The sequence below is a fragment of the Streptococcus sp. DD11 genome, from assembly GCF_001578865.1.
In the GTDB taxonomy this organism is placed as follows: domain Bacteria; phylum Bacillota; class Bacilli; order Lactobacillales; family Streptococcaceae; genus Streptococcus; species Streptococcus panodentis.
Genome location: NZ_KQ969392.1, coordinates 334,854 through 378,851, shown reverse-complemented (window position 1 = coordinate 378,851; position 43,998 = coordinate 334,854). Strand labels below are relative to the sequence as shown.

The following is a 43,998-nucleotide window of genomic DNA, read 5'->3' as shown; positions in this document are numbered from 1 at the left end:
GGACGGGAAAGAAGGGACCTTTCCGACAGAACCCCTGCCCCACCTCTTCTTGATTTCCGATGAGTTTGCTGAGCTGAAGCAGAATGAGCCGGACTTTATGACGGAGCTGGTATCTACAGCCCGGATCGGCCGTTCTTTGGGGATTCACCTGATTCTCGCGACTCAGAAGCCCTCCGGCGTTGTCAATGACCAAATCTGGTCCAACTCCCGCTTCAAGCTGGCTCTGAAAGTAGCCGAAACAGCGGATTCAAATGAAATCATCAAGACCCCTGACGCAGCCAGCATTACCCAGCCCGGGCGCGCCTACCTGCAGGTTGGGAACAATGAAATCTACGAGCTTTTCCAATCCGCATGGAGCGGGGCCCCCTATGCACCGGCGGCTCAGAGCCGGCAGGAGGAAGCGGACAATCGGCTTTGGACCATCAATGAATTGGGCCAGTATGAGCTGGCAACGGTGGATCTGTCCTATCGGAATGAAGAAGAGACTGACGGCAGTTCTGATGAGACGGAGCTGGATGCCGTTGTGGACTACATTGCCCAGTATGCCCAGTCTGTCAAGCTGCGCATGCCGAGCAAGCCCTGGCTGCCGCCGCTGAAAGACAGCCTTGTCTCTCCGATTTTGACTGCCAAGTGGACGAAAGCAAAGCAGTACAAGGCTCCGTTTGCCTTGATGGATATTCCTTCAGAGCAGAGCCAGCGCGTGCTTGATTTTGACTTGGAGGAATTTAGCCATACTCTGATTTACGCTTCGCCCGGTTTTGGAAAGTCACAGGCCCTGCAGACCTTGGTCATGAACTTTGCCCGTCTCAACCAGCCGGATCAGCTTCATTTTAATCTGTTTGACTTTGGAACCAAGGGACTTTTCCCGCTGAAAGACCTGCCGCATGTAGCGGACATTGCTACTCTGGATGATGCGGAAAAGTTGCTGAAATTCCTCAAGCGCCTGCAGAAGCAGCTGCAGGAACGCCGGGACCTGCTGGCGGAGTATGGGGTCACCTCTATTGAGCAGTACGAGCAAAAGACCGGAGTGTCTCTGCCGCTGATTGTCAATATCATTGACTCCTATGATACGGTTCGCGACCATCCGCTGGAAGAGCAGATTGAGCCTTTCTTTCATCAGGTTCTGCGCGAGGGGGCCAGTCTGGGCATCTATCTAATCGCGACAGTCCTGCGCAATACCAGTATGAAACTAAATATGCGCAGCCATTTTGCCACCCAGCTGGTCCTGTATCTGGTGGACAAGGACAGCAAGAAAGAAGTGATTGGCTTTGATGCTTTGGCTGACCAGGTCATCCCCGGCCGCGGTCAGGTCCGCTTGGAAGAGCCGATTCGTTTTCAGGTCTATCTTGCTGCCGAAGGAGAGACTGACCTTGAGCGGCTTCAGCAGCTGGAAGCCAGTATTGAGCGGATCAGCCAGTCATGGCAGGGAGACAGGCCGCAGGCTATTCCTATGCTGGCCAGTGACATCAGCTTTGATGACTTTGAGCAGGATGCAGCAGTTGAAGAGGCGCGTCAGGTTCTGAGCATTCCGATTGGCTATGACAAAGAAAGTGTAGAAGTCCGCTCCCTTGAGCCGCTGGCCTATGACTTTGTCCTGCTGATGGATGACAGTCCTGCACAGACCTACAGCATGGAGCAGACCCTGCTGGCAGCTTTTCGCAGCTTTGCCGGTCGGGTCAGCCGTATAGCAGTGGATATTGACGGCCGCTTTGCCGGTATGGAAGAATGCTTTGACACCATCGTGGAAGAAGCCGATGTTGTCCAGTTCTTCGGAGAGCTGCTCAGTCTCATCCAATCCGCCAAGGTTCAGGAGAAGCCGATGTTTGTCTACCTTCCGGATGTGCACCTGACAGGCGATCGGATTGTCCTGACAGAAAAAGATCTGAATACCATTTTTACCAAAGCTTCTTCCGTGGGCATTCATTTGATTTACCACGGCTATCAAAACAGCATTGAAACGAAGTTTACTCCCTTTTTCAAACGCCTCCGCCAAAATGTGCCGATGGGAACTTTTGGGACTATCTTTAACGATCAGAAAGTAGTGCCGGGCCGCGGTCTCTTTAACGAACCGCTGGTCGAAATCAATGAGATTCAGTTTTTTGCCGGCCGCAGCGTTCACCGTTTGAAACTGCCTCAGGATAGGAGCTTTTAGCTTCCTCCTGAGCAGCTCGTTGCCTATCATTTTCTTGTTTCAAAATGATAGGTTGGGGATGAGGAAAACAGAGTTTTCCTCAATGTAGGAGCTTTTTGGAGTCTAAAAGACGAACAAAGTTGAGACTTGCTTCGCAAGTCCTATCCGCAACCTCAAAGCAGTGCTTTTGTTGCTTCCTCTCGGAAGCTCTATCTATAACCTCAAAACCTCCACTGGAGCTTTTGAGCAATCAGCTACCGCGCCAAAAGTTTTTTACCAAAACAAAGCGAGACTGAAAGACTTTTTATACGGTATCTTCCAAAAGATCCATCCCTCTGTGGGTGAGGGCGCAGCCATCATGGGAGTCTGTCTCAGCCTCACTATTAGAAGCAAACTAAAAGACTATAAATCCGCATGTCAGAGGTTTCAGATAAGGGGAAGGCAGTTTCCGGCTTTCTCTAAGTCCGGGAGACTGTTTCAGCTACGGATAAAAGATAGACTAAATGGCGGTACAAGTACAATTGGGAAAGGAAAGAGACAGAATATGGATAAAAAGAAAGAGCGGAAGCAGCGGATTTGGAAAGCTGGTCTCCTTCTGTGCTTGCTGGCGCTTGCAGGGATTTTACTGTATATGGTCCAGTCAGACAGTTTTTCCTTTGCCTTGGGCAGCAAGGAGAAACAGCACCTTCGGATTGGGATTGTCAACCAGGACGAGGGCGGACAGCTGAATGGCACCCGCTATCAACTAGGTGAAGAGTTTGCCAGACTTCTGACTGGAAAAAAGGACAAGGAAGCCTCCTGGAAGGTCATGTCAAGAGATCAGGCAGAAAGCCGCTATCAGGACGACTCTCTGGAAGCAGTCATCTATGTTCCCAAAGACTTTTCCCGCAGTGTCCTGCAGCTGAACAGCTTTAACCCGGAGAAGGCAAAGATTTCCTATAAGGTAAAGAAATCTGTCAAAAAAGAAGAGAGCTTGGAAATGTCCCAGCAGGTTGGGGAGTACGTCCATGCCTTAAATCAGGAGATGATCCGCCTCTACTTTACAAGTGTTATCAACAATCTCGATGATGCTAAAAATCAGATGAGAACCATTGTCGGCGATGAGACAGATATCTACAATGCCCTGTCAACCTTCATTTATCAGCCGGCCAGTCAGGGCATTCAATCGCTGGATTCCCTGGCTTCGCTGGCCGACAGTATGAAGACCAGCCAGCAGGCTTTTGAGCAGTCAACAGCCAGTTTTAAGGATTCAACGGCTGGGCTGCTGAGACAGAATGCCGGCACTCTGTTTGACCAGTCGGGCTCCATTTTGCAGGAGGAGCAAAACCTGTCGCGCATCATCCAGCACAATGCGCAGACGGCCAATGATGCCCTTAAGAAGCAGTATGCTAAGGACAAAGATGCCTATCTCAGTCTCTTCAATAACTTTTCTGCTTCTTTATATCTTTTCGGCCATCCCCAGAAAGAGGATGATAAAAATGAGACCAAGTCCCAGCTGCAGCTGCTGTCTCAGAGCGTGGCCGATTATAATGAAAAAATCAAGCATTATCAGAAGCGGCTGGAAGAGACCCAAAAAGAGCTGGAGGCAATCAGCAGTTCAGTTGCAGCTTCGCGGGAGCAAGTGGGTCAGAATTATTTTAACGGCCAGCAGATTGATACTTCTTCTCTCGGAGAGGATGAGGGAGCGATTTTAAAAGCTGTTGATGAAGGGGTGGATCTGGGCAGTGCTCGGCAGGCTTTGGCCCAGCAGGTTATCCATACGCTGTCAAATACGGATCAGCTGCCTGCTGACTACACCAGCCAAATCAACCGCACTCTGGCTTCTATCAGTGTCGACGCTGGGGATTATGCAGCTTTGTTTAGCAAGCTGCAGGCCATGGGAGCACTGACAGACCAGCAAGTCAGTGACTATACTGCAAAACTGCATTTATTGGCTCAGTATGCCAGTGTGAAAGGAGTGACGACAGGGTCTCTGCCTGCTTATTCGGTCTTAAGTGCTGAAAATGACAAACTGCCAGCTGCGGAATCCAAAACCATTACCCTGGAACATGTCTATCCTGAGATGACATCAGAAGGAGAAGGCGGCGGCCATTACACTGCCACTCCGATTCGGGTGGCCAATGTGAGCAGCCAAGGTGCAGAAAATGCGGCTGTCAGTCCGAGCACAGACAGTATTTCAGAGCCGTCCACAGTTCAGTTTCAGCTTCAGTTCAGCCCGGTGTATGGGGTCAATACCATTGACTTTGAGATTGTGATTGGCAGGGAGAAAATCCCGCAGCAGTACACGTTCTTTTATGACGGCAGCAAGGAAAGTAATGCCTTGATTAAGGCGGATCTGCCTGCTATTTTTGCCCAGCTGTCTCGCATTGATACAGCCGCCACTAGCGTAAAAAATCTTTACGGCAGCCCGGATGCTTCCTATGATGTCAATGTTGCTGATCCATCCAGTGATTCCGTCGCTAGGATGTACGGCAATCTATTGCCGGCCTCCGTCGCCGATAAGCTGCACCAAGAGGATGTAGAGCAATACCGGCAGACCGGTATTGAGCTTTATGTGAAGCTCAGCAAAGAGGTCAATCAGCTTCGAAAAACCGCGGCCAGTCTGCCGCAGCTGCAGGAGAAAGATTTGCCGGCAAATTATTTTGCCAAAAATCTGACCGACCTGACCGACTGGTACCAAAAAGCTTCGGAGGAACTGAATAATCAGTATCAGCAGTGGAAAGACAAAGAGCCTGAACTTCTGGAAGTATCTCCTGACGATTCCGCTGATCAGTTGGACGGACATCGCCTCTATACAACAGCCGGTACCAGCAACCGGCTCTACCAAATCATAACCGGTCTGGCAAGCAATACCCAAACCGTCTCGGATACAGTCACCGGCAATGGAAATGCTGTCGGTTCGATGGATACCCAGTTTAGCAATCTGTCAGACCAAGCCAAGCGGGTCCAGGGGGATGTCAGCAAGGTCCATCAGGAGACTGCATCACTTATCAAAGATCAAGCCAAAAATATTGAAGATACGAATACCTTCAATCATCGTTTCCAGGGAGTCCTGGCCAATGCCCGCTCAAACGGCACTGACAACCAAGCGGTCTTGGACTTCCTGTCCAATCCGATTCAAGCTGAAAAAACAAAGCAGTCCAGCTTTTTCTCCACTGCCCCAATCTGGGTCTATCTGCTGCTGATCCTGCTACTGACCAATACCGCGACAGCTATCGCTGTCAGACTGTCCGGTCGGAAAAAGCAAGAACTGCCAGAGGCCGATGAGGACTGCTTTGAGTAAGAAGCAGCATGTATGGGATGGCGCAGTCATTTAGTTTATCTTTTATTACTTTGTTAGCTAGCCTTGCTTTAACAACCCGGGGGAGTCTGTCCCACCGCCATCAGCCCTATTTTTAAGACTTCCTCACGGCCTTTTATCCGTAACCTCAAAGCAGTGCTTTGAGCGGCTCGCTGCCCTATCGTCCTGTCCGTTAAGTGATAGGCTGAAACTGTCCCCCGGACAGTTTCACTGCTAAAAGCAAACTAAAAGACTATAGCAGTGAATGACTGTAGCTCCCTAGCATTTTCTTGAGTACAAACATAAAAAAGCTCCGCCATTTCTGACGGGGCTTTTTCTTTCTATTTTATGCGGAGGAAGGGATTTGAACCCTCACACCCGATGGGCACATGCGCCTGAAGCATGCGTGTCTGCCGTTCCACCACCTCCGCTTGAGATTCTATTATACCCTATTTTTTTGAAAATGCCAATAGGGAATTCAAATATTTTTTCACAAAGTGAAAAGAAAGTTGCAGGAAGGCCGGTTTATGCAGGTCTAGACAAGGGAATGAAAGGCTGCCTCAGCCTCTTTGAGAGGCTAAAAGACGAATGAAAATGAGAGGAGTTTGCTTGGCCAGTCTGATTCGTCACTTTCAGAGTCTGCCTCACTCGCTATCGAGTGTAAGTTTTCCCGGTTTGAGTATCCGGTGCCTGAAAAAGCGGAAAAAGAAAATTTCCTGAAAAATAATTCTATTGCCTTGCTATTGGGCAGAGCTTTTGTTATACTGGAAATAGTTATTTATTTAGGTTTAAAATAAAGGGAGTTACTGATGAAGTTGAAAAAATGGCTGATGATTTGTTTGCTGCCGCTTTTATTTGTCTTGGGAGCCGGTTATGCGCTGGCCGATGAAGGGGCTTTATTAAAAAACGCCATCACAGAGATTAAAATCTGGGACCATACAAACGGCCGGGAGGCGACCAAGGCCAATGGTGCCTATACTTTGACTCAGGGGGGCAATTACCGCTATGAGCTGACTTTTGACCTCAGTGCTTATGATGGAAAGTTAAAGGATGGAGACCGTTTTGTTTTTACAGTGCCCAATGGTGCCACCATTGCCAACGGAACGGCCTTTACCCTGACTGACAGTGAAACCAAGGTGGAACTGGGAGCTGCAAAAATGACTTCCAATGGTTCTGGCAAGGGCGGTATCATCACCGTTACGATTCAAAATTTGGAAGACTATAAGTCCAAAACAACTGCCAGCGGGGTCAAGGGGAGCTTCTTCTTTGATTTCCAGGCGACGACAGTAGGAGCCAATCAGGACTGGACTTATAATTCCGATGAAACAAATGGAACTATTACTCATAAGGTAACTATCAATGAGCGCCGGCAGAGCAGCTTTTCAACGGCCGGTGAAAACTACGCTAAGGTTGGAGGTGTTATCGCTAAAAACCTTATAACTCTGCTATTCTGGGCAAGAGCGGTGACTATTCGCATAATTGGACGGTGCGGGTCAACACTCAGCAAAAGACCTATAACTCCCCGATTGTCATCAAGGACACAATCCCAGACAGCAGTGCGCCGATGCAGTTTGTACCGGAGCAGCTGGTCCTGAGGCAGGGAGCATATAAGACCAGCCTGTCCAGTATTTCCGATGCTGTCATTTTGAAAAAAGATCAGGACTATACTGTCACCTATAATGACACCTATACAGAGTTCACGCTGACCATCAATCATCCAGGTAATCATGCCTTTATGCTGACTTATATGACGACTTCGCCGGCGGATGGCTCGCTTGTAGCCAATACAGCTCAGATGGAAGTTAATAACGAAACACTGCCGTTTAGAGACGATCGGCCTAGTCAGAAGAGTTCGACAGTAGAGCGCAGCAGCCGGATTACCGAGGGCGGCGTCATTACTGCTGATATCAGCAACAGTCTGGTCCTCTACAAGCAGGATGCCAAGACTGGCCAGATGCTGGAGGGGGCTGTCTTTAAAGTAAGGACTCCGAGCGGTCAGGAGATTACTCTGTCGCCGACAGACGCCAACGGCCGGACTGCTACGGAAGCTTTCACTGCTGAAGAAATCAAGAAAGGCTCGTTCACTGTTGAAGAAGTGACGGCTCCGGAAGGCTATATCCGGGACAGCAATCCAATCGCGGTTACCATCAAGCCGGAAGGAGCTGTCAGGACGGTTAAAAATACGATGGATTCTGCTGCCAGCAAGAAGCTGGACATCAAAAAAATCTGGGATGATGCCGGCAATCAAGACGGCAAACGCCCGGCTTCGATTGCTGTGGACATTTACGCAGATGGTCAAAAGCTGGCTGATAAGACTGTCACCGTGACGGGAGACAGCACTGCTGCTGAATGGACAGCTCAGACGGCGGATCTGCCGATATTTGATGCCAATGGCAAGAAAATCACTTATACGATTGGCGAAGAGCAGGCCGCCGGTTACGAAGCGCCAGTGCTGGATCAGGAAAAGTACACGGTCACCAACAGCCGGACATCTGAAAAACTGACCATTAAAGCCAGCAAAACTTGGGACGATGCCAACAATCAGGACGGCAAACGTCCAAATCAAGTCACAGTGAAACTCTATAAAGAAGTCGGCGGTCAGAAGTCAGAAGCTGCCAGTCGGACTCTGACGGCAGCTGATCAATGGGCGACAGCCTTCACTGACTTGGACAAGTATGAAAAAGGCCAAGAAATCGTTTATTCTCTGGAAGAAGAAACCGTTGAGCATTATCAATCTCAGGTAACAGGCAATGCTGCGGACGGTTTTGTGGTGACCAATAGCTACAAGCCAGAAACAGTCAAAATTTCTGGGCAGAAAATCTGGGATGATGCGGACAATCAGGACGGCAAGCGCCCTGACAAGGTGACGATTAAGATCTTGAAAGGTTCCGATATTGTCGATGTGCAGGAAGTGACAGCGGCACAGGACTGGAAGTACGAGTCCAATGCCCTGCCTAAGTATGCCGCTGGTCAAGAAATCACCTACACAGTCAGCGAAGAGGCTGTAGCCGGCTATACCAGCAAGGTAGACGGCACAAACATCACCAATTCTTACACGCCAGAGACGGTCAAGATTTCCGGTCAGAAGAAGTGGGATGACGCGGATAACCAAGACGGCAAGCGCCCGGCTTCTGTTAAGGTTAAAATCCTGAATGGTGATACGGTTGTTGATGAGCAGGTTGTGACAGCTGCCAACGAATGGAAGTATGAGTCTAAGTCTCTGCCTAAGTACGCCGCCGGTCAAGAGATTGCTTATACCGTAAGTGAGGAATCCGTTCCGGGCTACACCAGCAAGGTGGACGGCAGCAACATCACCAACACCTATACGCCAGAGACGACGACTGTTTCGGGAAGCAAGACTTGGGATGACAATGACAACCAAGACGGCAAGCGCCCAGCTTCCATTACCGTCAATCTGCTGGCTGATGGTCAGAAAGTCCACAGTCAGACAGTCAGTGAGGCAGAAGGCTGGTCTTACAGCTTTGCCAATCTGCCGTCTTACAAAGAAGGCAGCCGCATCACCTATACGGTGACAGAGGAAGTGGTACCCGGCTATTCAACGACTCTCAACGGCTATAACCTGACGAACTCCTATACACCAGAAAAGACGGAAATTACAGTCAGCAAGACTTGGAATGACAGCGACAATCAAGACGGCAAACGTCCGACTAAGATCAACATCAAGCTGATGAAGACAGTTGGCGGTGTCAAGACAGAAGCGGCCAGCAAGGAAGTGACAGCTGCGGATCAGTGGCAAGCCAAATTTGAAAATCTGCCTGTCTATGAAAATGGTCAGAAGATTGATTATTCTATCGAAGAAGACGACGTCGCTGGCTATACCAAGGAAATCAAAGATTTCACCGTCACCAACTCCTACACACCAGAGATGGTGAAGATTTCCGGCCAAAAGGTCTGGGATGATGCAGATGACCAAGACGGCAAGCGTCCAGCTTCTGTTAAGATCAAGGTGAAAAACGGTGCTGAGGTTGTGGATGAGATCGAAGTAACAGCCGCTGCTGACTGGAAGTTCACCTCCAAAGCACTTCCTAAGTATGCTGCCGGTCAAGAGATTGCCTACACCGTTACAGAAGAAGCGGTTGCGGAATATCAGACCAAGATTGACAACTTCACCATTACCAACTCCTACACACCTCAGACGACAGAATATGCAGTCACCAAGGTCTGGGACGATGCCAATAATCAAGACGGCAAGCGTCCGGCATCCATTACTGTACAGCTGTATCGCTCGGTCAATGGCCAGGCTCCAGTTGCTGTAGCAGGGACGACGCTGACCTTGACAGCTGCCAATCAGACTGATGACAATACTTGGAAAGCAAGCTTTACCAACCTGCCACAGTTTGATAAGGGACAGCAGATCACTTACTCTGTCCAAGAGGACGATGTGACAGCTGCCGCGCTGAAAGAAAAAGGCTACAGTCCAAAAGTAGAAGGGCAAACCATCACCAACTCTCATACACCAGAGCAGGTAAAGGTTTCCGGTCAGAAAGTCTGGAACGATGGAGATGATCAAGATGGCAAGCGTCCGACCTCTGTCAAAGTAAAAGTGATGGACGGTACCACTGTTGCAGACGAGTTGGAAGTGACAGCGGCTGCGGACTGGAAGTTTGAGTCCAAGGATTTGCCGAAGTACAGAAACGGTCAGGAAATTGCCTACACTCTCGCAGAAGAGGCCGTGGCACAGTACGAGACCAAGATTGACAGATTTACTGTAACCAATACCTATACTCCGGAAACGATCAAAATCTCTGGTCAAAAGGTCTGGGATGATGCCAATAATCAAGACGGCAAGCGTCCGACCTCTATCAAGGTCAAGATTTTGGATGGCGATACGGTTGTGGACGAGTTGGAAGTAACAGCGGCTGCGGACTGGAAGTTTGAGTCTAAGGATTTGCCTAAGAATAAAAAAGGCAAGAAGATCAACTACACCGTTCAGGAAGAAGTGACGGTTGCTGGCTACAGCAGCAGTCAGCAGCAGGGAGCAGACGGCACTTACACCTTGACCAATAGTTATCAGCCAGCGCTTGTTTCTGTAAAAGGAACGGCTGTATGGTCAGATGCTGACAATCAAGACAAGGTCCGTCCTTCACAGATTACGGTCCGTCTCTTGGCAGACGGCCAGCCGATCAAAGAATTGATCGTGTCAGAAGCCAATGGCTGGCAGTATGATTTTGCGGATCTTCCTAAGTACAAGGACGGTAAGGAAATTGTTTACAGCATTGCAGCGGACCCGATTGCTGGCTATGAACTGGCTGTCAATGGCACTCAGCTGACCCTGAGCCATGTTCCGTCCAAGAACCCTGGAGGCACTGCGAAGAAAAACATTCAGAAAGCAGAGGCAAGTCAGGGAGCAGCTGGCAAGCGTGCTCTTCCGAAGACAGGAGAAAAGCTTTCCTATCTGATCTCTCTTTTGGGCCTTCTTATCTTTGGTTTGGCCGGCGGACTCACAGCTAAAGCTAAGAGAAACTAACCATGGTTTCCGCCTGAGCGAAAACTAAAACGAGGAACTATACGAGCCTAATAAAAAGCAGTCATTTATGAGCAATGGCTGCTTTTTTATACTCAAAGAAAAATGAAGTTAACAAAGGAATCAGCAGTTGCCTTCAGCGTTTTTACCAGAACAGGGCGAGACGGAAACGCTTTTGCCTCAGCTTCCTTATCCTAAGCTCTCTGCATCGCCGAATATTTGGACTCGGGCTTGTCGGAGCAAGCCGGGCTAAAAGACTATAAAAGGCAAACTGAATGACGATAACGATGTGCAGAGTTAACAATAGAAAGGAGATTAGGCCGCTGCGTCTAAACTTTCGTCCTCCTCTCTGCTTTTGAGGATAAAGATAGCCCAAAGCAGAGCCAGACTGAGAATCAGGAGTCCCGGAAGGCCGCCCTCAGGTCCAAATTTGCCGCCGGTAATCAGGGTGTTATCGGAGGTAGAGAAGTACATGAGTGAGGATTCACTGTCAAAGCCGCTGACGTGAAAGCCGTAAAGGTTTCCCTGCAGGAAGTTCCAGGCAAAGTGGAAACCGCAGGGACCCCAGAGGCTGCCGCGTTTGAGAGCATAGACGGCTGCGAAGAGACCGAAGATAACCAAGTGAATAGTGGACAGGACGGAGGCCCCATTGTTGTCCAAGTGGTAGTAGGAAAACATAGCCGATGAAATCAGCAGGGCCACGAAAAGATTGGTCTTGTTGGAGATAACTGGGAGCAGCCAGCCCCGGATGTAAATTTCTTCGGCAGAGGTCTGAATGATATAGCCGATGAGTACCAAAAGCCAGGAAATCAAGAAAGGACCGCTGAACTGGATGCGATCCAGTTTTGCAGCTCCCAATAGGAGAAAAATAAGCAACACACTGCTAATCATGACCGCGCCAACCAGCACCCCTTTGGCAAATTCTGACAGACTGCTCTTCTTAGGAAAGCCCATAGATTGGATAGGCCGTCTTTCCACAAATTTAACCCAGATAAAGAAAACCAGAATGGTGTAGCTGAAAGAGAAGAGATCCAGAATGTTCCACCAATCCGGAATTCCCAGATTAAAGCCCAGAAAGAAATGAGTTGAGGCAGTTCTGACAGGACCCATCAGCTTCAGAATCAGGTGCAGGATAAAAGGTGCCAGAAACCAAGGTGTCAAAAATTTTCCCTGCCGTACACCGGCCACGAGAGGGTTGTTTTTAGAGAAAAACTTAGTGTTCATAAGCCGCCTCCTTATATGGATGATATGCTAGATTCACATCCTTTTCTCAAGTGATGGCGGATGTCAGCGACTTCCTTTGGAGTTTCATGACCAGCTATTGAGTCCGGAGGCCAGCAGCTCCGCTCTGCTTAGCATTTCATCGCTGAGACAAGGCAGGAATCTTTTTGGTGCAGATATAGAATGGTTTTTGAAAAATTTTAGACTTTAGAATGGAAATAGCATCCGCAGTTTTGTATCCGCTTTCATTATAAAACTTTTAAGGTATAATATCAATAGTATATGCGCGAAATCTCCGAAAACGTTTAAGGAGCCCTGTACGGAAACGAATGATGGTTTTCTCTTTTGCATTCATCGGGCAGTGAAGGGGGCTTGATTGCCTATGACGAACTGACTCAAGACGATGTTTCTTAACAAGTATGTTGTTTTCTGGACAGGCTCTGCTCCGCTGTTTGCTGTCAGTTGACAGAAAAACTGTCCTCTATGGATAAATCTCTCATCATAGCGGGAATATCCATGATACAAGCAAGCTAAATCTGATATTTTTTGTTATAATGAGTGTATTAACTTTTAAGGAGCAATCTTGCAAGGAACAATCATCAAGGCCTTGGCCGGCTTCTACTATGTGGAGTCAGACGGCCGGGTCTACCAGACCAGAGCCCGCGGGAATTTTCGTAAAAAAGGCCAGACCCCTTATGTAGGGGACCGAGTCGAATTTTCAGCAGACAAAGATTCAGAAGGCTATATCTTAAAAATAGCTGAGCGGAAAAACAGCTTGGTGCGGCCGCCGATTGTCAATATTGATCAGGCCGTTGTCATGATGAGTGCCAGAGAACCGGACTTCAATGCCAATCTTCTGGACCGCTTTTTAGTGCTGTTGGAGCACAAGCAGATCCACCCCATCATCTATCTCAGCAAGCTGGATTTGCTGGATAATCCCGGAGAGCTGGATCGCTATGTGCAGGTTTATCAGCAAATCGGCTATACCGTTGTGACAAGCATAGCGGACCTCCTGCCCCTCTTGACCGGCAAGATAACGGTTTTCATGGGGCAGACAGGGGTCGGCAAGTCCACTCTGCTCAATAAGATGGCACCTGACTTACAGCTGGAAACCGGAGAGATTTCTGAGAGTCTGGGCCGGGGGCGGCATACGACGCGGGCGGTCAGTTTTTACAGTCTCAACGGCGGCAAAATCGCGGATACACCGGGCTTTTCCTCGCTGGATTATGAGGTGGATACTGCTGAAGCCCTCAATCAGGTCTTTCCGGACATTGCTGAGATCAGCCAGAACTGCAAGTTCCGAACCTGCACCCACACGCATGAGCCGGCCTGCGCGGTCAAGCAGGCCCTTGGCGCTGGACAGATAGCAGCTTTCCGCTTTGATCATTACCTGCAGTTTCTCAGTGAGATTGAAAACCGCCGGGAGACCTACAAGAAGGTTGCCAAAAAGAACCCAAAATAAAGGAGAAAACATGAAATCATATAAAATCGCCCCTTCCATCCTCAGTGCAGACTATGCTAACTTTGAAGCAGAGCTGAAAAAGTTAGAAGCGACCGGTGCGGAGTATGCCCATATTGATATCATGGACGGTCATTTTGTGCCCAACATCAGCTTTGGTGCCGGTGTGGTAGCCAGCCTGCGTCCCCACAGCAAGCTGGTCTTTGACTGCCATCTCATGGTGTCCAATCCTGAGCACCATATCGAAGAATTCGCCCGGGCCGGAGCCGATATTATCAGCATTCATGCTGAAGCGACACCGCATATCCACGGAGCCCTGCAGAAGATCCGGGCGGCCGGTGTCAAGGCCAGCGTGGTTCTCAACCCCGGTACCCCAGTGGAGGCTGTGAAAAATGTTCTCAATCTGGTTGATCAGGTGCTGGTCATGACGGTCAATCCCGGATTCGGAGGTCAGGCTTTCCTGCCTGAAACCATGGACAAAATCCGGGAGCTGGCGGTGCTGCGCGAGGTCAATCAGCTGGACTTTGATATTGAAGTAGACGGCGGTATTGATAATAAGACCATCGGCATTGCCAAGGAAGCCGGAGCCAATGTTTTTGTGGCTGGCAGCTATGTTTTCAAGGGGGACGTCAGCCATCAGGTCCAGACCCTGAGGGATGCCCTGCATGACTAGGATAGCTCTTTTTGCCGGCGGACGTCTGGATGACTTCAGTCTGGATTTTGATGTACTGGTCGGTGTGGACCGCGGCAGTCTTTTCCTTATGGAGCAAGGGGTCTGTCCTGATTTGGCGGTAGGAGATTTTGATTCGGTTTCTGAGCAGGAATTGCTAAGAATCAAGGCGGCGGCCAAGGAGGTCATTCAGGCTCAACCTGAAAAAAATGATACGGACTTGGAATTGGCTGTGCTGGCATGTTTTGAGCGGTATCCAGATGCCAGCCTGACCATTTTCGGTGCCTTTGGAGGCCGTCTGGACCACGCGCTGGCCAATGTTTTTCTGCCCAGCAATGAAAAGATAGCTCCCTACATGCAGCAGCTGTCTCTCTTGGATGCGCAGAATCGGCTGACCTATGTTCCCCAGGGCAGGCATGAAATCAAACCGACCGCCGGCATGCGCTATCTGGCCTTTCTGCCGGCAGAGGATACGGTCCTCACCATTGAAGGAGCCAAATATCCGCTCAATGAACAGAACTTTTTTTTCAAAAAAGTCTATGCTTCTAACGAATTTATAGATGAACCCCTTTTTTTGGAGGTGGCTTCCGGCTATGCAGTCGTTATTTACAGTAGAGACAGGAGCTGATATGGAAATTATCATCATTTTCCTCCTTTTGGCCAATCTTGCCCTGACCTTCTTCCTCTGGCAGAAGAGCGGTCAGCAGAGGGAGGAGCTAAAGCAGGTCTTGGACAGTCAGGCAGACAATCTGTCCGATCAGCTGGACTACCGTTTTGGGGAGGAAAGGCAGAGAAATCAGACAGTTCAAAAAGAACTGGAGCTGGCGCTGGGCGACCGTTTGACCGAGATGCGGACCGATCTGCATCACAATCTGACGGATCTCCGCTCGGACATCAGCGAGCATTTGACTAAAAATCGGGATAAAACCGATGAGCGTATGCGGCAGATTCAGGAGTCCAATGAACGGCGGCTGGAACAGATGCGGCAGACGGTGGAGGAGAAGCTGGAGAAGACCCTGCAGACCCGGCTGCAGACCTCTTTTGAGACAGTGTCCAGACAGCTGGAATCTGTCAACCGCGGCCTGGGGGAAATGCAGAGCGTGGCGCGTGATGTCGGGACCCTCAACAAAGTGCTTTCCAACACCAAAACCCGCGGTATTCTTGGCGAGCTGCAGCTGGGTCAGATTATCGAGGATATTATGACCCCCAGCCAGTATGAGCGGGAATTTGTGACAGCAGCGGGCTCCAGCGATCGTGTGGAATATGCTATTAAGCTGCCGGGGCAGGTCGATCAGGACTATGTCTACCTGCCGATTGACTCTAAGTTTCCGCTGGCTGACTACTACCGTTTGGAGGATGCCTACGAGTCGGGCAGCAAGGAAGAGATTGATGCCTGCCGCAAGGCCCTTTTGGCCAGTGTCAAGCGTTTTGCCAAGGATATTAAGTCCAAATATCTGGCTCCGCCGGCTACGACTAATTTTGGTATTATGTTTCTGCCGACAGAAGGACTTTATTCCGAAGTGGTCCGCAATCCGGCATTTTTTGACAGCCTGCGGCGGGAGGAGCAGATTGTGGTGGCAGGGCCATCTACCCTGTCCGCCTTGCTCAATTCGCTGTCAGTCGGCTTCAAAACGCTCAATATCCAAAAAAGTGCGGATGATATCAGCAAGGTCTTGGGTTCTGTCAAGACTGAGTTTGGCAAATTCGGCAGCATCCTGGCCAAGGCCCAGAAGCATCTGCAGCATGCTTCCGGCAATATTGACGAACTGCTGACCCGCAGGACCGGCGCGATTGAACGAACCCTCCGCCATATTGAGCTGTCTGATGAGGACCTCAATCTAAACCTACTTGATTTTTCAGAAGAAAGGGATGACGATGAAAATTAATCAAATGAAAAAAGATGAATTGTTTGAAGGATTTTACCTGATTAAGTCAGCAGAAGTCCGTCAGACAAGGGCCGGAAAAAACTATCTGGCCTTCACTTTCCAAGACGATACAGGGGTTATTGAGGGGAAACTCTGGGATGCTCAGCCGCACAATGTGGAGGAATTCACAGCTGGGAAGGTCGTGCACATGCAGGGGCGCAGAGAAGTTTATAATAACACGCCTCAGGTCAACCAGCTGACCCTGCGCCTGCCCAAGGCCGGCGAGCCCAATGATCCGGCTGATTTTAAGGAAAAACCGCCGGTGGACCAAAAGGAAATCCGGGATTACTTATCACAGATGATTTTCAAAATTGAAAATCCCATCTGGCAGCGTCTGGTCCGGGCGCTTTACGGCAAGTACGACAAGGAGTTTTATTCCTATCCGGCTGCCAAGACCAACCACCATGCCTTTGAGTCGGGTCTGGCCTTTCATACAGCCACCATGGTCAAGTTGGCCGATGCTATCGGCGATATTTACCCTCAGCTCAATAAAAGTCTGCTTTTTGCCGGCATCATGCTGCATGATTTGGCCAAGGTCATTGAGCTCAGCGGTCCGGAAAATACAGAATATACCGTTCGCGGCAATCTGATTGGCCATATCGCCCTCATTGATGAAGAGCTGACCAAGGCTCTGACTGAGCTGAAGATAGACGACAGCAAAGAGGAAGTGATTGTGCTTCGGCATGTTCTGCTCAGCCACCATGGACTTTTGGAATACGGCAGCCCTGTCCGGCCTAAAATCATGGAGGCTGAAATCCTGCACATGATTGACAACCTGGACGCAGAAATGATGATGATGACCGCTGCCTTGGCTCTCGTAGAACCAGGGCAGATGAGTAATAAAATTTTTGCTTTGGAGGGCCGTTCCTTTTACAAGCCAAAATTTGAACAGTAAAATACGAAAAATGAGCATTGTTTATCAAATAATGTTCGTTTTTTTGATTCCAATATGGTATAATGGTAGAAAATAAATTAAATTGGTGAAGAAATGAAATTAAGAAGAAGTGAGCGCATGGTGGTTATTTCAAATTATTTGCTTAACCACCCTTATAAATTGACGAGTTTAAATACTTTCGCAGAAAAATATGAGTCTGCCAAATCCTCTATTTCAGAGGATATTGTCATCATCAAACGCGCTTTTGAAGAAATCGAAATCGGAACGATTGAAACGATTACAGGTGCCGGCGGCGGTGTTATCTTTACGCCGTCCATCTCAGACAGGGAAGCCAAGTCCATCGTTCAGAATCTCTGCAGTCAGCTGTCTGAAAGCGGCCGCATCCTGCCCGGAGGCTATATCTATCTGTCTGATTTGCTCAGTACGCCTTCCATTCTGAACAATATCGGACGGATTATCGCAAAAGCTTTCAGAAATCAGGAGATTGATGCGGTTATGACGGTGGCCACAAAAGGAGTACCGCTGGCTAATGCCGTGGCCAATGTGCTCAATGTGCCTTTTGTTATTGTGCGCCGTGACCTGAAGATTACGGAAGGCTCAACGGTCAGTGTCAACTACGTTTCTGGATCCAGCGGCGACCGAATTGAGAAAATGTTCCTCTCCAAGCGCAGTCTTAAAGCGGGCAGCCGTGTCCTGATTGTGGATGATTTCCTCAAAGGAGGCGGTACGGTCAATGGGATGATCAGCCTCTTATCAGAGTTTGATTCGGAGCTTGCCGGCGTAGCTGTCTTTGCTGACAACGCCCAGACCAACCGCGACCATTTAGATTATAAGTCCCTGCTGAAAGTGACCAACATTGATGTCAAGGCAAATACCATTGATGTGGAAGTGGGCAATATTTTTGATAAATAAGCAGGTCAGTTCCATGAAAGAAATGTTAAACCGATTTGACCGCAGTCCGCTCTGGCTGCGGCTGGGTATTCTCTCTGCCCTGTTAGCAGTATTGGTTGCAGGCATGGTTGTGGTCCGCCGGCAGTCGCAGACAGAAAGGAGCACCGTCCGTTCGGCTGATACAGCCAGCTCGGCTAAGTCAGCGGCTTCCAGCAGCAGTCAGTCCGCTTCTGCCCAGCAGCGGGAAGTGGAAGAGGAGGAGCGTGCAGTTCTGGCAGCTGAGTCTGCAGTTCAGCAGCTGGAAGCAGTGCAGTCTGAAGAGCAGCTGACTCTGGCTCAGGAAGCTGTTGAGCAGGTCAGAGACGGAGTGAGCAGGGCCAAGTTACAGGCTCGTGTTCAGGCGGTGCAGCAGCGTTTGCTGGAACAGCAAGGGTCCGCAGCTGATTTGCAGATTAGCGAGCAGGAACCTGCCGAGACAGAGAATGCCTGGCCTCAAAGCGAGCAAGACTCGGCCGCGGTATCTCCGTAAGTCTTTTCATGCTCTTCGCGCCTCGCAACCAGCTGCCCTTGGTTTCAACTTGCTCCAACAGTCCGGGGGACTGTTGGAGGTTGGAGATAGCACAAACGCAGTTTGTGTCAAAACAGTCCGGGAGACTGTTGGAGGCGGTGGATAAGGAGTCTGCCCCAGCATCATCAGCCCTGATTCAGTACAGCGGCCTCTTTCGATTGGAAGATCATCCGCAAACTCATGCTCAATAAAAACCAAAGCGCAGATGAGGAAGCCAGCCGCAGACACTCCCAGCCGGATACTGATTTTCACTGCTGTTCACAATAAAAAATATGAGGCTAGGACAAAAATCAGCAAGACGGAGTCTTCGATTTTTGCCCCACTCTCAAAAAATCTATTGACTTTAAGGTGCCGCCGTGTTACAATGATAGACGGTACTTTTTACTTTTGGTCTCTCAAAAGTGTACAGAGACGTGCTGACAAATGTTGCAAAAGTACACGCAGATGGCAGCTGTCACCAAGTGTGCCATCACCAAAATTAAAAAAATACAGGAGAATGTAGATGCCTACAATTAACCAATTGGTTCGCAAGCCACGCAAATCAAAAGTAGAAAAATCTAAATCACCAGCTTTGAATGTTGGTTACAACAGCCACAAAAAAGTTCAAACAAACGTATCTTCACCGCAAAAACGCGGAGTTGCGACTCGTGTCGGAACCATGACGCCTAAGAAACCAAACTCAGCCCTTCGTAAGTTTGCCCGTGTACGTCTGAGCAACCTGATCGAAGTTACAGCATACATCCCAGGTATCGGACACAACCTGCAAGAGCACAGCGTGGTGCTTCTTCGCGGCGGACGTGTAAAAGACCTGCCAGGGGTACGTTACCATATCGTCCGCGGTGCGCTTGATACAGCAGGTGTGACCGACCGTAAGCAAGGCCGTTCTAAATACGGTACCAAGAAACCAAAAGCATAAGGAAAGGGGAGATAGATAAATGAGTCGTAAAAACCGTGCGCCAAAGCGCGAAGTATTGCCAGATCCGCTTTACAATTCAAAATTAGTTACTCGTCTGATCAACCGCGTTATGCTTGATGGTAAGCGTGGTACAGCATCTTCTATCGTATACGGAGCCTTTGATCAAATCAAAGAAGCTACTGGCAACGATGCACTGGAAGTATTCGAAACAGCCATGGAAAACATCATGCCTGTTTTGGAAGTGCGTGCCCGCCGTGTCGGTGGTTCAAACTACCAGGTCCCAGTTGAAGTTCGTCCAGAGCGTCGTACAACCCTTGGACTCCGTTGGTTGGTAACCATTGCCCGTCAGCGTGGTGAACACACAATGGTTGACCGTCTTGCCAAAGAAATCTTGGATGCATCTAACAACACCGGTGCAGCTGTCAAGAAACGTGAAGACACCCACCGTATGGCAGAAGCCAACCGTGCCTTCGCACACTTCCGTTGGTAAGAATAAGATGCAAAGAGTTAGCATGCTAGTGAAAAATAGGGAATTGACGCTGTGCGCAGACGCACAAGGAAATTCATCTTTTTTCACGGCAAGCATGCAACTCGTGCTCGATTATAGGATGCAAAAGCATTAAAAAAGTCCAAGAGAAAATAGGAAATCGAAGCAGCTTGCGATTGTAAGCAATGAGATTTATCTTTTTCTCCAGACTTTTAGCTTGAGCTCAATCAGCTCTTAGCGATCATTCAACTCATCACATGACTAGTTGAAACCAACACATAACATGAAAACATTGACAACGGGTAGGTCCTGCCTATCCGTTTTTTCTAAATAATGTTATAATAAATTGTAAAATAAATTAATAGGAGAATTAACCTCATGGCTCGCGAATTTTCACTTGAAAAAACTCGTAACATCGGTATCATGGCTCACGTCGATGCTGGTAAAACAACAACCACTGAACGTATCCTTTACTATACCGGTAAGATCCATAAAATCGGTGAAACCCACGAAGGTGCTTCACAGATGGACTGGATGGAACAAGAACAAGAGCGTGGTATCACCATCACATCTGCGGCAACAACAGCCCAATGGAAAGACTACCGCGTCAATATCATCGACACCCCAGGACACGTGGACTTCACTATCGAAGTACAGCGTTCCCTCCGTGTCCTTGACGGTGCGGTAACCGTTCTGGACTCTCAGTCAGGTGTTGAACCTCAGACTGAAACCGTTTGGCGCCAAGCGACGGAATACGGTGTTCCCCGGATTGTCTTTGCCAACAAGATGGATAAAATCGGTGCAGACTTCCTTTACTCAGTAAGCACGCTGCATGACCGTCTGCAGGCCAATGCTCATCCAATCCAACTGCCAATCGGTGCCGAAGATGACTTTACTGGTATCATTGACCTGGTAAAAATGAAAGCTGAAATCTATACCAATGACCTTGGTACAGATATTCAGGAAACAGACATTCCAGCTGACTACTTGGAGCAGGCTCAGGAATGGCGTGAAAAATTGGTGGAAGCTGTTGCTGAAACGGATGAAGAATTGATGATGAAGTACCTGGAAGGTGAAGAAATCACTGAAGAGGAACTGAAAGCCGGTATCCGCCGTGCAACCATCAATGTTGAGTTCTTCCCAGTTCTGGCCGGTTCTGCCTTCAAGAATAAAGGGGTTCAGCTCATGCTGGATGCAGTTATCGACTACCTGCCAAGCCCGCTGGATATCCCAGCTATCAAGGGTGTGAATCCAGATACGGATGAAGAAGAAACTCGCCCTGCGTCTGATGAGGAGCCATTTGCAGCGCTTGCCTTCAAGATTATGACAGACCCATTCGTTGGCCGTCTGACCTTCTTCCGCGTTTACTCAGGGGTTCTCAACAGCGGTTCCTATGTATTGAACACTTCTAAGGGCAAACGTGAGCGTATCGGACGGATTCTGCAAATGCACGCCAATAGCCGGAATGAAATTGATACTGTCTATTCAGGAGATATTGCTGCTGCCGTAGGTCTGAAAGATACGACAACCGGTGACTCCCTGACGGACGAAAAAGCGAAAATCATCCTTGAGTCAATCAACGTTCCAGAACCCGTTATCCAGCTCATGGTTGAGCCTAAGTCTAAGGCAGACCAAGACAAGATGGGGATTGCCCTGCAAAAACTGGCTGAAGAAGATCCTACCTTCCGCGTTGAAACCAACGTTGAAACAGGTGAAACAGTTATCTCTGGTATGGGTGAGCTTCACTTGGATGTCCTAGTTGACCGTATGCGCCGTGAGTTCAAGGTGGAAGCAAATGTAGGTGCGCCTCAGGTATCTTACCGTGAAACCTTCCGTGCTCAAACATCAGCTCGCGGATTCTTCAAGCGCCAGTCTGGTGGTAAAGGTCAGTTCGGTGATGTTTGGATTGAATTCACTCCAAATGAAGAAGGAAAAGGCTTCGAGTTTGAAAATGCCATCGTCGGTGGTGTGGTTCCGCGTGAATTTATCCCTGCCGTTGAAAAAGGTTTGATTGAGTCAATGGCCAACGGTGTCCTTGCCGGCTACCCAATCGTTGACGTCAAAGCGAAGCTGTATGACGGTTCTTACCACGATGTTGACTCATCTGAAACAGCCTTCAAGGTTGCGGCTTCACTCGCTCTGAAAGAAGCTGCGAAAACTGCACAGCCAGCTATCCTTGAGCCAATGATGCTGGTAACTATCACTGTTCCGGAAGAAAATCTGGGTGACGTTATGGGCCACGTAACAGCTCGCCGCGGACGCGTAGACGGTATGGAAGCACACGGCAACAGCCAAATCGTTCGTGCCTATGTACCGCTTGCTGAAATGTTCGGTTATGCGACGGTTCTGCGTTCTGCTTCACAAGGACGCGGTACCTTCATGATGGTCTTTGACCACTACGAAGATGTACCGAAGTCAGTACAGGAAGAAATCATCAAGAAAAACAAGGGTGAAGCATAAGAATTTGCCCAAGCAAAAAACGCTCGAAATTCGGGCGTTTTTGTTTTTGACAGAAGGGCGGCAGACCACGCAAACCATCGTTTCCGATGTATGCAGTGGTCTTCTGACATCAGGTCCTCCGCAGGTCTGAATATGCTGGAAATGAAAGAAAATGAAAAACTATGAAAGAATTCTTGAGACTTGTAATAAGAATGAAATCAGTTGCAATTTCACTCAATTAAGTATATAATAGAAATGTTGAAAGGTGATTTGTAGCAACTCAAGTTACTCTTTTCACATAAAAAATTTTTTGATTTTCATAAGGAGGAAATCACGAATGGTAGTTAAAGTTGGTATTAACGGTTTCGGACGTATCGGTCGTCTTGCTTTCCGTCGTATCCAAAACGTAGAAGGTGTTGAAGTGACCCGCATCAACGACCTGACAGACCCAGTGATGCTTGCACACTTGTTGAAATACGACACAACTCAAGGTCGTTTTGACGGAACTGTGGAAGTAAAAGAAGGCGGATTTGAAGTGAACGGCAAATTCGTGAAGGTTTCTGCTGAGCGTGACCCAGAACAAATCGACTGGGCTACTGACGGCGTAGAAATCGTTTTGGAAGCAACTGGTTTCTTTGCTAAGAAAGAAGCAGCTGAAAAACACCTTAAAGGCGGTGCTAAGAAGGTTGTTATCACTGCTCCTGGCGGAAACGACGTTAAAACAATCGTATTCAACACGAACCACGATGTTCTTGACGGTACTGAAACAGTTATCTCAGGTGCTTCATGTACGACAAACTGTTTGGCTCCAATGGCGAAAGCTCTTCAAGATAACTTCGGTGTTGTAGAAGGCTTGATGACAACTATCCACGCTTACACTGGTGACCAAATGATCCTTGACGGACCACACCGTGGTGGAGACCTTCGCCGTGCGCGTGCTGGTGCTGCTAACATCGTTCCTAACTCAACTGGTGCTGCCAAAGCTATCGGTTTGGTTATCCCAGAATTGAACGGTAAATTGGATGGCTCTGCTCAACGCGTTCCAACTCCAACAGGATCCGTTACTGAATTGGTTGCAGTTCTTGAAAAGAATGTAACTGTTGACGAAGTGAATGCAGCGATGAAAGCAGCTGCTAACGAATCATACGGTTACACTGAAGATCCAATCGTATCTTCAGACATCGTAGGTATGTCTTACGGTTCATTGTTCGACGCAACTCAAACAAAAGTGCTTGACGTTGATGGCAAACAATTGGTGAAAGTTGTTTCATGGTATGACAACGAAATGTCTTACACTGCACAGCTTGTTCGTACTCTTGAATACTTCGCGAAAATTGCTAAATAATTGAGAGTAGGGAGGTCCGAAAGGGCCTCTTTTTTTGATGGCTGAGAGAATAATTGACTAAAATAATAAGTTTTTTCTGAACAAATCTAATGGTTTCTGCTTGTTTGTAACCTTGCGTCATGAGATATAATGAGGGAGAGAGGAAGAATATGAAAAATAAAACATACAGCAGCGGTCAGGTGGCTGCTTTAACTGGTCTGACAATTCGCAGCATTCAATATTATGATCAAATCGGTCTTTTGCCATCGTCCGGCCGAACGGAAGGCGGCAGGCGTATTTATCAGGAAAGTGACTTGGTTCAGCTGGCTCAGATTATGATGTATAAAAAATTAGGCTTTTCTCTGACGAGTATTAAAAAGGAACTTTTGCTTTGTCAAAACAGTGAGGATCTGCTGGGGCTTTTGGAAAAACAAGCCTTTCATTTATTGAGTCAAATAGAGCAGCTAAATACTGCCTTTGCTACCATCCAAGCCATGTCAGAAGTGCTTGAATGGGGAGTGGAACCGTCTTTTGCTGCTCTTCTGAAGAGTCTGCAGTTTCTGCCTCAGGATTCTATCTTTAAGGATACTCATAATTTTTTCTCTGACCAAGACAGGAGCAGCTTGCAGCGGTCTTTTCAGGATGTGGAAGATGCCCAAGCCTTTTATCATAAGTGGAAGAAAATCATGATTGAAGCAGCAGTTTTTCAGGAGAGCGGTCTTGCTGCTGATCATTTCTTAGTTCAGGAACTGGCTGAGAGATGGTGGCAGCTGACGGCATCTTTTGCACAAGAGCATGGCGAAGAAGCAGTTGAAAAAATAAAGACAATGGGACTGGAAAATCAGCTGACAGAAGATCAGACAGAACTGAACAGAGCCCAAGCTTTTCTGGAGGCAGCTTTGAGGCTTTATTTACAGAAGCAGGTTTAATTTACCTAAATGAGAAAGGGGGGCTGTGAAATGAAAAAAGCTGAAAAAAAGAAAGGCCGGCTTTGGAAGCAACTGTTTTTGTTCATCAGTCTTTCGGCTTGTTTCTATACTGTCAGAAGTCTCTTTTTTGCTATCCCGGAAGTCGGTCATTTTAAGACTAAAGCTGGTCAGGCTGCTTATCTGAAAAGCTATGAGCGAATTATGGAATCAATGCCAGTAAAAGCGCAGGTTCAGGATGTTGAAACATCTTGGGGGCTGGTCAGGGTTTACCGATGGTCAAATGAGACGGTTACTGATAAAACTCCGGTTCTTCTTTTTCCGGGGCACAGTTCCGGAGCGCCGATGTGGCAGGGGAATATCAGTTATCTGATGCTCCAGCACCCTGTTTATGCTTTTGATCCTTTAGGTGATGCGGGGAAGTCAAAACAGGTCCTTCCTTTAAAAAACATGCAGGATGTTGCTGATTATGTCAATGAAATGTTGGATCGACTGGGGATTGAGAGGGTGCATCTGGTTGGCCATTCTTTTGGTGCTTCGTCAGCAGCTTATTTTGCTAATGATTATCCTGCCAGAGTAGCCTCGCTAGCTTTATTAGAGCCTGCCTTTGCCTTGAATTATCCTGATGTTTCCGTTTTTTTCTGGGGGACGGTCAGTTCGATTGAGCTGTTTCCAGAATCTTGGAGGAGTCAGGCCTTGGCGCAGATATCTGGTGAGGACGCCAGCGAGGTCCGTTCAGATGATGATATGGCCAAGATGATCAAGGCAGCGTCAAGTTTCTATGAAACTGAGCTGCCGACTCCCAGTCCGATTGATGAAGCAAGTTTGAAATACTGGAAGTTTCCCGTTTATCTGGCTTTGGCAGAAAAATCTAAAATGACTGGGGATTCAACCATGAAACAGGCAAGAAAAATTCCAAGACTCACCATGAAAAAATGGCCCAATACCAGCCATTCACTGCCTATGGAAGTTCCTCAGGAACTTGCTCATGAATTACAGGGATTTTGGAAGCGGGCAGAAAACAACTGAAAACTTCCATGTTTATTTGTAAAAAGAGGGCAAAAGCAGAGCCTGCAAACAGGAAATAAAATGGATATAGTGATTTTGCTATCCCTTTCACGCAAATTGTGATATAATTAGCATGTCAAAAAAATATTAAGGAGTCTATATTCATGGCAAAACTTACTGTTAAAGACGTTGATTTGAAAGGCAAGAAAGTCCTCGTTCGTGTTGACTTCAACGTACCTGTAAAAGACGGTGTGATTACCAATGATAATCGTATCACAGCGGCTCTTCCAACCATCAAATATATCCTTGAGCAGGGTGGACGTGCAGTGCTCTTCTCTCACTTGGGCCGTGTCAAAGAAGAAGCAGACAAAGAAGGCAAATCTCTGGCACCGGTAGCCGCTGATTTGGCAGCGAAATTGGGTCAAGATGTTGCTTTCATCCCAGGAGTAACCCGCGGGGCAGAATTGGAAGCAGCCATCAATGCCCTGGAAGACGGCCAAGTCCTCTTGGTGGAAAATACGCGCTTCGAAGATGTGGACGGCAAGAAAGAATCTAAAAATGATCCTGAGCTTGGCAAATACTGGGCATCTCTGGGCGACGGTATCTTTGTAAACGATGCCTTCGGTACAGCTCACCGTGCGCACGCTTCAAACGTTGGTATTTCTGCTAATGTTGAAAAAGCGGTTGCTGGTTTCCTGCTGGAAAACGAAATTGCTTATATCCAAGAAGCGGTTGAAGCTCCAGAACGTCCATTTGTAGCCATCCTTGGTGGTTCAAAAGTATCTGACAAGATCGGTGTGATCGAAAACCTGCTTGAAAAAGCGGATAAAGTCCTGATCGGCGGCGGTATGACGTACACCTTCTACAAAGCTCAAGGTATCGAAATCGGTAACTCACTGGTCGAAGAAGACAAGCTGGATGTAGCCAAAGCTCTGCTTGAAAAAGCCAACGGCAAGCTGATTCTGCCGGTTGACTCTAAAGAAGCTAATGCTTTTGCGGACTACACTGAAGTCAAAGATACTGAAGGCGAAGCAGTAGACCCAGGCTTCCTTGGTTTGGATATCGGTCCAAAATCAATCGCGAAATTTGACCAAGCTTTGACTGGTGCCAAGACAGTTGTCTGGAACGGACCGATGGGTGTCTTTGAAAATCCTGACTTCCAAGCTGGTACTATCGGTGTCATGGACGCTATCGTCAAACAGCCAGGCGTGAAATCTATCATTGGCGGCGGTGACTCAGCAGCTGCAGCCATCAACCTTGGACGTGCAGACAAGTTCTCATGGATTAGTACGGGCGGAGGCGCTTCAATGGAGCTTCTTGAAGGCAAAGTATTGCCAGGTCTCGCTGCATTGACTGAGAAATAAGTTCGAATTAAAATCCTATTGAAAAGACTGGTTAAAAAACCGGTCTTTTCTCTATAGCTGGGCGGCTTAGAGGAAATCAGTGCAGCCGAGGGATTGAGAAAAGTACAGTTTTTCCCAGATGTCCAAATCTGCTCGCAGGTAAAGCAAACAAGCATAAAATGCTTGCAAAACTTGAAAAAACTTGTTAGCATATAAGGTAAAGTCTTTTAGTTTGTTTCAGCCTATCGCTTAAAACACAGGACGATAGGGCAGCGAGCTGCTCAAAACCTCCAGAGGAGGTTTTGAGGTTGCAGATAAAGCTTCCGCTAGGAAGTGTCATCTATACTGGGGTACGGCTGACAAAGTCATAAAAGATAAACTAAATGACGATATAGTTATTTAGTTCGATGCTCAGAGAGGGTCAAGATGGCAGCAAGGCTTCTGATAGGCGGTGTCAATATTTTGATTTTCAAAAAGGCGAGGGAGACTGCCGGCTGTTGATGCTGGCAGAAGGAGGAAAAGAATGAAAAAGGAAGTATTTAGTTTTCGAAAAAACCGGGCAGTCAAGAGCCTGTGCGGGGCAGTCTTGGGAACAGTTCTGCTGGCGGCTGGGACTGGTCAGCTGGCTGCGGCAGATGAGAGGTCTGCTGCGGCGGGCACAGAGGATACAGAGTTTGCGGCTGGAGGCAATGCAGCTACTAATCTGAATGAAGAAGCCGGTCAGGCTGCTCAAAAGAGCCAAGAACCGGCTGATCAGATGAGCCGCCCTGCAGCAGCAACCGTTTCGACAGCGGAGCTAGATGAAAGTGTCAAAAAGGCCCAAGCAGCTGGATTGACAGTGGTCAAAGACCCAGATATAGACAAGGGTGCTGCCCGGACGGCTCAGGAACCGGCAGAAAAAAAGGAAGAAATTGCGGCGGACTATCAGGCTCAAGCAGCGGAGATAGATGCCAAGGTCAAGGAATACCAAGAAAAAGTATCGGCCTATCAGGCAGAGTTGGCTCGCGTTGTAGCAGAGAATAAAGCGGCTGCGGACCAGTATGCTAAGGATTTGGCTGCCCATCAAGCAGAAGCTGCAAGAGTCACAGCTGAGAATGCCCAGCTGAAGGCAGACTATGAAGCTGCTCTCAGCAACTACAAGGCAGATTTGGCGGCGGTTCAAAAGACCAATGCCGCTAATGAAACGGCTTACCAAGCGGCCAAAGCAGCCTATGAGGCAGAATTAGCCCGCATTCAGAAAGCCAATGCAGCAGCGAAAGCGGACTATGAAGCAGCGCTTGCGGCTTATGCAAGTGATTTGGACCGGATTCAGAAAGCGAATGCGGCCATTAAGGATCAGTATGAAAAAGAGCTGGCTGCTCAACAAGCGGCGAATGCCCAGATTGCTGCGGAGAATGAGGCGATTCACCAGCGGAATGCAGCGGCCAAAGCGGCCTATGAGGCCGCGCTTGCTCAATATCAGACGGATTTAGCAGCGGTTCAAAAGGCCAATGCGGATAAGGAAGCAGCTTATCAGGCTGCCTTGGCTGCTTACCAAGTGCAGGCGGCACGTATCCAAAAGGAAAATCAGGAGAAAAAGACAAACTATGAAGCAGAGTCAGCGGCTTATGAGGCAGAAAAAGCTCGGATTGAAGCTGAAAATGCAGCGGCTGAAGCGGATTACCAGCAAAAATTAGCCGCTAATCAGGCTAAAAATGCGGCGATTGCAGCTGAAAATGAGGAAATCAAGAAGCGCAACGCCCAAGCTCAAGCGGCTTATCAGACTCAGCTGACTCAGTATAATGCGGATTTGGCTGACTATCAGGCTAAGTTGGCTAGCTACCAGCAGGAGAAAGCCAAGTATGATGCGGAACAGGCCAAAATCAAGTCAGAGCTGGCTATCGCAGAAACCAAGAAAAATGAAGACGGCAACCTGAGCCGTCCAATGGCTCAAAGTCTGGTGTTCAAGTCAGAGCCCAATGCTCATCTGTCGCTGACGACGACGGGCGAATTCGTCAGCTATGCAGGCATGGAAGCAGCCGTGAAGAATACAGCAGAATTTTCCAAAAAACTCTTTCAGCTGGATAACTTCAAAGTGACAGACATTCAAAAAACGGCTTACCAGACCAGTCAGCAGGAAAGCTTTGGGACGGTTGGTCAGTATGCGGACTATAATTCCAATGTCACCAGCGGCAAGGGGCCGACCGAATGGTCTTCTGTCTTGCTGAGCCGTGGGCAGTCTGTCACAGCGACCTATACCAATCTTGAAGGGACCTATTATCGTGGGCGGAAAGTTTCTAAAATCGTCTACACCTATACACTGGATCCAAGCTCTCAATTCAAGAATGACAAGGCCTGGCTGGGGATTTTTAAGGATCCGACCATGGGAGTCTTTGCTTCGGCCTATACTGGCAATACGGAAGATGTCACCTCTCTCTTTGTCAAGACAGACTTTGTCTTTTATGATGAAAAGGGGCAGGCTATCAACTTTGACAAGGCCCTGATGTCTGTGGCCTCTCTTAATCGGGAAGCCAACTCCATCGAGATGGCCAAGGACTACACCGGAACCTTCAATAAAATTTCGGGTTCATCAATTGGTGAAAAAGATGGCCAGATCTATGCGACTGAGTCTGAGAACTTCAGAGAAGGAGAGGGAGGTTCACGCTTTACCATGTACACTCGCCGGGGTGTGCCAGGCTGGGATACAGCAGATGCTCCAAACTCCTGGTATGGAGCCGGTGCTGTCGAAATCTCTGGTTCCTCTAACAGCATGACGATTGGGACCATTTCCTCTTCAGAAGTATTAGGCCAGCCAACGGCTGCCGATCCGCGCCGGACCGATAAGTTAGCTCCTAAAAAGCCAAATATCTGGTTTGCTATTAACGGGAATGTCCGGGCCAATAATCTGCCCCTCATCACGATGGAAGAGCCGGAAGCGCCAGTCGCACCAACGGCTCCAGCAGCTCCCAAGGAAGAGGCAATCCAGTCATTGGAAGCGGCGCCAACAGCACCGACCCCGAAGACGTTGCCGACTCCGCCAGCGGCCCCAACCTATGAGACAGAGCCGCCAGCTCCAAGTCGGACACCGGACTCTCCTGAGCCCCAAAAACCGTCAGAGCCAATCTATGAAGTAGAAAAAATGCTTCGGCCGGCGTTGGCAGAGCCCGTTTATGAAAAGGAGCCAACCCCTCCGTCAGAGCCGGTCTATGAACCGGATCCGACAGCACCGACCCGGACGCCGGACTTGCCAGAGCCTCAGCAGCCGTCAGAGCCAATCTATGCTTCTCTGCCGACTTCGCCGATTGAGCCTGCGTATGAGCAAGAACCAGCCGCTCCGGCAGTACCAACCGTTCATTACCATTACAATCGCCTGCGGGTGCAGCTGCAGGTCAATAAAGCCTTCCAGCATGATCCAGATACTATTGCTGAGAAGACCTTGCCGGCCGGCAAACCGGCGCCTGCAGCCACGCTTCCTAAGACAGGAAGCAGCGAATCTGTCTACATGCCTTATCTGGGGATGGCTGCTCTGATTGGCGCTCTTGGTCTAGCAGGCTTGAAGCCTAAAGAAGACTGAAGATAAAATGAATCTGTCCCAGCTGGGCTTCAGAGGGGACTGAGCGAACGTTTCTAGCCGAGGGAAAAAAGGCTGGCAGAGTTTAGTGCATCCGGTATTCATAAAAAAGAAGACAGCAGGAAAAGTTCGGCTGTCTTTTGTTCTGTTTTAAAAGTCAAAAGCATTTGTAACATTTTTTAAATATAATTATAAGAAAGCTGACATGAAAATAAGGTATGATTTTTGTAACTAACATATACTAAATGATACGGAGAACATAGTTATGAAAAAAGCATTTGCTAAAACGACTCTTGGTTTGGCTTCGGCGGCCTTTTTTGCAGCAATCGGCACTCAGGCTGTCAGTGCAGATGCCTATGTTGTGCAGCAGGGGGACTCTTTTTTTGGAATTGCCAGTGCCCGCGGAATGGATCCCTATGAGCTGGCTGCGAAAAACGGAAAATCTATTTTTGACACCATCAATCCAGGGGACATTTTGGAGGTAGACGGTGCTGCTCAGACCTATGATCCATACAACAGCACAGTCTATAATGCTGTCAGCAATGCAGATGCGGTTTCTGATACCGAAGACGTTGTCTTAAATACTCCGACGGATTTTGGCAATTCTTATCCGATCGGTCAGTGTACTTGGGGCGTGAAAGAAATGGCCCCTTGGGCCAGCAACTGGTGGGGCAATGCCAATACTTGGGCAGTTAATGCCAGCAGTCAGGGTTATGCAACGGGCTCTGTTCCGACAGTTGGTGCTATCGCTGTCTGGGACGGCGGCGACTATGGTCACGTTGCCTATGTGACGGATGTTCAGAGTGACGGCACGATTCAAGTGCTGGAAGCCAACTACAACCGCCAAAAGCAAATCAATAACTACCGCGGCTACTTTAATCCCGATGAATTTTTGGGCAATGTCACTTACATTTATCCAAACTAAAGACGGCAAAAGATTTAGAGCATTCTCTAAGTCTTTTATTATTCCCAAAAAAGGGGAAAGGCTGGCCTGCAAATTGCAGAAACTGACAGGCCGCAGGCTTCTTTTGCCGGAAAATATGTTAGAATGGACATAGGCGTCGTTTGAAAGAAGGAGACGAATGGGTTATTTTAATAAATACAAGTTTGATAAGTCAAAATTTCGGCTGGGTATGCGTACCTTTAAAACTGGACTGGCTGTTTTCATCATTCTGCTGCTCTTTGGGCTTTTTGGCTGGAAAGGGCTGCAGATTGGCGCTTTGACAGCTGTTTTCAGTCTGCGTGAGGATTTTGACCAGAGCGTCCATTTCGGTACATCGCGCATCTTGGGCAACAGTATCGGCGGCTTTTATGCTTTGGTCTTTTTTCTGGTCAATAGCTTCTTTAGGGAGCAGTATTGGGTGACCCTCCTCATAGTGCCTGTCTGTACCATGCTGACCATTATGACCAATGTCGCTATGAACAATAAGGCAGGTGTCATCGGCGGTGTGTCGGCCATGCTCATTATTACCTTATCCATTCGGCCGGAAGATTCTATTTTATATGTTTTTGCTCGGATTTTTGAGACATTTATGGGAGTTTTTGTAGCTATTCTTGTCAACTCCGATATTGACAGGCTGCGAACTCTTTTGAAAGGAAAAAATAAAATCCGTGTAAGAAAATGTGACATTATTTCTTGACATAAAATTTATTTCAGCTATAATAGTGCATAGAGAGGAATTAGAATGAAGGAAAAAGAGTTTCGCCGAAATATGGCAGTCTTCCCTATTGGCAGTGTAATGAAGCTGACAGATCTGACTGCGCGTCAAATCCGTTACTATGAGGATCAAAATCTGATTACCCCCCTTCGTAATGAGGGCAATCGCCGGATGTACTCCTTAAATGATATGGATCGGCTTCTGGAGATTAAGGATTATATTTCTGAGGGCTATAATATCGCTGCGATCAAGAGGAAATATGCTGAGCGCCAGGCGAAAACCCATAAAACAATCAGCGAAAAAGATGTCCGCCGTGCCCTGCACAATGACATTCTTCAGCAAGGTCGTTTTGCTTCTTCTCTGCCCACCTTTGGTCACATGCGTCGACCATAAGCCATTTTGTTTTTGAAATTACAAGGAGAACTCTCATGTCAATTACAGCAGCTGATATCCGTCGCGAAATTAAAGAGAAAAATGTTACCTTTATCCGCCTCATGTTTTCCGATATTCAGGGAACGATGAAAAATGTGGAAATTCCTGCAACGGAAGAACAGCTTGATAAGGTCCTGTCCAACAAAGCCATGTTTGACGGCTCTTCTATCGAAGGCTTTGTCCGTATCAATGAGTCAGATATGTATCTTTATCCTGACCTGAATACCTGGACGGTCTTTCCCTGGGGCGATGAGAACGGCAGCGTAGCAGGCCTGATCTGTGATGTCTATACGACGGAAGGCGAACCTTTTCAGGGCGATCCGCGCAGCAACCTCAAGCGGGTCCTCAAGCATATGGAAGAGCTTGGTTTCAAGTCTTTCAACCTCGGTCCTGAACCTGAATTTTTCCTCTTTAAGCTGGATGAAAATGGGGATCCGACGCTGGAAGTCAATGACAAGGGCGGTTACTTTGACTTAGCACCGACAGACCTGGCTGATAATACCCGCCGGGAAATTGTCAATGTCCTGACTAAAATGGGCTTTGAAGTAGAGGCCAGCCACCATGAGGTAGCGGTCGGCCAGCATGAGATTGACTTTAAATATGACGAAGTTCTGCGAGCCTGTGATAAGATTCAGATTTTCAAACTGGTGGTCAAAACCATTGCCCGCAAGCACGGTCTGTATGCCACCTTTATGGCCAAGCCCAAGTTTGGTATTGCGGGATCTGGCATGCACTGCAACATGTCCCTCTTTGACCAAGACGGCAGCAATGCCTTCTTTGATCCAGAAGATCCAAGGGGCATGCAGCTGTCGCAAACAGCCTACTATTTCCTAGGCGGCTTGATCAAGCATGCTTACAACTATACGGCTATCATGAATCCGACGGTCAACTCATACAAACGCTTGGTTCCTGGCTATGAAGCGCCTGTCTACATTGCCTGGGCCGGCCGCAACCGTTCACCGCTGGTCCGCGTGCCGGCATCGCGCGGCATGGGGACCCGTCTGGAGCTGCGCTCAGTGGATCCGATGGCTAATCCTTACATGGCGATGGCAGTCCTGCTGGAAGTCGGACTGCATGGCATTGAAAATAAAATTGAAGCACCGGAACCGGTGGAAGAAAATATCTATGTCATGACGGCAGAAGAGCGTAAGGAAGCGGGCATTACAGACCTGCCGTCCACCCTGCACAATGCCATCAAGGCCCTGACAGAGGATGAGGTCGTCAAGGCAGCGCTCGGCAGCCACATCTACACCAGCTTTGTCGAAGCTAAGCGAATCGAGTGGGCCAGCTATGCGACCTTTGTTTCTCAATGGGAAGTGGATAATTATTTAGATCTTTATTAATTGTATAGAGCGGGGCTGAGGCCCTGCTTTTTTACGAGGAGGAAAAATGGCAGAATTTCATAACTTTATCAAGCGGGTTTTTGATGAGCAATATGAGGCTTGTTTTGGTCCCGCTATGCTTGAAAAACTTGAGCCTCAGGATCTTTATCTGAAGCGGGAAATAGACGGAGGCTTGGCGGCCCTGCTCCATGCCCAGCAGGTCCTGGACAATATCCATGTCAAGGCCTTGGTGGTGGATAAAGAACATCAGAAAAAAGGTTTGGGAGCCAGTCTGCTGGCAGAATTAGAAGAAAAGGCTGCAGAAGCTGGAGTAACTAGCATTACCTTGTCCACTAAATCTTATCAGGCCAAGGATTTTTACATCAAGCAAGGCTATGAAATCTATGGCCAGCTGGAGGACGTACCGCAAAAGGGTGTGGTCAAGTATCATTTTGTTAAGAGATTGAGCGGTTTATAGTAGTCTGTCTGTTCGGAAACTTCACTTTGAGTCAGCTCGCCTTAGGTGGTCGGCACACAAGCAAGCGACTTGGTCGCTTCATTGTTAAACGAAAAACCTAAGGTCTTTTCGTTTGCCTCGCTTCAAAGCTCCAGTAGAGCTTTGAAGCTCTGACTACAGCGGCGACTGACTCCGTATCATCACTTTCAACGGAACATAAAATTGACAAACTTTAGATGACCAAGTCTTTCTTTGCTCCTCAATGAAAGCAAAGAGAGAATAATCATTAATTTCCGAACAAGTCTAGCGAATAACAGGGGATTTCGAGTCCCCTGTTATAAACTATCATTACATACATACAGAATGTATGTTATAATTAAATATAGAAAAGGAGAAAAAATGATAACGAGTTTATATCCAGTTTTGATGTGTGAAAATCTTGAGGCTACAGCCAACTTTTTTATAGAAAATTTTCAATTTCGGGAAACTTTCCGTTCGGATTGGTATATTAGTCTGATAGATGAAAAAGGCAGTTCTGAATTGGCCTTTATATTGAGCAATCACGATACAATTCCTGCAATGTATCAGAATTTAGCAAAAGGATTGATTGTTAATCTTGAAGTGGACAATGTGGATCTTCTTTACCAGCAAATGCTAGAAAAGCAGATTCCAATGGTTTTGCCTATTCGGAGTGAGGATTTTGGACAGCGGCATTTCATAATAGAAGCGCCGGGTTCTGTTTTGGTTGATGTAATTCAAGTCATTCCGCCTAGTGCTGAGTTTGTGGCAAATTATTTGGAGAGTGAAGATGAATAAAAAGCAGCAGGCTTCCTTAGAGACAAGCAAGAAAATATTAGCAATCGCTCGGCAACATTTTTCTTTAAAGGGTTATGCAGAAGCTTCCTTGGAGGAAATTGTGGATGAGCTGGGAATGACAAGAGGCGCTCTTTATCATCATTTTAAAAATAAAAAAGCTCTGTTTCTAGCTGTTTTAGAAGAGGTGCAGTCTGAACTTGGACAGCATGTTGAAGCCAGCGCTTTAAAGGTTAGTGACACTTGGCAGCAGTTGACCGAAGGCTGTTTAGCATTTGTGCTTTTTGCAAATCGGAAAGAAAACAGGCGAATTCTGCTGACTGACGGTCCAAATGTTGTTGAGTGGGAAGAATGGCGAGGCCAGGATGCAGAAAATTCTTTGTATCATCTCAAGGAACAGTTGGAGTTTCTGCAAAAAGAAGACAAGATAATTTCACTTGATCTTGATGTAATGGCGCATATGATTTCAGGTGCTCTAAACGACCTTGCCCTATATCTAGCTGCACAGAAAAATATACAGGAGGCAAACCTGCGTCTGGCTGTGGAGAGTCTTCTGAGAGGATTTGGGAAACATGGCTAAGAAAATAAAGGATTACTATGATTTGGCTTATGCTGAGGAATTGTCTCAAAAAATTCAGAAGGCAACTGCTGCTTTTGACCAACAGAGGTTTCTGGATTTGGTAAAGGACCAGTTGGAAGCTTTGGAATTTACTCAGCGACAGGAGCTGCTAGCGTCCAGTATCAAAAAATCCTTGCCTCTGTCTTATCCGGAGTCTTTAGTAGTTTTTGAAGAGATTTTAGGAGCGGAACTTGAGGGGAGTTTAGGCATGTTTTCTGAAGGCTACTGGCTTTGGCCGATTGGCAAATACGTAGAACTTTACGGAAGTCAAGAATTCGAGCTGAGTGCAGCCTTCTGCAAAGAATTGACCAAACGCTTTACAGGAGAGTTTTCCATGCGGCCGCTTTTGGCCAATTTCCCTAGTGAGACGATGGCTTTGCTGCTGGACTGGAGCAAGGATGAGAATAAGCGGGTTCGGCGTTTGGCCAGTGAGTGTATGCGCATCCGGCTGCCTTGGGCAAAAAAACTAACGATTGTGTTAGAATATTTTGAAACCTTTAAGACTATTTTGACGAATTTGAAGGATGAAGCAGATAAGACCATTCAAAAAAGCGTGGCCAATAATCTCAATGATTTATACAAGGAAGATGAGGATAAATTTGAAGAGATTATCAGCAGTTGGCAGAAGGAAGAAGTCAGTGCAGCCTGTGCCTGGATTATCAAACATGGCTCTCGAACCAAGAATAAGCAAAACAAATAAGCTCTGCCGCTGGGCAAAGCTTATTTATTTTATTCATTTTCTGCATCCGGTGTCAGAATCATCGGAATGATAATCGGTTCGCGCTCAGTGCTTTCGTAGAGGAAAGGCCGCAGGGCGTTGACGATGGCACCGTTGACGGACTGGATGCTGGCATCCTTGTTCTTGAGGGCAATGCGGATGGCATTGAAAAGCAGGCGCTGGCTCTGGCGAATGAGGTCGCCGGACTCGCGCATGTAGATAAAGCCGCGGCTGAGGATGTCTGGACCGGCCAGAATCATCTTGGACTTGAAGTCTACGGTTGCAACAGCCAGCACGACCCCGTCCTCTGACAGGTCCTTGCGGTCGCGCAGGACAGCAGCCCCGATTTCGCCGATACGGTTGCCGTCGACATAAATGTCCTGGGCGTTGAAGCTGCCGGCAATGCGGGCCGAATTGGCAGTCAGTGCCAGTACATCACCGTTGCTCATGATAAAGATATTGTCTTTAGGAACTCCGGTATCAACAGCCAAGCCGGCATGGACCTTCTGCATGCGGTATTCTCCATGGACGGGCATGAAGTATTTGGGTTTGATTAGACGGAGCATGAGTTTTTGCTCCTGCTGGCCGCCGTGCCCGGAGGTGTGGATGTTGTTAATCTTGCCGTGGATGACATCGACGCCGGCCTCTGAGATGGTATTGATCAGCTTATTGACGCTGGTCGTATTGCCAGGAATAGGGCTGGAAGAGAAAATGACGGTATCTCCTGGCTGCAGCTGAACCTGGCGGTGGGTGCCGTTAGCGATGCGGGACAGGGCTGCCATCGGCTCGCCCTGGCTTCCGGTACACAGGATCAAGACTTCGCCCGCAGGATAATCCTTGAGCTCATTTGGCTCGATAAAGGTATCTTTAGGGACCTTGATGTAGCCCAGCTCGATTCCGTTGACCATGGCTTTTTCCATGGAACGGCCAAAGACAGCAATTTTGCGGCCGGTTTTAACGGCTGCTTCAGCTGCCTGCTGGAGGCGGAAGATATTGGAGGCAAAGGAGGCAAAGATAATCCGTCCGTGAATGCCTTCGATAATCTTCATAATGGACTGGCCGACCACTTTTTCGGAATTGGTAAAGGTCGGTACTTCAGCATTGGTCGAGTCGGACAGGAGGCAGAGTACGCCTTCCTCTCCCAGAGCGGCCATGCGGTGCAGATCCGCCGGCTCACCAACCGGAGTAAAGTCAAACTTAAAGTCGCCGGTACAGACAATCTTGCCCTGAGGGGTATGGATGACAATCCCCAGCGGTTCCGGAATGGAGTGGGTGGTCCGGAAAAAGGTCGCCTTTAGATTTTTAAAGGTCAGTTCAGTATTTTGATTGATTTCATAGAGTTTGGCATCGCGCAGGAGACCGTGCTCTTCCAGCTTGCCGCGAATGAGGGCCAGTGCCAGCGGGCCGGCATAGATAGGGACATTGGCCTGCTTGAGCAGGAAAGGAATGCCGCCGATGTGGTCCTCGTGGCCGTGGGTGATGAGCACCGCCTTGATGCGGTCTATATTTTCTACGATATAAGAGTAGTCGGGAATGACATAGTCAATGCCCAGCAGGTCGTCTTCTGGGAATTTAATCCCGGCATCAACGATGATAATCTCATCCTGATACTCAATGCCGTAAGTGTTTTTTCCGATTTCGCCTAACCCACCAATCGCAAAAACGCCAACTTCTTCGGGTTTTAAGGTATATGCCATGGGTTAGAACTCCGTTAATTCAAAGGTGCCTGACTCTTTTTCATAGTCTAAATGTTTGTCAGACAAAAGCTCGATAAATTCAATGTTATAAGGGGTATTTTCTTCGACCAGCTTGCGAGCCTGAATGCGGCCGGCAAGCTCACTGTCGGCATCCACTTCCAGATAGAGGGAGCGGGTCTTTTCCCGGCGCGGGCTGCGTTCTTTGGTTTCCTGATAAAAAACTTTGTAAATCATTACATTTCCTTTCGTATTTTCATGATTAACCTGCAGAAAACAACAGCTGATTAGCTGTTTTCTTTTATTTAATTCTGAGTAGTAGATTAATCCTGATTCGTTACAATTATAATGATTATAACATAAAATAAGGGAATAGTAAAAGGTGGAGATAAGAAAAATGTAAGAGTGATTTAGTCTAAAAGCATTCGGATTCTATATTTCTGAAATGCCTGTTCTGGATATTTTTAATCTTATGAGAGATAGCCGTGCTCTTTGTACCAAGCTAGGACATCTTTGAGAGTTTCTTCGAAGGGGCGGAAATGGGCTCCTAACTCATTTTGAGATTTTGCAGAATTGAAATGTGTTCGGAGATATTCCTCCTCGGTAGAGGTCACAGCAGCCTTACTCAACAAAATAGGACGTTTTGTTAGGCGATGATATAGTTCATTGGACTGAGCAATTATCTTTAGAAGAAAAAGAGGAATCCGTCTAGTTGGAGCGGCAACTCCGCTGACCGCTTCTAGGTTTTTAAATAATTCTTCCATCGTCATATGCCTACCAGCTGCCAAATATCGTTCTCCTTGTCGGCCATACTGCATAGCTAGGATTTCGCAGTCTGCAACGTCTCGGGCATCTACGACGCTGTAGCTGCCGGGAATGATTCCGGGCAGTTTTTTATGAACGAAGTTAAAAATCAACTGTCCCGCTGAGGTGGGACCGATATCGCCTGGACCAAACATAATTCCAGGCAGGACAAAACTAACAAAAAAATCAGGATGTTTTTTTGAAAAATCTAAGAGAACCTCTTCGCTTAATATCTTACTGCGGTAGTAGTCATTGCTTGTATTCCTGCTGCGTAGCATGCTTTCATCAATCAGTTGATTTTGCTCACCATAGAGAACTGCACTCGATGAGGTATGGACCGCCTGACGAATGCCAGCTTTATAAGCGGCTTCAAAAAGTTCCAAACTACCCTTCACATTGGTATTATACAGTTCTTGCCAGTGTTTACCGCCTTTTAAACTATCTCGAAAGAAAGCAGCTGTGTGAAAAAGACTATCACAACCTTGCATATGATTTTGATAGCTGTCTGGCTGGCAAATATCCCCTTCAATGAAATGGATTGGTAAATTGCCAAACTGCTCTAAGGCTTTCTGTTGAGAGCGTACTAAAGCAGTCACCTGAATTCCTTTTTTTAGAAGGGCTCGCACTAGATTATTTCCTAATAAACCTGTTGCGCCAGTAACGAAGGCGTGGTGAATACTTCGGCTTTGGTGTTTTGGGGGCATGGATATTCTCCTTAAATTATATTTAGATGGCATGTCATCTATTCTCTTATTTTATATTTTGCAAGATTAATTGTCAACAATTAAGGGAATTAGTGTAAAATAGATACAGAAGAAATTTGTAAAGGATGGGAATAGAATGTCATCTTTAGGAGGCCGTTTTAGCTATTTATTCAAAAGTGCGGAAAATCTAGCGATGAGAGAATACAGTAACGCTTTAAAGCGCCTGGGAGTGACTCCGAATCAAAGTGAAGTTCTACTGGTCTTGGGACAATATGCCCCAATTTCTTTAAAAGCTTTGGGTGAATTGATTATCTGCGAGGAAAAGAGTCCTAGCCGTTTGGTTCAATCCTTAATCAGAAAAGGATTAATTTGCAAGGAAGTATCCAAAGATGATAAAAGAAGCACTCTTTTATCTTTAACGTCTGCAGGTCGTGATTTGCTTCCACAGTTAGAAGAGCAGGAAGCGCTCTTTAATCATCTCTTAGTGGAAAAAATTTCGCATTTAGAACTTTTCAGTGACAGTCTGAAAGAGTTTGTTGCAGGTAGTTTTTACGAAGATAAGCTGAAGCGTCGGTCTCTTTGGGACAGTGAAGAATGAGAGGATTTTTATGAACATTTTAGCGATGGATACGTCCAACAAAGCTCTGTCCTTGGCCCTTTTGCATGATAAGGAGCTCTTGGGACAGGTGACGCTCAATATCAAGAAAAATCATAGCATTACCCTTATGCCAGCTATCGATTTTCTGATGAATAGCCTGGATATGAAGCCAACAGATTTGGATCGTATCGCGGTATCTCAGGGGCCGGGCAGCTATACCGGCCTGCGGATAGCGGTGGCGACAGCCAAGACGCTGGCCCATACGCTCCAGATTGAGCTGGTCGGGGTCTCCAGCCTTTTGGCCTTGGTGCCAGAGAGTACAGCGGGACTGGCCGTTCCCATCATGGATGCGCGCCGCAACAATGTCTATGCCGGCTTTTATCAGTCTGGACAGGCGGTACGGCCAGAGGGCCATCTGCCTTTTGCGGAGGTTTTGGCAATAGCTGGCGCTGCGGATCAGCCGGTGACCTTTGTCGGGGAAACGGCTGCCTTTGCGGAGCAGATCAGAGAGCAGCTGCCTCAGGCTGTCATCTGTCCAACTCTGCCGGATGCAGCTGCCATCGGGCGCCTGAGTCTGCAGCTGCCGGCCCAGTCTGTCCACGACTTTGTGCCGCACTATCTCAAGCGGGTAGAGGCTGAGGAAAACTGGCTGAAAACGCACGAAGCAGCCAAGGATTCCTACATCAAGCGCCTATGACGGAAATCAGGCAATGGGAGGGCGGTTCTGCTGCGGAAAGAGCGGAGCTGGCAGCAAGCCTTTATCAGATCTTGTCCGATGTCTATCAGGTCAGCCCTTGGTCAGCGGAGCAGCTGGAAAAGGATTTGTGCGCAGAAACGGCTCTGTATTTTCTGGCAGAGGAGGCGGGGGCGGTTATCGGATTTTTAGCGCTGCAAGTCACGGCCTTTGAGGCCGAAGTCCTGCAGATAGCTGTCAGGCAGGCCTATCAGGGTCGGAAAATTGCTACGGCCCTCTTTGAGAATCTGCCGGCTGACAAGGATATTTTCCTTGAGGTGAGGGAGTCCAACTGCCCAGCTCTGCTATTTTACAAAAAGGAGAAATTTAAGGAAATCGCTCGGCGCAAGGGCTACTACCATGCGCCGGCAGAAGATGCGATTGTCATGAAAAGGGAAAGCCATGAAAGATAGATATATTTTAGCTTTTGAGACGTCTTGTGACGAGACCAGTGTGGCAGTTCTGAAGAATGAGACGGAGCTTTTGAGTAATGTCATTGCCAGCCAGATTGAGAGTCACAAGCGTTTTGGCGGAGTGGTACCGGAAGTGGCCAGCCGTCACCATGTGGAGGTGCTGACGGTCTGTATCGAGGAGGCCCTGCAGGAAGCGGGCATCAGGGAGCAGGATGTGACGGCTGTGGCCGTGACCTACGGCCCGGGTCTGGTCGGCGCTCTCTTGGTGGGACTGGCTGCAGCCAAGGCTTTCGCCTGGGCCCACGGTCTGCCGCTCATCCCAGTCAATCACATGGCCGGCCATCTCATGGCAGCCCAGTCTGTGGAGGAGCTGGAGTTTCCGCTTCTGGCCCTTCTGGTCAGCGGCGGTCATACCGAGCTGGTCTATGTCAGCCAAGCCGGTGATTACAAGATTGTCGGCGAAACCCGCGATGATGCAGTCGGGGAGGCCTATGACAAGGTCGGCCGGGTCATGGGGCTTGCCTATCCAGCTGGCCGGGAGATTGATCAGCTGGCTCATCAAGGACAGGATGTCTACGATTTTCCGCGGGCCATGATCAAGGAGGACAATCTGGAATTCTCCTTTTCCGGACTGAAATCAGCCTTCATCAATCTCTATCACAATGCAGAGCAGCGAGGCGAAACCCTGTCCAAGGCGAATCTGGCTGCCAGTTTTCAGGCGGCAGTCCTGGATATTCTCATGGCCAAGACCAAGAAAGCATTGGCAACATACCCTGTTAAAACCTTGGTGGTAGCAGGCGGCGTTGCGGCCAATCAGGGGCTGCGGGAGCGGCTGGCGGCGGAAATCACGGATGCCAAGATCATCATTCCGCCTCTGCGTCTCTGCGGGGACAATGCCGGGATGATCGCCTATGCCAGCGTCAGCGAGTGGAACAGGAAACAATTTGCTGGACTGGACCTAAATGCCAAGCCCAGCCTGGCCTTTGATACGCTAGAATAAAGGGGAATTATGCGCGGACAAACATTTAAGCAGGGGGCTCAGGCTGCTGTGCCGACGGCTCTGGGCTATATCAGTATCGGCCTGGCCTGCGGCATTATGGCAGCACCCTACATGAATCTTTTTGAAATGGCGCTGATGAGCCTCTTGGTTTATGCAGGCAGTGCTCAGTTTGCTATGATTGGGATGATTGCTCTGCAGGCGCCGGTTTTGGCCATTGCTCTGACGGTCTTTCTGATTAATATCCGCCATTTGCTGCTCTGCCTGCATGCATCGACTTTTTTTCGCAAGTCCAGTCTGGGAGAGAATATAGCCATTGGCAGCCTGCTGACTGATGAGACTTATGGGGTGCTGATGGGGGAGCAGCTGCATACGGAGCTGATTAGCGCTTCTTGGATGCAGGGCAATAATCTGCTCAGCTATGCGGCCTGGTTTTTAGGGACTGTTGCAGGGACGGCCTTAGGCGGCCTCCTGCCCAATCCGGAAAGCTTTGGTCTGGACTTTGCTCTGGTAGCCATGTTTATCGGGATTTTTTCTTCCCAGTTTGCACTGATGCTGCGCCGGGTCAGGATGAACAAGCTGTTTTTGGTCTTGAGCGTAGTGGGTCTGGCCTATCTGCTTCTCGCCATGCTGGTTCAACATTCGCTGGCGGTCCTCTTTGCGACCTTGCTGGGCTGTACGGTGGGGGTGCTGTTAGATGATAAGTAACTATATTTTGCTGGCTATTCTTTGCTCAGCCCTGGTGACTTGGATTCCGCGGGTTCTGCCCTTTATCTTGGTCAAGTACAAGGGTCTGCCCCCTTTGGCCGAGCGCTTTCTCAAATATCTGCCGGTTTCCATTATCTTTGCTCTCATCCTCTCCAGCGTAACCCAGACGCAGGCCGGTCATTTTCCTGTTTTCAAATGGCTGGATTTGCTGGCAGTCTTTCCTACAGCCTATGTGGCATTTAGATATAAAAATCTGATTGGAACGGTCCTGTTTGGCGTGGTACTTGTGGCCTTGCTGCGGCTGGCTGCCCAGCTTTTGGGACTGTGACATCTGCTGACGAGGCCGGGACAGACTCCCATGATGGCTCCGTCCTCACCTGCAGAGGGGGTGTATCGTTTGAAAATATCGTATAAAAATCGGGAAGACAAACCCTTGTTATTTGTTTGGAGTTCTTTCCCGCTTCCTGTCCCACTGCCTGTTTGTTGTTTTCTAAGAATTATCTGAAAATATAAGAAATTGTGGTATAATAGAATTATCTACATCTCGGAGGTGAAAAAATGGCAGAAGCAGGACATACATTTCTCGCAAAATTGGGAAAAAAACGGCTCCGTCCCGGAGGCAGGAAAGCAACAGACTGGCTGATTGAGCAGGGACAGTTTTCCAGTGATAAGAAAGTGCTGGAAGTTGCCTGCAATATGGGGACCACCACGATTGAACTGGCTAAAAAGTACGGCTGCCGGATTACGGCGGTTGATCTGGACAAGGCGGCTCTCAATCAGGCGCGGGTCAATGGGGACAAGGCCGGAGTC

At 48.2% G+C, this 43,998-nt stretch carries 36 protein-coding genes, 1 tRNA gene and 2 pseudogenes; 34 read left to right on the top strand and 5 right to left on the bottom strand.

What is annotated here, in order from left to right:
- Positions 1 to 2,152: FtsK/SpoIIIE domain-containing protein (locus STRDD11_RS14085; RefSeq protein WP_277592689.1), on the top strand; the 2,152-nt coding region annotated here is incomplete at its 5' end.
- A gap of 523 nt (positions 2,153 to 2,675) precedes the next feature.
- Positions 2,676 to 5,414: a type VII secretion protein EsaA gene (esaA, locus tag STRDD11_RS01745; protein ID WP_128834766.1), complete on the top strand. Its 2,739-nt coding sequence runs from the start codon at positions 2,676 to 2,678 to the stop codon at positions 5,412 to 5,414.
- A gap of 346 nt (positions 5,415 to 5,760) precedes the next feature.
- Here the strand turns inward: esaA and STRDD11_RS01740 are convergent.
- Positions 5,761 to 5,842: transfer RNA gene (locus tag STRDD11_RS01740), tRNA-Leu, on the bottom strand.
- Between the two features lie 378 nt (positions 5,843 to 6,220).
- On the opposite strand from STRDD11_RS01740, the pseudogene STRDD11_RS01730 reads away from it, so the two are divergent.
- Positions 6,221 to 10,899 (top strand): annotated as a pseudogene (locus STRDD11_RS01730) (Cna B-type domain-containing protein).
- A gap of 312 nt (positions 10,900 to 11,211) precedes the next feature.
- Here STRDD11_RS01730 and STRDD11_RS01725 read toward each other — a convergent pair.
- Positions 11,212 to 12,120 carry a CPBP family intramembrane glutamic endopeptidase gene (locus STRDD11_RS01725; RefSeq protein WP_128834762.1) on the bottom strand — a complete coding sequence of 303 codons (909 nt, stop codon included), beginning with the start codon at positions 12,118 to 12,120 and terminating at the stop codon, positions 11,212 to 11,214.
- A 580-nt stretch (positions 12,121 to 12,700) separates the two neighbouring features.
- Between STRDD11_RS01725 and rsgA the strand changes: the two genes are divergently transcribed.
- From rsgA to STRDD11_RS01605, 24 genes and pseudogenes are all read left to right on the top strand, one after another.
- Positions 12,701 to 13,579, top strand: a complete 879-nt coding sequence (gene rsgA, locus STRDD11_RS01720; RefSeq protein ID WP_128834760.1) for a ribosome small subunit-dependent GTPase A — start codon at positions 12,701 to 12,703, stop codon at positions 13,577 to 13,579.
- 10 nt (positions 13,580 to 13,589) lie between these two features.
- On the top strand, positions 13,590 to 14,249 hold the full coding sequence (gene rpe / locus STRDD11_RS01715; RefSeq protein WP_128834758.1) for a ribulose-phosphate 3-epimerase: 660 nt from the start codon (positions 13,590 to 13,592) through the stop codon (positions 14,247 to 14,249).
- Complete coding sequence (locus STRDD11_RS01710; protein WP_128834756.1) at positions 14,242 to 14,874, top strand: thiamine diphosphokinase; 633 nt, start codon at positions 14,242 to 14,244, stop codon at positions 14,872 to 14,874. Before rpe ends, STRDD11_RS01710 begins: the two co-directional genes overlap by 8 nt.
- A gap of 1 nt (position 14,875) precedes the next feature.
- Positions 14,876 to 16,132, top strand: a complete 1,257-nt coding sequence (locus tag STRDD11_RS01705) for a DNA recombination protein RmuC (protein WP_128834754.1) — start codon at positions 14,876 to 14,878, stop codon at positions 16,130 to 16,132.
- The gene (locus tag STRDD11_RS01700; protein ID WP_128834752.1) at positions 16,122 to 17,066 is read left to right on the top strand and encodes a 3'-5' exoribonuclease YhaM family protein; all 945 of its coding nucleotides are present in this window, start codon (positions 16,122 to 16,124) and stop codon (positions 17,064 to 17,066) included. Before STRDD11_RS01705 ends, STRDD11_RS01700 begins: the two co-directional genes overlap by 11 nt.
- Positions 17,067 to 17,159: 93 nt before the next feature.
- Positions 17,160 to 17,978 carry a pur operon repressor gene (gene purR / locus STRDD11_RS01695; protein WP_128834750.1) on the top strand — a complete coding sequence of 273 codons (819 nt, stop codon included), beginning with the start codon at positions 17,160 to 17,162 and terminating at the stop codon, positions 17,976 to 17,978.
- Positions 17,979 to 17,991: 13 nt separating this feature from the next.
- A complete protein-coding gene (locus tag STRDD11_RS01690; RefSeq protein ID WP_128834748.1) occupies positions 17,992 to 18,486 on the top strand; it encodes a hypothetical protein in 495 nt (164 codons plus the stop codon).
- Positions 18,487 to 19,027: 541 nt separating this feature from the next.
- A complete protein-coding gene (gene rpsL / locus STRDD11_RS01680) occupies positions 19,028 to 19,441 on the top strand; it encodes a 30S ribosomal protein S12 (protein ID WP_002893867.1) in 414 nt (137 codons plus the stop codon).
- Positions 19,442 to 19,460: 19 nt separating this feature from the next.
- Positions 19,461 to 19,931, top strand: coding sequence for a 30S ribosomal protein S7 (gene rpsG / locus STRDD11_RS01675; RefSeq protein WP_128834744.1), 471 nt, complete (start codon positions 19,461 to 19,463; stop codon positions 19,929 to 19,931).
- Positions 19,932 to 20,306: 375 nt separating this feature from the next.
- On the top strand, positions 20,307 to 22,388 hold the full coding sequence (fusA, locus tag STRDD11_RS01670) for an elongation factor G (protein WP_128834742.1): 2,082 nt from the start codon (positions 20,307 to 20,309) through the stop codon (positions 22,386 to 22,388).
- A gap of 316 nt (positions 22,389 to 22,704) precedes the next feature.
- Positions 22,705 to 23,712 carry a type I glyceraldehyde-3-phosphate dehydrogenase gene (gap, locus tag STRDD11_RS01665; RefSeq protein WP_061422198.1) on the top strand — a complete coding sequence of 336 codons (1,008 nt, stop codon included), beginning with the start codon at positions 22,705 to 22,707 and terminating at the stop codon, positions 23,710 to 23,712.
- A gap of 149 nt (positions 23,713 to 23,861) precedes the next feature.
- The gene (locus STRDD11_RS01660; RefSeq protein WP_164828335.1) at positions 23,862 to 24,620 is read left to right on the top strand and encodes a MerR family transcriptional regulator; all 759 of its coding nucleotides are present in this window, start codon (positions 23,862 to 23,864) and stop codon (positions 24,618 to 24,620) included.
- Between the two features lie 30 nt (positions 24,621 to 24,650).
- Positions 24,651 to 25,646, top strand: a complete 996-nt coding sequence (locus tag STRDD11_RS01655; RefSeq protein WP_164828334.1) for an alpha/beta fold hydrolase — start codon at positions 24,651 to 24,653, stop codon at positions 25,644 to 25,646.
- Between the two features lie 143 nt (positions 25,647 to 25,789).
- Positions 25,790 to 26,989, top strand: a complete 1,200-nt coding sequence (locus STRDD11_RS01650) for a phosphoglycerate kinase (protein WP_128834736.1) — start codon at positions 25,790 to 25,792, stop codon at positions 26,987 to 26,989.
- A 502-nt stretch (positions 26,990 to 27,491) separates the two neighbouring features.
- Positions 27,492 to 30,392, top strand: a pseudogene (locus STRDD11_RS01645) (GbpC/Spa domain-containing protein); the annotation flags it as partial.
- Positions 30,384 to 30,521, top strand: a complete 138-nt coding sequence (locus STRDD11_RS14865; RefSeq protein WP_277592696.1) for an LPXTG cell wall anchor domain-containing protein — start codon at positions 30,384 to 30,386, stop codon at positions 30,519 to 30,521. The pseudogene STRDD11_RS01645 and the gene STRDD11_RS14865, both read left to right, overlap by 9 nt.
- Before the next feature lie 262 nt (positions 30,522 to 30,783).
- The gene (locus tag STRDD11_RS01640; protein ID WP_128834732.1) at positions 30,784 to 31,443 is read left to right on the top strand and encodes a COG3942 and LysM peptidoglycan-binding domain-containing protein; all 660 of its coding nucleotides are present in this window, start codon (positions 30,784 to 30,786) and stop codon (positions 31,441 to 31,443) included.
- A gap of 157 nt (positions 31,444 to 31,600) precedes the next feature.
- The gene (locus STRDD11_RS01635) at positions 31,601 to 32,158 is read left to right on the top strand and encodes an FUSC family protein (protein WP_128834730.1); all 558 of its coding nucleotides are present in this window, start codon (positions 31,601 to 31,603) and stop codon (positions 32,156 to 32,158) included.
- A 45-nt stretch (positions 32,159 to 32,203) separates the two neighbouring features.
- Positions 32,204 to 32,569, top strand: a complete 366-nt coding sequence (locus tag STRDD11_RS01630; RefSeq protein WP_128834728.1) for a MerR family transcriptional regulator — start codon at positions 32,204 to 32,206, stop codon at positions 32,567 to 32,569.
- A gap of 35 nt (positions 32,570 to 32,604) precedes the next feature.
- Positions 32,605 to 33,951: a glutamine synthetase family protein gene (locus STRDD11_RS01625; protein WP_128834726.1), complete on the top strand. Its 1,347-nt coding sequence runs from the start codon at positions 32,605 to 32,607 to the stop codon at positions 33,949 to 33,951.
- Positions 33,952 to 33,997: 46 nt separating this feature from the next.
- Entirely contained in the window at positions 33,998 to 34,408 is a 411-nt protein-coding gene (locus tag STRDD11_RS01620) for a GNAT family N-acetyltransferase (RefSeq protein ID WP_128834724.1), read from the top strand.
- A 378-nt stretch (positions 34,409 to 34,786) separates the two neighbouring features.
- Positions 34,787 to 35,203, top strand: a complete 417-nt coding sequence (locus STRDD11_RS01615; RefSeq protein WP_128834723.1) for a VOC family protein — start codon at positions 34,787 to 34,789, stop codon at positions 35,201 to 35,203.
- The gene (locus tag STRDD11_RS01610; RefSeq protein ID WP_128834721.1) at positions 35,196 to 35,780 is read left to right on the top strand and encodes a TetR/AcrR family transcriptional regulator; all 585 of its coding nucleotides are present in this window, start codon (positions 35,196 to 35,198) and stop codon (positions 35,778 to 35,780) included. Before STRDD11_RS01615 ends, STRDD11_RS01610 begins: the two co-directional genes overlap by 8 nt.
- Positions 35,773 to 36,519 carry a DNA alkylation repair protein gene (locus tag STRDD11_RS01605; RefSeq protein ID WP_128834719.1) on the top strand — a complete coding sequence of 249 codons (747 nt, stop codon included), beginning with the start codon at positions 35,773 to 35,775 and terminating at the stop codon, positions 36,517 to 36,519. The genes STRDD11_RS01610 and STRDD11_RS01605 overlap by 8 nt, the downstream gene beginning before the upstream one ends.
- A gap of 29 nt (positions 36,520 to 36,548) precedes the next feature.
- On the opposite strand, the gene STRDD11_RS01600 is transcribed toward STRDD11_RS01605, so the two are convergent.
- The 3 genes from STRDD11_RS01600 to STRDD11_RS01590 form a co-directional block, all read right to left on the bottom strand.
- A complete protein-coding gene (locus STRDD11_RS01600; RefSeq protein ID WP_128834717.1) occupies positions 36,549 to 38,234 on the bottom strand; it encodes a ribonuclease J1 in 1,686 nt (561 codons plus the stop codon).
- Between the two features lie 3 nt (positions 38,235 to 38,237).
- Entirely contained in the window at positions 38,238 to 38,468 is a 231-nt protein-coding gene (locus tag STRDD11_RS01595; protein ID WP_128834715.1) for a DNA-dependent RNA polymerase subunit epsilon, read from the bottom strand.
- A 233-nt stretch (positions 38,469 to 38,701) separates the two neighbouring features.
- Entirely contained in the window at positions 38,702 to 39,739 is a 1,038-nt protein-coding gene (locus STRDD11_RS01590; RefSeq protein WP_128834713.1) for an SDR family oxidoreductase, read from the bottom strand.
- 136 nt (positions 39,740 to 39,875) lie between these two features.
- On the opposite strand from STRDD11_RS01590, the gene STRDD11_RS01585 reads away from it, so the two are divergent.
- From STRDD11_RS01585 to STRDD11_RS14070, 7 genes are all read left to right on the top strand, one after another.
- Positions 39,876 to 40,337, top strand: coding sequence for a MarR family winged helix-turn-helix transcriptional regulator (locus tag STRDD11_RS01585; RefSeq protein WP_128834711.1), 462 nt, complete (start codon positions 39,876 to 39,878; stop codon positions 40,335 to 40,337).
- Between the two features lie 10 nt (positions 40,338 to 40,347).
- Positions 40,348 to 41,034, top strand: a complete 687-nt coding sequence (gene tsaB, locus STRDD11_RS01580) for a tRNA (adenosine(37)-N6)-threonylcarbamoyltransferase complex dimerization subunit type 1 TsaB (protein WP_128834709.1) — start codon at positions 40,348 to 40,350, stop codon at positions 41,032 to 41,034.
- Complete coding sequence (gene rimI, locus STRDD11_RS01575; protein ID WP_128834707.1) at positions 41,031 to 41,483, top strand: ribosomal protein S18-alanine N-acetyltransferase; 453 nt, start codon at positions 41,031 to 41,033, stop codon at positions 41,481 to 41,483. Before tsaB ends, rimI begins: the two co-directional genes overlap by 4 nt.
- Positions 41,473 to 42,483, top strand: coding sequence for a tRNA (adenosine(37)-N6)-threonylcarbamoyltransferase complex transferase subunit TsaD (gene tsaD / locus STRDD11_RS01570; protein ID WP_128834705.1), 1,011 nt, complete (start codon positions 41,473 to 41,475; stop codon positions 42,481 to 42,483). Before rimI ends, tsaD begins: the two co-directional genes overlap by 11 nt.
- Before the next feature lie 9 nt (positions 42,484 to 42,492).
- On the top strand, positions 42,493 to 43,188 hold the full coding sequence (locus STRDD11_RS01565) for an AzlC family ABC transporter permease (RefSeq protein ID WP_128834703.1): 696 nt from the start codon (positions 42,493 to 42,495) through the stop codon (positions 43,186 to 43,188).
- On the top strand, positions 43,178 to 43,516 hold the full coding sequence (locus tag STRDD11_RS01560; protein ID WP_128834701.1) for an AzlD domain-containing protein: 339 nt from the start codon (positions 43,178 to 43,180) through the stop codon (positions 43,514 to 43,516). The genes STRDD11_RS01565 and STRDD11_RS01560 overlap by 11 nt, the downstream gene beginning before the upstream one ends.
- Before the next feature lie 230 nt (positions 43,517 to 43,746).
- Positions 43,747 to 43,998 (top strand): SAM-dependent methyltransferase (locus STRDD11_RS14070; protein ID WP_241209275.1); only part of this gene is annotated, 252 nt, incomplete at its 3' end.

Coding starts and splice junctions, on each gene's coding strand:
- esaA (WP_128834766.1), top strand. CDS start 2,676: ATGGATAAAAAGAAAGAGCGGAAGCAGCGGATTTGGAAAGCTGGTCTC.
- STRDD11_RS01725 (WP_128834762.1), bottom strand. CDS start 12,120: ATGAACACTAAGTTTTTCTCTAAAAACAACCCTCTCGTGGCCGGTGTA.
- rpe (WP_128834758.1), top strand. CDS start 13,590: ATGAAATCATATAAAATCGCCCCTTCCATCCTCAGTGCAGACTATGCT.
- STRDD11_RS01710 (WP_128834756.1), top strand. CDS start 14,242: ATGACTAGGATAGCTCTTTTTGCCGGCGGACGTCTGGATGACTTCAGT.
- STRDD11_RS01705 (WP_128834754.1), top strand. CDS start 14,876: ATGGAAATTATCATCATTTTCCTCCTTTTGGCCAATCTTGCCCTGACC.
- STRDD11_RS01700 (WP_128834752.1), top strand. CDS start 16,122: ATGAAAATTAATCAAATGAAAAAAGATGAATTGTTTGAAGGATTTTAC.
- purR (WP_128834750.1), top strand. CDS start 17,160: ATGAAATTAAGAAGAAGTGAGCGCATGGTGGTTATTTCAAATTATTTG.
- STRDD11_RS01690 (WP_128834748.1), top strand. CDS start 17,992: ATGAAAGAAATGTTAAACCGATTTGACCGCAGTCCGCTCTGGCTGCGG.
- rpsL (WP_002893867.1), top strand. CDS start 19,028: ATGCCTACAATTAACCAATTGGTTCGCAAGCCACGCAAATCAAAAGTA.
- rpsG (WP_128834744.1), top strand. CDS start 19,461: ATGAGTCGTAAAAACCGTGCGCCAAAGCGCGAAGTATTGCCAGATCCG.
- fusA (WP_128834742.1), top strand. CDS start 20,307: ATGGCTCGCGAATTTTCACTTGAAAAAACTCGTAACATCGGTATCATG.
- gap (WP_061422198.1), top strand. CDS start 22,705: ATGGTAGTTAAAGTTGGTATTAACGGTTTCGGACGTATCGGTCGTCTT.
- STRDD11_RS01660 (WP_164828335.1), top strand. CDS start 23,862: ATGAAAAATAAAACATACAGCAGCGGTCAGGTGGCTGCTTTAACTGGT.
- STRDD11_RS01655 (WP_164828334.1), top strand. CDS start 24,651: ATGAAAAAAGCTGAAAAAAAGAAAGGCCGGCTTTGGAAGCAACTGTTT.
- STRDD11_RS01650 (WP_128834736.1), top strand. CDS start 25,790: ATGGCAAAACTTACTGTTAAAGACGTTGATTTGAAAGGCAAGAAAGTC.
- STRDD11_RS01640 (WP_128834732.1), top strand. CDS start 30,784: ATGAAAAAAGCATTTGCTAAAACGACTCTTGGTTTGGCTTCGGCGGCC.
- STRDD11_RS01635 (WP_128834730.1), top strand. CDS start 31,601: ATGGGTTATTTTAATAAATACAAGTTTGATAAGTCAAAATTTCGGCTG.
- STRDD11_RS01630 (WP_128834728.1), top strand. CDS start 32,204: ATGAAGGAAAAAGAGTTTCGCCGAAATATGGCAGTCTTCCCTATTGGC.
- STRDD11_RS01625 (WP_128834726.1), top strand. CDS start 32,605: ATGTCAATTACAGCAGCTGATATCCGTCGCGAAATTAAAGAGAAAAAT.
- STRDD11_RS01620 (WP_128834724.1), top strand. CDS start 33,998: ATGGCAGAATTTCATAACTTTATCAAGCGGGTTTTTGATGAGCAATAT.
- STRDD11_RS01615 (WP_128834723.1), top strand. CDS start 34,787: ATGATAACGAGTTTATATCCAGTTTTGATGTGTGAAAATCTTGAGGCT.
- STRDD11_RS01610 (WP_128834721.1), top strand. CDS start 35,196: ATGAATAAAAAGCAGCAGGCTTCCTTAGAGACAAGCAAGAAAATATTA.
- STRDD11_RS01605 (WP_128834719.1), top strand. CDS start 35,773: ATGGCTAAGAAAATAAAGGATTACTATGATTTGGCTTATGCTGAGGAA.
- STRDD11_RS01600 (WP_128834717.1), bottom strand. CDS start 38,234: ATGGCATATACCTTAAAACCCGAAGAAGTTGGCGTTTTTGCGATTGGT.
- STRDD11_RS01595 (WP_128834715.1), bottom strand. CDS start 38,468: ATGATTTACAAAGTTTTTTATCAGGAAACCAAAGAACGCAGCCCGCGC.
- STRDD11_RS01590 (WP_128834713.1), bottom strand. CDS start 39,739: ATGCCCCCAAAACACCAAAGCCGAAGTATTCACCACGCCTTCGTTACT.
- STRDD11_RS01585 (WP_128834711.1), top strand. CDS start 39,876: ATGTCATCTTTAGGAGGCCGTTTTAGCTATTTATTCAAAAGTGCGGAA.
- tsaB (WP_128834709.1), top strand. CDS start 40,348: ATGAACATTTTAGCGATGGATACGTCCAACAAAGCTCTGTCCTTGGCC.
- rimI (WP_128834707.1), top strand. CDS start 41,031: ATGACGGAAATCAGGCAATGGGAGGGCGGTTCTGCTGCGGAAAGAGCG.
- tsaD (WP_128834705.1), top strand. CDS start 41,473: ATGAAAGATAGATATATTTTAGCTTTTGAGACGTCTTGTGACGAGACC.
- STRDD11_RS01565 (WP_128834703.1), top strand. CDS start 42,493: ATGCGCGGACAAACATTTAAGCAGGGGGCTCAGGCTGCTGTGCCGACG.
- STRDD11_RS01560 (WP_128834701.1), top strand. CDS start 43,178: ATGATAAGTAACTATATTTTGCTGGCTATTCTTTGCTCAGCCCTGGTG.